The 56,892-nt window shown below is 65.3% G+C and carries 50 protein-coding genes, 2 tRNA genes and 1 riboswitch (1 of these 53 only partly in view); of the genes, 20 read left to right on the top strand and 32 right to left on the bottom strand.

Annotated elements, in window-relative coordinates; all coding sequences use genetic code 11:
* The 5 genes from U5805_RS26800 to U5805_RS26780 form a co-directional block, all read left to right on the top strand.
* Window positions 1-508 carry the 3' portion of an ABC transporter permease gene (locus tag U5805_RS26800; RefSeq protein ID WP_322106530.1) on the top strand. 317 nt of this gene lie to the left of the window's left edge, so only the last 508 of its 825 coding nucleotides appear in the window; the start codon falls outside the window, past its left edge; the stop codon is at window positions 506-508.
* A gap of 11 nt (window positions 509-519) precedes the next feature.
* Window positions 520-1,446 (top strand): ABC transporter permease, encoded by a 927-nt coding sequence (locus tag U5805_RS26795; protein WP_322106529.1) that lies wholly within the window; start codon window positions 520-522, stop codon window positions 1,444-1,446.
* Window positions 1,443-2,486 (top strand): ABC transporter ATP-binding protein, encoded by a 1,044-nt coding sequence (locus U5805_RS26790; RefSeq protein ID WP_322106528.1) that lies wholly within the window; start codon window positions 1,443-1,445, stop codon window positions 2,484-2,486. The genes U5805_RS26795 and U5805_RS26790 overlap by 4 nt, the downstream gene beginning before the upstream one ends.
* A 22-nt stretch (window positions 2,487-2,508) precedes the next feature.
* The gene (locus tag U5805_RS26785; protein ID WP_322106527.1) at window positions 2,509-3,336 is read left to right on the top strand and encodes a phosphodiesterase; all 828 of its coding nucleotides are present in this window, start codon (window positions 2,509-2,511) and stop codon (window positions 3,334-3,336) included.
* 131 nt (window positions 3,337-3,467) lie between these two features.
* Window positions 3,468-4,688, top strand: coding sequence for an MFS transporter (locus U5805_RS26780; RefSeq protein ID WP_322106526.1), 1,221 nt, complete (start codon window positions 3,468-3,470; stop codon window positions 4,686-4,688).
* 34 nt (window positions 4,689-4,722) lie between these two features.
* On the opposite strand, the gene U5805_RS26775 is transcribed toward U5805_RS26780, so the two are convergent.
* Entirely contained in the window at window positions 4,723-5,259 is a 537-nt protein-coding gene (locus U5805_RS26775) for a ferritin-like domain-containing protein (protein ID WP_322106525.1), read from the bottom strand.
* Between the two features lie 371 nt (window positions 5,260-5,630).
* On the opposite strand from U5805_RS26775, the gene U5805_RS26770 reads away from it, so the two are divergent.
* A complete protein-coding gene (locus U5805_RS26770) occupies window positions 5,631-5,768 on the top strand; it encodes an entericidin A/B family lipoprotein (protein ID WP_322106538.1) in 138 nt (45 codons plus the stop codon).
* Between the two features lie 242 nt (window positions 5,769-6,010).
* Here U5805_RS26770 and U5805_RS26765 read toward each other — a convergent pair whose 3' ends face one another.
* Window positions 6,011-6,925 (bottom strand): EamA family transporter, encoded by a 915-nt coding sequence (locus U5805_RS26765; protein ID WP_322106537.1) that lies wholly within the window; start codon window positions 6,923-6,925, stop codon window positions 6,011-6,013.
* 907 nt (window positions 6,926-7,832) lie between these two features.
* Between U5805_RS26765 and U5805_RS26760 the strand changes: the two genes are divergently transcribed.
* The 5 genes from U5805_RS26760 (at window position 7,833) to U5805_RS26740 (ending at window position 13,466) form a co-directional block, all read left to right on the top strand.
* Window positions 7,833-8,240 carry a GreA/GreB family elongation factor gene (locus tag U5805_RS26760; protein WP_322106524.1) on the top strand — a complete coding sequence of 136 codons (408 nt, stop codon included), beginning with the start codon at window positions 7,833-7,835 and terminating at the stop codon, window positions 8,238-8,240.
* A gap of 81 nt (window positions 8,241-8,321) precedes the next feature.
* Window positions 8,322-8,451: riboswitch (TPP riboswitch) on the top strand.
* Between the two features lie 98 nt (window positions 8,452-8,549).
* Window positions 8,550-10,481, top strand: coding sequence for a phosphomethylpyrimidine synthase ThiC (gene thiC / locus U5805_RS26755; protein WP_322106523.1), 1,932 nt, complete (start codon window positions 8,550-8,552; stop codon window positions 10,479-10,481).
* 181 nt (window positions 10,482-10,662) lie between these two features.
* A complete protein-coding gene (locus U5805_RS26750; protein ID WP_322106522.1) occupies window positions 10,663-10,893 on the top strand; it encodes a glycine zipper 2TM domain-containing protein in 231 nt (76 codons plus the stop codon).
* A gap of 226 nt (window positions 10,894-11,119) precedes the next feature.
* Window positions 11,120-11,596, top strand: coding sequence for a hypothetical protein (locus U5805_RS26745; protein WP_322106521.1), 477 nt, complete (start codon window positions 11,120-11,122; stop codon window positions 11,594-11,596).
* 271 nt (window positions 11,597-11,867) lie between these two features.
* Window positions 11,868-13,466: an L-lactate permease gene (locus U5805_RS26740; RefSeq protein WP_322106520.1), complete on the top strand. Its 1,599-nt coding sequence runs from the start codon at window positions 11,868-11,870 to the stop codon at window positions 13,464-13,466.
* Window positions 13,467-13,598: 132 nt separating this feature from the next.
* On the opposite strand, the gene bamC is transcribed toward U5805_RS26740, so the two are convergent.
* On the bottom strand, window positions 13,599-14,816 hold the full coding sequence (bamC, locus tag U5805_RS26735; protein ID WP_322106519.1) for an outer membrane protein assembly factor BamC: 1,218 nt from the start codon (window positions 14,814-14,816) through the stop codon (window positions 13,599-13,601).
* 386 nt (window positions 14,817-15,202) lie between these two features.
* On the opposite strand from bamC, the gene U5805_RS26730 reads away from it, so the two are divergent.
* Complete coding sequence (locus U5805_RS26730; protein ID WP_322106518.1) at window positions 15,203-15,745, top strand: DUF2844 domain-containing protein; 543 nt, start codon at window positions 15,203-15,205, stop codon at window positions 15,743-15,745.
* Window positions 15,742-17,100: a DUF3443 domain-containing protein gene (locus U5805_RS26725; RefSeq protein WP_322106517.1), complete on the top strand. Its 1,359-nt coding sequence runs from the start codon at window positions 15,742-15,744 to the stop codon at window positions 17,098-17,100. The genes U5805_RS26730 and U5805_RS26725 overlap by 4 nt, the downstream gene beginning before the upstream one ends.
* A gap of 96 nt (window positions 17,101-17,196) precedes the next feature.
* On the opposite strand, the gene U5805_RS26720 is transcribed toward U5805_RS26725, so the two are convergent.
* Entirely contained in the window at window positions 17,197-17,814 is a 618-nt protein-coding gene (locus tag U5805_RS26720; RefSeq protein WP_322106516.1) for a hypothetical protein, read from the bottom strand.
* A 131-nt stretch (window positions 17,815-17,945) separates the two neighbouring features.
* Here U5805_RS26720 and U5805_RS26715 point away from each other — a divergent pair, with 131 nt between their 5' ends.
* Window positions 17,946-19,721, top strand: coding sequence for a VRR-NUC domain-containing protein (locus tag U5805_RS26715; protein WP_322106515.1), 1,776 nt, complete (start codon window positions 17,946-17,948; stop codon window positions 19,719-19,721).
* Window positions 19,718-21,997 carry an ATP-dependent DNA helicase gene (locus U5805_RS26710; RefSeq protein WP_322106514.1) on the top strand — a complete coding sequence of 760 codons (2,280 nt, stop codon included), beginning with the start codon at window positions 19,718-19,720 and terminating at the stop codon, window positions 21,995-21,997. The genes U5805_RS26715 and U5805_RS26710 overlap by 4 nt, the downstream gene beginning before the upstream one ends.
* A gap of 72 nt (window positions 21,998-22,069) precedes the next feature.
* On the opposite strand, the gene U5805_RS26705 is transcribed toward U5805_RS26710, so the two are convergent.
* From U5805_RS26705 to xylA, 6 genes are all read right to left on the bottom strand, one after another.
* On the bottom strand, window positions 22,070-24,949 hold the full coding sequence (locus tag U5805_RS26705; protein WP_322106513.1) for an ATP-dependent Clp protease ATP-binding subunit: 2,880 nt from the start codon (window positions 24,947-24,949) through the stop codon (window positions 22,070-22,072).
* 535 nt (window positions 24,950-25,484) lie between these two features.
* Window positions 25,485-26,678: a sugar ABC transporter permease gene (locus U5805_RS26700; RefSeq protein ID WP_322106512.1), complete on the bottom strand. Its 1,194-nt coding sequence runs from the start codon at window positions 26,676-26,678 to the stop codon at window positions 25,485-25,487.
* Entirely contained in the window at window positions 26,675-28,216 is a 1,542-nt protein-coding gene (gene xylG / locus U5805_RS26695) for a D-xylose ABC transporter ATP-binding protein (RefSeq protein WP_415914673.1), read from the bottom strand. The genes U5805_RS26700 and xylG overlap by 4 nt, the downstream gene beginning before the upstream one ends.
* A gap of 71 nt (window positions 28,217-28,287) precedes the next feature.
* Complete coding sequence (gene xylF / locus U5805_RS26690; RefSeq protein ID WP_322106510.1) at window positions 28,288-29,316, bottom strand: D-xylose ABC transporter substrate-binding protein; 1,029 nt, start codon at window positions 29,314-29,316, stop codon at window positions 28,288-28,290.
* 191 nt (window positions 29,317-29,507) lie between these two features.
* A complete protein-coding gene (gene xylB / locus U5805_RS26685; protein WP_322106509.1) occupies window positions 29,508-30,998 on the bottom strand; it encodes a xylulokinase in 1,491 nt (496 codons plus the stop codon).
* Between the two features lie 37 nt (window positions 30,999-31,035).
* Window positions 31,036-32,364 (bottom strand): xylose isomerase, encoded by a 1,329-nt coding sequence (gene xylA, locus U5805_RS26680; RefSeq protein WP_322106508.1) that lies wholly within the window; start codon window positions 32,362-32,364, stop codon window positions 31,036-31,038.
* A 340-nt stretch (window positions 32,365-32,704) separates the two neighbouring features.
* On the opposite strand from xylA, the gene U5805_RS26675 reads away from it, so the two are divergent.
* On the top strand, window positions 32,705-34,000 hold the full coding sequence (locus U5805_RS26675; protein ID WP_322106507.1) for a DNA-binding transcriptional regulator: 1,296 nt from the start codon (window positions 32,705-32,707) through the stop codon (window positions 33,998-34,000).
* 42 nt (window positions 34,001-34,042) lie between these two features.
* The gene (locus U5805_RS26670; protein WP_322106506.1) at window positions 34,043-35,140 is read left to right on the top strand and encodes an aldose epimerase family protein; all 1,098 of its coding nucleotides are present in this window, start codon (window positions 34,043-34,045) and stop codon (window positions 35,138-35,140) included.
* A 98-nt stretch (window positions 35,141-35,238) separates the two neighbouring features.
* Here the strand turns inward: U5805_RS26670 and U5805_RS26665 are convergent, their stop codons facing one another.
* The 5 genes from U5805_RS26665 to U5805_RS26645 form a co-directional block, all read right to left on the bottom strand.
* The gene (locus tag U5805_RS26665; protein ID WP_322106505.1) at window positions 35,239-36,090 is read right to left on the bottom strand and encodes a 3-hydroxybutyryl-CoA dehydrogenase; all 852 of its coding nucleotides are present in this window, start codon (window positions 36,088-36,090) and stop codon (window positions 35,239-35,241) included.
* 227 nt (window positions 36,091-36,317) lie between these two features.
* Window positions 36,318-36,635: a DUF190 domain-containing protein gene (locus U5805_RS26660; protein ID WP_322106504.1), complete on the bottom strand. Its 318-nt coding sequence runs from the start codon at window positions 36,633-36,635 to the stop codon at window positions 36,318-36,320.
* Window positions 36,636-36,718: 83 nt separating this feature from the next.
* Window positions 36,719-37,285: an acyloxyacyl hydrolase gene (locus U5805_RS26655; RefSeq protein ID WP_322106503.1), complete on the bottom strand. Its 567-nt coding sequence runs from the start codon at window positions 37,283-37,285 to the stop codon at window positions 36,719-36,721.
* Between the two features lie 121 nt (window positions 37,286-37,406).
* Window positions 37,407-37,823, bottom strand: coding sequence for a hypothetical protein (locus U5805_RS26650; protein ID WP_322106502.1), 417 nt, complete (start codon window positions 37,821-37,823; stop codon window positions 37,407-37,409).
* Window positions 37,824-38,165: 342 nt separating this feature from the next.
* Entirely contained in the window at window positions 38,166-39,104 is a 939-nt protein-coding gene (locus U5805_RS26645; protein WP_322106501.1) for a DMT family transporter, read from the bottom strand.
* Window positions 39,105-39,532: 428 nt separating this feature from the next.
* On the opposite strand from U5805_RS26645, the gene U5805_RS26640 reads away from it, so the two are divergent.
* Window positions 39,533-39,874, top strand: coding sequence for an FxLYD domain-containing protein (locus tag U5805_RS26640; protein ID WP_322106500.1), 342 nt, complete (start codon window positions 39,533-39,535; stop codon window positions 39,872-39,874).
* A gap of 130 nt (window positions 39,875-40,004) precedes the next feature.
* Here the strand turns inward: U5805_RS26640 and U5805_RS26635 are convergent.
* The 15 genes from U5805_RS26635 to U5805_RS26565 form a co-directional block, all read right to left on the bottom strand.
* Window positions 40,005-40,081, bottom strand: a tRNA-Pro gene (locus tag U5805_RS26635).
* Window positions 40,082-40,202: 121 nt separating this feature from the next.
* Window positions 40,203-40,601, bottom strand: a complete 399-nt coding sequence (locus U5805_RS26630; RefSeq protein ID WP_322106499.1) for a MerR family transcriptional regulator — start codon at window positions 40,599-40,601, stop codon at window positions 40,203-40,205.
* A 131-nt stretch (window positions 40,602-40,732) separates the two neighbouring features.
* On the bottom strand, window positions 40,733-41,143 hold the full coding sequence (locus U5805_RS26625; protein WP_028204248.1) for an integration host factor subunit alpha: 411 nt from the start codon (window positions 41,141-41,143) through the stop codon (window positions 40,733-40,735).
* A gap of 92 nt (window positions 41,144-41,235) precedes the next feature.
* Entirely contained in the window at window positions 41,236-43,701 is a 2,466-nt protein-coding gene (gene pheT, locus U5805_RS26620) for a phenylalanine--tRNA ligase subunit beta (protein ID WP_322106498.1), read from the bottom strand.
* Between the two features lie 119 nt (window positions 43,702-43,820).
* On the bottom strand, window positions 43,821-44,834 hold the full coding sequence (pheS, locus tag U5805_RS26615; protein ID WP_322106497.1) for a phenylalanine--tRNA ligase subunit alpha: 1,014 nt from the start codon (window positions 44,832-44,834) through the stop codon (window positions 43,821-43,823).
* Window positions 44,835-45,065: 231 nt separating this feature from the next.
* Window positions 45,066-45,425, bottom strand: a complete 360-nt coding sequence (rplT, locus tag U5805_RS26610; protein ID WP_004192938.1) for a 50S ribosomal protein L20 — start codon at window positions 45,423-45,425, stop codon at window positions 45,066-45,068.
* A gap of 29 nt (window positions 45,426-45,454) precedes the next feature.
* A complete protein-coding gene (rpmI, locus tag U5805_RS26605) occupies window positions 45,455-45,652 on the bottom strand; it encodes a 50S ribosomal protein L35 (RefSeq protein ID WP_004191477.1) in 198 nt (65 codons plus the stop codon).
* A 320-nt stretch (window positions 45,653-45,972) separates the two neighbouring features.
* A complete protein-coding gene (gene infC, locus U5805_RS26600; RefSeq protein WP_322106536.1) occupies window positions 45,973-46,494 on the bottom strand; it encodes a translation initiation factor IF-3 in 522 nt (173 codons plus the stop codon).
* A gap of 49 nt (window positions 46,495-46,543) precedes the next feature.
* Window positions 46,544-48,451, bottom strand: a complete 1,908-nt coding sequence (thrS, locus tag U5805_RS26595; RefSeq protein ID WP_322106496.1) for a threonine--tRNA ligase — start codon at window positions 48,449-48,451, stop codon at window positions 46,544-46,546.
* A gap of 272 nt (window positions 48,452-48,723) precedes the next feature.
* Window positions 48,724-48,800: transfer RNA gene (locus U5805_RS26590), tRNA-Val, on the bottom strand.
* 106 nt (window positions 48,801-48,906) lie between these two features.
* Window positions 48,907-51,168 carry a bifunctional (p)ppGpp synthetase/guanosine-3',5'-bis(diphosphate) 3'-pyrophosphohydrolase gene (locus U5805_RS26585; protein WP_322106495.1) on the bottom strand — a complete coding sequence of 754 codons (2,262 nt, stop codon included), beginning with the start codon at window positions 51,166-51,168 and terminating at the stop codon, window positions 48,907-48,909.
* Between the two features lie 111 nt (window positions 51,169-51,279).
* Window positions 51,280-51,633 (bottom strand): RidA family protein, encoded by a 354-nt coding sequence (locus U5805_RS26580; RefSeq protein WP_112176741.1) that lies wholly within the window; start codon window positions 51,631-51,633, stop codon window positions 51,280-51,282.
* Between the two features lie 130 nt (window positions 51,634-51,763).
* Window positions 51,764-52,657 (bottom strand): alpha/beta hydrolase, encoded by an 894-nt coding sequence (locus tag U5805_RS26575; protein ID WP_322106494.1) that lies wholly within the window; start codon window positions 52,655-52,657, stop codon window positions 51,764-51,766.
* A 310-nt stretch (window positions 52,658-52,967) separates the two neighbouring features.
* Entirely contained in the window at window positions 52,968-53,609 is a 642-nt protein-coding gene (locus U5805_RS26570) for a CoA transferase subunit B (protein WP_322106493.1), read from the bottom strand.
* Window positions 53,610-53,624: 15 nt separating this feature from the next.
* A complete protein-coding gene (locus tag U5805_RS26565) occupies window positions 53,625-54,344 on the bottom strand; it encodes a CoA transferase subunit A (protein WP_322106492.1) in 720 nt (239 codons plus the stop codon).
* A gap of 246 nt (window positions 54,345-54,590) precedes the next feature.
* Between U5805_RS26565 and U5805_RS26560 the strand changes: the two genes are divergently transcribed.
* Window positions 54,591-55,163, top strand: coding sequence for a LuxR C-terminal-related transcriptional regulator (locus U5805_RS26560; RefSeq protein WP_322106491.1), 573 nt, complete (start codon window positions 54,591-54,593; stop codon window positions 55,161-55,163).
* A gap of 127 nt (window positions 55,164-55,290) precedes the next feature.
* Here U5805_RS26560 and U5805_RS26555 read toward each other — a convergent pair whose 3' ends face one another.
* Together U5805_RS26555 and U5805_RS26550 are read right to left on the bottom strand one after the other, a co-directional pair.
* On the bottom strand, window positions 55,291-55,740 hold the full coding sequence (locus U5805_RS26555; RefSeq protein ID WP_322106490.1) for a thioesterase family protein: 450 nt from the start codon (window positions 55,738-55,740) through the stop codon (window positions 55,291-55,293).
* A gap of 81 nt (window positions 55,741-55,821) precedes the next feature.
* Window positions 55,822-56,598 (bottom strand): SDR family oxidoreductase, encoded by a 777-nt coding sequence (locus U5805_RS26550; protein WP_322106489.1) that lies wholly within the window; start codon window positions 56,596-56,598, stop codon window positions 55,822-55,824.
* 183 nt (window positions 56,599-56,781) lie between these two features.
* Between U5805_RS26550 and U5805_RS26545 the strand changes: the two genes are divergently transcribed.
* A partial coding sequence (locus tag U5805_RS26545; RefSeq protein WP_322106535.1) for an FAD-binding protein occupies window positions 56,782-56,892 on the top strand: 111 nt, incomplete at its 3' end.

Here is a 56,892-nt window from a genome sequence, read left to right as displayed (position 1 = left end):
GGGCGTCGTGGTCGGCTTCATGGTGATCATGCTCGCGGGACGCCAGGGGCTGATCGGCGCGCTCGCGCTGCGCTTGACGGGCGAGCGCTGGGTGTTCGCGTATTCGATGGCGGGCCTCTTCGTCGGCTATCTGTACTTTTCGATTCCGCGCGTGATCGTCACGGTGATTGCCGTGGCGGCCCAGCTCGACGCTTCGCTCGAAGAAGCCGCGCGCTCGCTTGGCGCTTCTCCATGGCGCGTCTTTCGCGACGTGATCCTGCCCGCGCTCGCGCCGGGGCTCGTCGCCGCGGGCGCGATCTGCTTCGCGACGGCAATGGGCGCCTTCGGCACGGCGTTCACGCTCGCCACCGACATCGACGTTCTGCCGATGACGATCTACACCGAGTTCACGCTCAACGCGAACATGGCGACGGCGGCGGGTCTGTCCATCGTGCTCGGGTTCGTGACGTGGGCCGTGCTCACGCTCGCGCGCAGCGTGACGGGCTCGGCCGTCGCGGCCACGGCGTGAGGAGCGCGCGCATGAATTCGCTGCCCTCGTCCACGGCCTCGCCCAAACCGCGAAACGAACGCGCGCCCGACGCACGACGCACGCCGCGCCGCTTCGCCAGGCTCTCGACACGCGGCGGGATCGCGTGCGCGCAATGGCTCGTCACGCTCGCAACCTGCGCGTTTCTCATCGTGCCGGTCGTGATGTCGATCGTCGCGGGCCTCACCGTCAACTATTTTCGCGGCGTGACGAGCGGCCTCACACTGCGCTGGCTCGACGAAGTCTGGACGCAATATCACGCGAGCGTGTCCCTCTCGCTCGAAGTCGCGGCGGCCACGCTCGTTCTCGCGCTGCTCACCGGCGTGCCCGCGGGCTATGCGCTCGCGCGCAGCAAGACGCGCCTTTCGCGCGCGATCGAGGAACTGCTCGTGCTGCCCGTCGCGTTGCCGGGGCTCGCCTCGGCGCTCGCGCTGCTCGTGGTCTACGGCGGCTTCACGGCATTTCGCATGAGCGCCGCGTTCATCGTGGTGGGCCACGTGGTGTTCACGCTGCCGTTCATGGTGCGGCCCGTCGCGGCCGTCTGCTCGCAAGCCGATCTGCGCACGCTCGAAGAAGGCGCGGCCAGTCTCGGCGCGAACTTCTTTCAGCGCTTCGTGACCATCGTGCTGCCTAACGCACGGCCCGGCATCGTCGCGGGCGCGCTCGCGGTGCTCACGCTCTCCATCGGCGAATTCAATCTCACCTGGATGCTGCACACGCCCGACACCAAGACGCTGCCCGTCGGTCTCGCCGATACCTATGCGTCGTTGCGCATCGAAGTCGGCAGCGCGTACACGATCCTGTTCTTCCTGATGACGATGCCGCTGCTCGTGGCGATGCAGTGGTTCGGCGTGGACGTGCCGGGCATGCCTGCAAGAACCGGCAGACAAGGCCGGCAAAAACAGAAGGACTCCGAATGAAACTCGAATCCGTTCCGGTCGCGCTCGCGCATTGCGCAAAAACGTATCGCGGCACGCGCGTGCTGGAGCCGCTCGATCTCGCGATCGGCGCGGGCGAAACGCTCGTGCTGCTCGGGCCGTCGGGCTGCGGCAAAACCACCACCCTGCGCATGATCGCGGGGCTCGAAGCGCCCGACGCGGGCGGCCGCGTCCGGTTCGGCGACGAAGACGTGACGGCGCTGCCCATCGAGCGGCGCAAGGTCGGCATGGTGTTCCAGAACTACGCGTTGTTTCCGAATCTCGACGTGCGCGGCAACATCGGTTACGGCCTGAAAATCCAGCGCATGCCGCAGGCTCAGGCGCGCGCCCGCGTCGACGAACTGCTCGCGATGATGCGCCTCGAAGCGCACGCCGCGAAGCCTGTCGGCCAGCTTTCGGGCGGCCAGCGCCAACGCGTCGCGCTGGCCCGCGCGCTCGCGCCGCGCCCGCGCGTGCTGCTGCTCGACGAGCCGCTCACGGCGCTCGACGCGCGTCTGCGCGACACCTTGCGCGGCGAGATGAACGTGCTGCTGCGCGAACTCGGCGTCACCACGGTGTACGTCACGCACGATCAAGCCGAGGCGATGGAGCTGGGCGACCGCATCGTCGTCATGAGCGCCGGGCGCATCGAGCAGATCGGCACGCCGCGCGACATTTACTACCGACCGGCGAGCCGCGCGGTCGCGCAGTTCGTCGGCATGCTCAACCGTCTCGCCGGCCAGTGGCAGGACGGCATGCTGCGCACGAGCGGCGGCGCCGTGGCCGTGAGCGGCAAGGCAAGCGCGCACGGCGCGGCGGAGCGCTTTTTCCGCCCCGAGGACGCCACGCTCGCCGAGCCGGCCACGGCGAACCTGCGCGGCGTGATCGAGCAATCGACATTTCTTGGCGAGCGCACGCGCCTGACCATCGGCGGCGCCGCGCCCGACGCCCTTTTCGTCGATGTCGCGGGCCGCATCGAACTCGCGCGCGGCACGCCCGTCGGCATTTCGATCGCGCCGGAAGCGCTCATCGCGCTCGCGTAATTCTTACAAAGCGGAGATTTCCATGCTGCTCGTCCAGCTCAGCGACCTGCACATCAAGCCACCGGGCGCGCTCGCCTATCGCCGCGTCGACACGGCGGCCAGCCTCGCGCGCGCCATCGCCCGCGTGAACGCGCTCGCGCCCCGCCCCGACGCCGTGCTCGTCACCGGCGATCTTGTCGATCGCGGCACGGCCGAGGAATATCGGCATCTGAAAACGTTTCTCGACACGCTGGAAATCCCGTACTGGCTGCTGATCGGCAACCACGACGCGCGCGAGCCGCTGCGCGAGGTGTTCGCGGACCGGCCCGAGCTGCGCGAAGGCGGCGAATTCGTGCAGTACGCCGTCGATCTCGGCGCGCTGCGCGTGATCGCGCTCGACTCGATGCAGCCGGGCCAAAGCGCGGGCACGCTCTGCGAGGCGCGGCTCGCGTGGCTCGCGGACCAACTGGACGCCGCGCGCGGCAAACCCGTGATCGTCGCGCTCCATCATCCGCCGTTCGATTGCGGCATCGCGCACATGGACGCGATTCGCCTCGACCCGCGCGCCGCCGAACGGCTCGAGGCGCTGATCGCTCGCCATCCGAACGTGGAGCGCGTGCTGTGCGGCCACGTTCACCGGCCGATGTTCGTGCGCTTCGGCGGCACGATCGCTTCGGCCGCGCCCGCGCCCGCGCATCAGGTCACGCTCGATCTCGCGCCCGGCGCGCCTTCGACGTTCACGCTCGAACCGCCCGCGTACGCGATGCATCGCTACGACGCGCGCGGCGGCCTCGTCACGCACCACGGCTACGTGGACGCGTTCGACGGTCCCTACCCGTTTCACGATCCTTCGGGCGAATTGATCGCGTGAAGCGAGCGTCCGAAGCGCCGTGGGACGCCCGCGGCGCCGTCAGCGCGATTGCGCGCGCTCCGGTATGATCGGCACGCTCCAAGCCAGCCGACGCACCGTCGACGTATTTCGGGCTCCGCCCGCCTCGAACCATGTCCCACACCGATTCCGCAACCGCCGGCGAAAGCCGGTCGCTGCGCGGCCTGCTGCTCCTGCTCGCGACCATCGCGGGCGTGACGGTCGCGAACATCTATTTCAACCAGCCGCTGCTCGACGACTTTCGTCAGAGCTTTCCGTCCGGCGCCGCGTGGATCGGCGCCGTCCCGGCCGCCACGCAGCTCGGCTACGCGCTCGGCATGCTACTGCTCGCACCGCTCGGCGACCGCTACGACCGCCGCCGCATCATCCTGTTGCAGATCGCGCTCGTGTGCGTCGCGCTGCTCGTCGCGGCCACGGCGCCCACGCTCGTCGTGCTGATCGCCGCCAGCCTCGCCATCGGCGTGCTCGCCACCATCGCGCAGCAAGCCGTGCCGTTCGCCGCCGAACTCGCGCCGCCCGAAGGGCGCGGCCACGCGGTCGGCACGGTAATGAGCGGCCTGCTGCTCGGCATTCTGCTCGCGCGCACGGCGGCCGGTTTCATCGGCCAATACTTCGGCTGGCGCTCGGTGTTCGGCGCGTCGATCGTCGCGCTGCTCGTGCTCGCCGTGGTCATCGTCAAGAAACTGCCGAAAAGCCAGCCCACTTCGACGCTCGGCTACGGCAAGCTGATCGGCTCGATGTGGCATCTCGCGGTGGAATTGAAAGGCTTGCGCGAGGCGTCGGCCACGGGCGCGTGCCTCTTCGCGGCGTTCAGCCTGTTCTGGCCCGTGCTCACCTTTCTGCTCGCGGGCGAACCGTTTCATCTCGGGCCGCAGGCGGCGGGGCTGTTCGGCATCGTCGGCGCGGCGGGCGCATTGGCCGCGCCGTGGGCGGGACGTTCCGCCGACAAGCGCGGGCCGCGCGCCGTCATCACGCTTTCGCTCGCGCTGCTCGCGCTCGCGTTCGTGATCTTCGCCTTTTCGGGCAGGAGCATCGTGGGTCTGGTGATCGGCGTGATCGTGCTGGACGTGGGCGTGCAGGCCGCGCAGATTTCCAACCAGTCGCGCATTTACGCGTTGCGGCCCGAGGCGCGCAGCCGCGTGAATACCGTGTACATGGTCTGCTATTTCATCGGCGGCGCGACGGGCTCGGCCGTGGGCGCCGTGACGTGGCACGCGTTCGGCTGGGTGGGCGCGTGTCTCGCCGGGCTCGCGTTCACCGCGCTCGCGGGCTGGATTCACTATGCGACGCGCCCGCGCGAAGGCGCGGGCGCTCGGGCTTCGTCGGCGCAATAACGCGGCGCCGCAAGCGTGCCGGTTTTTACGCGAATTACTTGTCGAGCAGGTCGCTCATGTCGTCGGCGTGCTCCTCTTCCACCGCGAGAATTTCCTCGAAGATGCGGCGCGTGGTCGTGTCGCCGTCGCCGAGATACTGAATGATCGAGCGATAGCTCTCGATCGCGATGCGTTCGGCGATCAGATTCTCGCGGATCATGTCCTCGAGATTCTTGCCTTCCTTATACTCGGAATGCGAACGCTCGCTCAGGTTCGCGGGCGAGAAGTCGGGCTCGCCGCCAAGCTGCACGATGCGCGCGGCGAGCATGTCGGCGTGCTGCTGTTCTTCGTTCGCGTGCTCGAGAAACTCCTGCGCCACGGCTTCGGACTCGATGCCCTTCGCCATGAAATAGTGGCGCTTGTAGCGCAGCACGCACACGAGTTCCGTGGCAAGCGAATCGTTGAGCAACTTGAGCACGGTCTCGCGATCGGCGCCGTAGTTCTCCGTGACGGGACCATCCTCGAGATTGCGGCGAGCTTCCTCGCGTACGCGCTTGAGATCGAATTCATACGAGGCGTGGGTAGTCGACATCTCACTCTCCTTCGAACGTTAGTGCCTGTGTGGGGTGGATAGGCATGCTGGGGAATTCGCACACGCCGTCCGTCGCGAGCCGCTTTGCAGCCGGTTGCAATTCGGTTGCAATTCGGCCGCCGTCGACGGATCGAACGTGTCACGCTTGACGTGCAACGCATATGCAACGCTTGCACGTTTTCGCGTCGATTCCTGGGCAGGCGCGATGCCGCGACGGTGATTCGCCATGAGGCTGCTCCCCGCCACGCCGCGTCGCGCCGACATCCGCCTAGCGCAAACGCCGGACCCGGCCTTGCAGCTATCTGATTCCAACCTTTCAGGCACGCCCCGTGCGCAAGCAAGGGTTCCTAGACACCGTGGAGAACACGCTCATGAAACGCCTGATTGCCCTCTTTCTTGTTACCGCTTCGATCGCCGGCCTCTCGGCCTGCAATACGATTGCGGGCGCCGGCGAGGACGTTTCCGCTGGCGGCCACGCCGTCACGAACTCCGCCGAAAAGGCGAAGTAATCGGGCTCGAGACGGTGTTATCGCCGGCCCCCGAATGCGCGGCGTTGTAATGTGCGCATCGGGGATGAAAGCCGGCCAGATGTGAAAGGCGAAAAGCCACGCAAGCCACGCGAACGGCCGCGCCGCGAAGCAATTCGCGGCGCGGCCGGACGTATTTGCGAAGTGGGACGGATTTGCTGCGGAAGTGCGGCGGATTTGCGAACGCCTGTTACGCGATCGCGTTAAATCGTCACGCGATTCCCTCACGTCCGCCTGGTGCGCCGCCGGTCGTCGAAGGCAAACGACAGTCCGACGCTCCCCAGGATCAGCACGGTCGCGACGATGGTCGCCCGCGTGATCGGCTCGCCGAGAAATAGCGCGCCCAGCGCCACCGCCACGACCGGATTCACGTACATGCAACTGCTCGCCACGAGCGGGCTCGTGTGGCGAATCAGAAAGCCGTACGCGACATACGCGGCCATGGTGCCGATCAACATCAAGTAGAAGAACGCGGCCAGCGGCAGAAAATGCAGCTCGCCCATGCGTTCGCCGCTGATCCACGCGACCGCCGTGGAGATCGCGCCGCCCAGGCCAATCTGCAATGCCGTGGCGATGAAGAGATCCTTCGGCAACGCGAGGCGTCCCGCGAGATGCGCGCCGACAGCCCAGAACAGCGCGCCGCACAGTATGGCGAGACAGCCGCCCGGCGTGCCCGACGCGCCGCCGCCCCGGCTCAGAATTGCAATGCCCACGAGCCCGAGCGCGATCGCGCCCCACTCCGCCTTCGCCACGCGCCGCCCGGAAAGCGCGGCGATCATCGTGGCGAACAGCGGCACGGTGGCCACCATGACAGCGGCCGTGCCGGTGCCGACCGTGCGCATGCCATAGGCGAGCATGCCGCTCGACAGACCCACGAGCATCGTGCCGACCACGCCCGCGTTGCGCACTTCGACGAGCGCGGGCATGACGGGCCGGCGGCGCAGCGCGAACACGAACAGGCCAATGCCCGCGAGCAGATTACGCAAGCCCGAAAGCAGGAGCGGCGGAAACGATTCGAGCGCGACGTGGACGGCAAGGTAGGTCGATCCCCACACGAAATACACCACGCCGAGCGCCAGCGCGACCTGGCCGCCGCGCGATTGCGGCAAACGCGCCGAGCGCGCGAGATGCCAGAGCATCGCCCCGGCTTGCAGCGCGCCGGCGGCGAAACGTGTGGCCAACCGGCGCGACCTGACGCGAAACGACGCCGTCATGACGCGGCACCCAGGGGAATCACGAAGGGAACGGAGCGCGGGCGTCCCGGCGAGAACGCGGCGGGACGAGTAAAGCTCGACGGCATGGTGCGGGAGCGAGAAGTACGCGGAAAACCGGATGAACCGAAGCAAACAAAATAAACGACGCGCACGCCGCACGGTCTAATAACGACATTGCCGCGCGCGAGCGCCACGCATTATGCAGCATCGCCCGGCGTTGCGGACGCTTTCATCCGCCTTTATGCGCGGCGGTTGCCAGCACGTAAAGCGGGACTATTTTTGAGAAATTTGCGCGGCCGTGTCATCGCGCATGCGGGGATCGTCGAAAGAAGCTTGAGGCGAGCGAAAAGCCCTGGTGGGATCAGGCGTCCGTCTTGCGCTGCCTGAGTTGGATCGTGCTAGGATCGTTCGTTCTTTCGCCTGGCTTTCACGCTTGATTTCCCCCTAAAACCCGACTTCAAGACCACGTAACAATCGCTCTCATGCCGCAGTCCGCTTCTTGCCGCTCGCTTGCCACCTCGCCGCGCTTCACGCGCGGCGTGCCGGCGCGCGCGCAAGACCGCGCCAACGGCATGAGGCCCGCGCGGGCGGGCAACGCCGGGCGACACCGCATCGCGCCGCCGGCGCCGCTCGCCCTGGCGGACCTCATGGCCTTCGCGACCCAGACGTCGCCGCACGTTCCTCACGCACCGCTTCACGCCGCCCGGCGTCCGCGCTGAACCGCCTCCCTCGCCGCACCGGAGCCGTTCGGTCGGGCGCCGGGCCGATCCCACACGTCCGCTGTTTCATCGCCTCTGCTTACGCCTTATCCGTCGCCGGAAGGAGAATCGTCATGTCATCCCGAAAAATGCGCTACCTCACCGAACTCGATCTTGCACGCCTCGAAAAGAGCGCGGCCGAACCCGGCGCCGCCGCCGCGCGCCAGGCGATGCTCGACGAGTTTCTCGAACGCGCCGAGATCGTCGAGCCGCGCAACGTGGCCGCGAACATCGTCACGATGAATTCGCAAGTCACGCTCGCGAACGACCGCGGCGAAGCGCTCACCTACACCGTCGTCTATCCGCAGGGCGCGAACGTCGAAGAAGGACGCCTCAACGTGTTTTCGCCGGCGGGCCTCGCCCTGCTCGGCGCGAAGCGCGGCGACACGGTGCGCTTCACGACGCCGGGCGGCGCCGTGGAAACGCTCAAGATCGAGCGCATTCTGTTCCAGCCCGAAGCCGCCGACGACTTCTCGCTGTAAGACGGCGCCCGCGAGGCGCCTGGCACATTTCGCGCGCGCCGGCACTTGCCAGATCGTCGCAGCGCGGTGTATCGTTTGGCCTTGCTTACGCGGGGGTCCTGCGTCATGCGCCGCATCGAACGAAAGTCGTGCAGCGTATCGCGCGGGTGAGAAATACCCTTTGAACCTGATCTGGATAATGCCAGCGCAGGGAAGCGTCCGGACTTCGCACCTCATTCGCGCCTCATCCTTCAAAGCGAAGTCCGTCCACGTTCCGTCTCGTCTCCTGCTAAGCGTCGTTCCCACAATGCTTTGCATGGAGAGACCGGCATGAACGCCAATCCCAAATTCATTTCCGCCACCGCGCACGTCGACGAAGCCGCCATCGCGCCGCTGCCCAATTCGCGCAAGGTCTACGTGACGGGCTCGCGGCCCGACATCCGCGTGCCGATGCGCGAAATCACCCAGGCGGACACGCCCACGGCGTTCGGCGGCGAGAGGAATCCGCCGATCTACGTCTACGACACCTCCGGCCCGTACACCGCCCCCGAAGCGAAGATCGACATTCGCGCGGGTCTGCCCGCGCTGCGTCAGGCGTGGATCGAGCAGCGCGGCGACACCGAAGCGCTGCCGGGCCTCTCCTCCGATTACGGCCGCGAGCGCGCCGCCGATCCGGCCACCGCCGAGCTGCGCTTTCCGGGCCTGCATCGCACGCCGCGCCGCGCGAAAGGCGGCAAGAACGTCACGCAGATGCACTACGCGCGCCAGGGCATCGTCACGCCCGAGATGGAATACATTGCGATTCGCGAGAACCAGCGCCGCGCGGAATACCTCGAAAGCCTCAAGTCGAGCGGCCCCAACGGCGAAAAGCTCGCCAAGATGATGGGCCGCCAGCACGCCGGTCAGGCGTTCGGCGCGGCGGCGTTCGGCAAGGACGCGCTCAAGGAAATCACGCCCGAGTTCGTGCGCGAGGAAGTCGCGCGCGGCCGCGCGATCATTCCCGCGAACATCAATCACCCGGAGAGCGAGCCGATGATCATCGGTCGCAACTTCCTCGTGAAGATCAACGCGAACATCGGCAATTCGGCGGTGACGTCCTCCATCGGCGAGGAAGTCGACAAGATGACGTGGGCGATCCGCTGGGGCGGCGACACGGTGATGGATCTGTCGACCGGCAAGCACATTCACGAAACGCGCGAGTGGATCGTCCGCAACTCGCCGGTGCCGATCGGCACGGTGCCCATTTATCAGGCGCTCGAAAAGGTCAACGGCAAGGCCGAGGACCTCACGTGGGAAATCTTCCGCGACACGCTCATCGAGCAGGCCGAGCAAGGCGTCGATTACTTCACGATCCACGCGGGCGTGCGGCTGCAATACGTGCCGCTCACGGCCAACCGCATGACGGGCATCGTCTCGCGCGGCGGGTCGATCATGGCGAAGTGGTGCCTCGCCCATCACAAGGAATCCTTCATTTACGAGCATTTCGAAGACATCTGCGAAATCATGAAGGAATACGACGTGAGCTTCTCGCTGGGCGACGGCCTGCGTCCCGGCTCGATCTACGACGCCAACGACGAAGCGCAACTGGGCGAACTCAAGACGCTCGGCGAACTCACGCAGATCGCGTGGAAGCACGACGTGCAGGTGATGATCGAGGGCCCCGGACACGTGCCGATGCAGCTCATCAAGGAAAACATGGACCTGCAACTGGAATGGTGCGACGAAGCGCCCTTCTACACGCTCGGGCCGCTCACGACCGACATCGCGCCGGGCTACGACCACATCACGTCGGGCATTGGCGCCGCGATGATCGGCTGGTTCGGCACCGCCATGCTCTGCTACGTGACGCCGAAGGAACACCTGGGCTTGCCGAACAAGGACGACGTGAAGGAAGGCATCATCACGTACAAGCTCGCGGCGCACGCGGCCGACCTCGCCAAGGGGCATCCGGGCGCGCAGGTGCGCGACAACGCGCTCTCGAAGGCGCGCTTCGAATTCCGCTGGGAAGATCAGTTCAACATCGGCCTCGACCCGGACAAGGCGCGCGAATTCCACGACGAAACGCTGCCGAAGGATTCCGCCAAGGTCGCGCACTTCTGCTCGATGTGCGGCCCGCATTTCTGCTCGATGAAGATCACCCAGGACGTGCGCGACTTCGCCGCCAAACAAGGCATGAGCGACGACGAAGCGTTGAAAAAGGGCATGGAAGTCAAGGCCGTCGAGTTCGTCAAGCAAGGCGCCGAGATTTACCACCGCCAATGAACCCGCTGCGGCGCGGGCGCGCGTGAAACATTTTTTAACGACTCCGACAACTCGTTGACAAGCGCATACACCCGGAAACGGATCGCTTGCCTAGCATGGGTGTACTGGAGGTGCGAAGTGCGCGCGAGCGCATGACGCGCCGCACGGCGCACTGCCCATCTGTCAATCAAGGAGTCCAATAATGAAAACGCTCGCTCGCACGCGCACCTGGCGCACTTTGGTCACGGCGGCTTCGCTCGTCGCCGTGCTCGGCAGTCTTTCCGCCTGCGACAACATGTCGAGACGCGACCGCGATACGGCGATCGGCGCGGGTGTCGGCGGCGTCGCGGGCGCGGCGCTGGGCGGCAGCGCGCTTTCGACAGTCGGCGGCGCGGCCGTGGGCGGCATCATCGGCAATCAGGTCGGCAAGTAATTTCTGCCGCCATGCCGCGAACGGGCGGCGCAGCGCCCTGCAACGCCGCGCCGCCCGTTCGCACCTAGGCGCTTTCGAATCCCGACGATCCGTGTTGCAACGAGCGGCGTCGAACACGCCGCTTTGAAACAATCCGTTATTCAGTGCGTTGCCCGGCGTTAACGCGCGGCAACACAAAGCGCGTGCTTCGGGCGTAAGCTCATCCGGTTATGTCGGAGAGTTCGCCATGAAGCACTCGAAACTGCCGTTGATCGCCGCCGCAGGCGCCTTGCTTGCGCTTTCCGGCTGCTATTACTACACGCCGTACGGCTATTCGCCCTACCCGTACTACTATGGCGCGACGGTGCCGGCCGCAGGCACGCAGCAGGAAACCGCGGCCTCGCGCACCGCCAGCCCGAATCCCGCGCCCGCCGCCGTTCCGGACGCCCAGTATCCGGGGCCACTGTATCCGAATCCGCCCGTCGCGCTCGCCGTACCCGCCTGGTCGGCGTGGCCGGGCTATTACCCCGGTTATTACCCGGCTTATCCGGCCTACCCGTATGCTGCCGCGTATCCGGCCACCTACCCGGCTTACGGCTACGGCTATGGCTGGGGCGCGCCCGCCATCTCGTTCGGCTTCGGCTACTGGAGCGGCGGCGGGCACTGGGGCGGTGGCCATTGGGGTGGCGGCCACGGGGGCGGCGGCTGGCACGGCCATCGTTGAGCCTTTGCTTTTGCGGCTTCCCACGCCGCTTCACGCGCACGAGCTACGCACAAGCCACGCGCAAACCACGCGCAAACCACGCACAAGCAGCCGTCGGGCACGCCGCGAAACAGTGCCCGACCGTAGTTTCCCTCTCTTGACGCCTCGCCCACGTTTTCTATCCTCGAAAAGCGCTTCGGGGATTGAAGTACGGCCTTAATAAGCTGACGACGCGCCCCCGGCGCACGCGCTGCACCGCTGCGCCGATTCGAACCAGCACAAAGGAGACGTCATGTTCCACCAGTTGTTGACTCCCATCGGCAATTCGCTGCTGTTTTCCTTCCTCGTGGCCGTGCTACCCATCGTGACAGTGCTCGCCATGCTTGGCTGGGCGCGCCGCCCGGCGTGGCAGGCGTCGCTCGCGGGCCTCGTGGTCGGCCTGCTCGTCGCGGTGCTCGGCTGGCAGTTTCCCGTCGGCCTCGCCGTCGATTCGGTGCTCGCGGGCGCGGTGTTCGCGCTGTGGCCGGTCATGTGGATCGTCGTCACGGCCATCCTGCTCTACAACATCGCGCTGCGCTCGGGCCGCTTCGCCGCGTTTCGCATGTGGCTGCTCGACAACCTGCCGAACGACCGGCGCATTGTGCTCGTCGTGATCGGCTTTTCGTTCGGCGCGCTGTTCGAAGGCATTTCGGGCTTCGGCACGCCGATCGCCATCACCAGTTCGCTGCTCATCATGCTCGGCTTTCCCACGCTCGAGGCGCTCACCTTCACGCTGATCTTCAACACGGCGCCGGTCGCATTCGGCGCGCTGGGCGTGCCGATCACGGTGCTGGGCGCGGTCACGCACCTCCCCGCCGACCTGCTGGGCCGGATGGTCGGCCGCCAGTTGCCGTTCTTCGCGCTGCTGCTGCCGTTCTACGTGATCGCCATTTACGCGGGCGTGCGCGGCATGCTGCGTATCTGGCCGGTGCTACTGGTTTCGGGCGGCAGCTTCGCCATCACCCAGTTCGTCACGGCGAACTACATCAACTACAGCCTCACCGACGTGCTCTCGTCGCTCGTCTCGCTGATCCTCACGATCCTGTTCCTGCGTGTCTGGAAACCCGCGCCCGACACGCGCTTCGCGATCAAGGTGGACCGCGCGAGCGAGGTGCGCGGCAGCGTCTCGGGCGCGCAAGGGTGGTATCCGTGGATCATCGTCGCGGCCGTCGTCATCATCTGGACCGTGGCCAAGGTGTTCGCGATCGGCGACGTAAAAGTGCCGTGGCCCGGCCTCGACAAAGCCGTCTACATCACGCTCTACAAAACGCCCTACGGCGCGATCTGGGACTTCCAGCCGCTCGCGACCGGCACCGCGATTCTGGTGGCGGCAATCATCACCGCGTTCGTCGTGCGCCTGAAACCGGCCGACTTCGTCGCGGCCATCGGCGACACCTGGGTCCAGACGCGCATCGCCATTCTCACGGTCGCGACCATCGTCGGACTCGCGTTTCTCATGAACTACTCGGGACTCACGTACACGCTCGGGCTCGGCGTGGCCTCGGTGGGCGCGTTCTTTCCGCTGGTTTCGGCGTTCCTCGGCTGGGTCGCGGTGTTCCTCTCGGGCAGCGACACATCGGGCAACGCGCTGTTCGGCAATCTTCAGGTCGTGGCCGCGCAGCAGCTCAATCTGAACCCCGTGCTGATGGCGGCGACGAACTCGTCCGGCGGCGTGATGGGCAAGATGATCTCGCCGCAAAATATCGCGACGGGCGTTGCGACCACCGAACTCAAGGGCCAGGAAGGTCACGTGTTCGCCAAGACTTTCAAGCACTCGATCCTGATGACGGTGCTCCTCGGCATACTCGTGTGGCTACAGCAAAATGTGCTGACGTGGATGATTCCGCATTGAATTTACGCGGATGCCGCGCGCCGCGCGGACCGTACACGCAGAAAAAAGCCCGCTTGGAGCGGGCTTTTTTTGTCGATCGAGAGACCGGGACGGCGCTTACTGCACGCCTAAATGCACGCCTTAATGCACGTGTTAATGCAGTTCGTCCACCACGAGGCTCATGATCTCGCGCGCGGGACGCGACGAGTCGACCTGACCGTTGTCGTCGACGATCGCGATGCGCGTCTGGTTCTCGGTCACGGCGCGCACGTTGAGCTTGTACAGCTTCGCGACCTTTTCCTTGCGGCCGTGGAAGATCTGGTTCCAGAAGCCTTGTTCCGCCGAGGTCATGTCCTTCGGATCGACGTAACGCACGTAGTAAATGCCCTTCGAGCGATCGCGGTCGTCCACCGTGAAGTTGCCGCGGTCGAGCGCGATGCCCACCCGCACCCATGCGCGGTCGTAGGACTCGCCGAGCGTGAGTTCGGTCGACGAATACTGGCCCGAGGCGGCGTCCGTGCCCGAGCCGGAGCCGGTTTGCTGGCCCGCCGCCACGACGTTTTGCGCGGCGATGGAAGCGGCCGCGACGTCCGGGGCCTTTTTGGGATTGCCCTTCGCGTCGGCTTCCGCCGCGATCTGCGCGTCGGGCACGCCCGGCTTCGCGCGCGCGAGCGTGACCATGAGGCGCTTGAGATATTCGGCTTCGAGCGCAGGGTCGTTGGGCTTCGGCACCCACTTGCTCGAGTCGTTGTTGGTGCCCGAAAGCTGCTCGCTCAGGCCCTTCTGGCTGATGAACACGTAGGTGCCGCCCGAGGGCGACGTTTCGAGGCGCGTGCGGTACTTGTTACGCTCGGCGGTCACGTACGAATTGCCCGTGGCCCACGACAGCGTGTTGCGGATAATGCCGTCGCTGATCTTCGGATGGGTTTCGTTCCAGTCCGTTTCCATCACGCCCTTGTCGCGCTGGTCGACCACGAGCAGAAAGCCCTGTTCCTGCCAGAAGCGGCGCACCTGCGCCCACACCTGGTCGGGCGTGCGGTTGTCGACGACAAGCCAGCTTTCCGTGCCGTCGCGCTGGATGTGCATGCCCGGAAGCTGCGGCAGCACCTGGGTCTGGTCGGACGGCGGCGCGTCGGCCTGGGTCTGCTTGAGCGACGACAGCGAGGTTTCTCCGCCCTGCGGCGCGAGCGTGCGCTGGTCCGACGTTTCGTCGAGCATGTTGGGCGGCACGGCCAGCGAGGCCTGTTTCGCCTTGGCGTCACTACGGTAATCAATCTTGCCCGGCGTCGGCGAGCTGCAGCCGGCGACCAGCCCGCCCGCCATCAGGAGCGCAGCAGCGCGCGTGGCAAGACGTTGATGAAAATCACTCATGTTTCGGGTAATCCCTCGGCTACGCCACGGCCACCTTCCGTGGATCAATCAGCCATTTTACCGGGCCAGGCGCCCGCTGTGCAAAATCCGCAACAGATGAACGTTTCGCGTCATGACAGGCGGCGCCGTGCGGCCGTCCTGCCGCCATCCCGCAAGGCGCTCGTGACGCCGATGTAACGTTCGTCAACAATTAACCTGCTTTCCCGCGCTCGCTTCGCGCCATTATTTTCCCTTTTCAATCAAAACGATAGAAGGCCGGCGCGCCAAAACTCCGCTTCGCGCGGTGCCGCCATGACGGCATAGGTGGCTTGCGCCGCAGGGCCGGTGCTAATTTTTTCCGCGAAATCTCAAAAAAGCAGTTCACAACAGCAGCACCGGAGAGCGTCATGAACACTTACAGCCTCGCCAAGGCGGGCCGGGCCGTGGCTCGCGCCTGCGCGTCTTGCGGCCGCATTCACGACCAGACTCACGGCCGCGCTCGCGGCCAGGTCTGCCGCCTGGCCTGCGGCATCGCCTGCCTGAGCCTTGCCGCCGCCCCTGCCTGCGCCGCCCTCGGCGGCGCGCCCATGCTGCCCGCCGGCGCCGCCTCGCGCACGCTCGCGAACGGCGCGGCCCGCGTCGTCAGTTATGTCGACGAGGCGGGCACGAGCATCAACGAATACGTCGCGAGCGCGAACGGCACCGTCTTCGCCTACACGTGGCAAGGCCCGGCGCGGCCCAATCTGGACACGCTGCTCGGCCCCTCGGCGGCCGACTGGCGCAACGCGGCCGCCGCCCTGCGCGCCGCCGACCGCGACGACCTGCACGCCGCGCGCGTGGTGGGCGCGAGCGTAATCGTGGAAACGGGCGGCCACATGCGCGCCTACATCGGGCGCGCATGGCTGCCGCAAGCGCTGCCGGCGGGAATCGGCGAAGGGGATTTGCAATGAGCGCGCGCTTTCCGGCGATCCGGTCATTGCCCGCCGTGCTCGCGCTCTGCGCCGTGGTCGCCGCGTGCGGCGGCGGCTCGAACGCGAGCAGCGCCGGCGCGGCGACCAGCGCGGGCGGCAGCGCCGCGCCCGCGAGCGCCGCCAGTGCCGCCGGCGCAAGCGCACCCGGCGCCCCCAGCGCACCCAGCGCGGCGAGCACGGCGAGCGCGGCTTCCGCGCCGAGCGCGGCTTCGGCGCCATCCGCCGGCACGAGCGGCACGGTCACGCCGTCGACCACACCCAACGTGATGCCCGTCACCGTCGCCGCGACCCCGACCTCCACGCGCAACATGCTGATGGCGAGCGTGACCGTCTGCGTGCCGGGCACCGCGACCTGCGCAACCGTCGACAACGTGCAGGTCGACACCGGCTCGCAAGGTCTGCGTCTGTTGGCGTCCGCGCTGCCCGCCGGCTTCGCGCTGCCCGCCGTGCCGGCCGGCGCGGGCACCGATCCCGCGGGCGCGTGCGCGGCATTCGGCACCGGCTACACCTGGGGCGCCGTGCGCAGCGCCGACGTCAAGCTCGCGGGCGAGAACGCCGCCGCGCTGCCGATCCAGTTGATCGCCGATCCGGCCGTGGGCGGCGCACCCTCGGGCTGCGCGGGTCTCGGCCTCGCGATGACGAACGCGACGGCGCTGCGCTCGAACGGCATTCTCGGCGTCGGCCCATTCAGCGCCGATTGCGGCGCGGCCTGCGTCAACGCCCCGCTGCCGTCGTGGTACTACGCCTGCGGGTCGGGCGGCTGCACGCCCAGCGCGCAACCGCTCGCGCAGCAGATCAGCAATCCCGTCGCGGCGTTCGCCACCGACAACAACGGCGTGCTGATCGACCTGCCTGACGTTCCCGACGGCGGCGCCTCGGCGGTGACGGGGCAGCTCGTGTTCGGCATCGGCTCGCAGGCGAACAACGCGCTCGGCAGCGCGACCGTGCTGCGCGCCAACAGCGTGACCGGCTACGTGCGCACGATCACGTCGGACGGCGCCGTCTATTCGCGCAGCTATCTCGACAGCGGCTCGAACGCGTTCTACTTCAACAACGCGGCGCTCACGCGCTGCGGCTTCTGGTATTGCCCGAGTTCGCCGACGAACCTCGGCGCGACGATTCTCGGCATCGACAACGCGAGCGCCGCCGTGAGCTTCGCCGTCACCAGCTCGTCGACGCTGTTCGCCACCGGCAACTGGGCCTTCGACAATCTCGCGGGCTACAACGGGAGCGCGTTCGGCTGGGGGCTGCCCTTCTTCTTCGGGCGGCGCGTGTTCACGGCGATCGAGGCACAGGCCACGCCCGCCGGCAACGGGCCGTATTTCGCGTTCTGAGTTTTCGCGCCGGAAAGCCGGAAGCGCCGAAGGCCCCTTGCGGGGCCTTCGTGAGCGATGCGGCGAGCGTTCGGCAAACTGCCGGCGCGCGCGGGCTTACTCGTCGGCGTCGGGATCGGGCGTGGTGCGCGCGAGCTTGGCCGGCGTGAGCCAACGGAACGAGGCAATGCCGCCCGATTCGTCGAACGTGCATTCGGCCGCCGCCAGCGTGCGCGGCGGCTTCTTGAGGCCGAGCTTCTGGGCGAGCACGGCCACGGGCGTGGTGGGCTTCGCCTCCGGCGTCGAGCCGTTGGCCTCCGGCGCCGTGGGCACCGCCATCACGCCGGGCAGCGCCGCCGCCGCGGGCGTGGACGTGGACGTGTAGGTCGAAACATCACGACGCGCCGGCGTGCCGTAAGCGGCATCCGACGCCGGCACCGCCGCTACGGACGACGCCGCCACAACATCCGAAGCGCCCGAGGCACCCGATGCCGCCGCTGCGCCCGACGCCGCATAGGCGGCGGCCGGGTTGTCGAGGCTGCCTTCGACCACGACGCGCGCGCCGCGCCAGTTCGTAGCGCTATGCGAAACGGCGAGGTCGCCCATCGACAGATCGGCGAGCCGGTTGCGCATTTCCTCTTCGCACGCGTTGGGGTTGCGGTACTGGGCCGCGCAGCCCGCGAACAGGGTCGTGGCGGCCACGAGGGCGGCGAGGCAGGCGTTGCGTGGGTTCATCGCGGTTCCGGTTTTCAGGCTGCGGCAATTGTAGCGTAAGGGCCGGGCAATCCCTGAGCCGGCCGCAGGCGCGCGCGAATGGCCGCGCCGGCCTGCTATCATCGCCGCTGTATATCCGTACAGTGCCGCGCGTGCTTTCCGACTCTCCCGATCCGTTCTATTACCTCGCGAACTTCGAGCGCGCGCTCGCGTGGCTCGGCGCGCGCTGCGCCGATCTGTTCGACGACGCCGAGCGCCGTTTCGCCGCGACCTTCCCGTTGCTGCCGCGTTCGGCGCGCGCGCTGTTCGTGCGCATGCTGATGCGCAAAGGCCCGCATTTTCGCGCGAGCCGGCTCGATTACGCCGAGATCGGCTGCCCGCGCGCGGCGGCGGCGGCGCTCGTCGCGGCGGGCTGGCTCGACGGCGCGCCCGCGCTCGACTTCGAAACGCTCGCCGCGCTCGTGACGAAAGCGGAATTGCAGGCGCTGGCAGCGCGACTCGAACTCGCGCCCGAGGCGCACGCCGCGCGTGCCACGCGGGCCGCCACGCTCGGCGCGCTCACGGCGCACCTTTGCGGCAGCACTGCCGCGACCGGGGTGCGCGACTGGCACGCCTGGTTCCCCGCTTCGGCGGACACCGTTTGGCATTTCAAGGCGGCGCCGCTGTGCGAACGCCTGCGCCTGATGTTCTTCGGCAATCTGCGCCAGGACTGGCGCGAATTCGTGCTCGCCGATCTTGGCGTGTTCCGCTACGAAACCGTCGCTTTCGACGCCGCGTCGCGCGCGTTCCAGCATCGCGGCGACATCGACACCTGGCTCGCGTTGCGCGACTGCCGCGAGACGCTCGAAGCCGCCATCGCCGACGAAGCGCCCATCGTCCCGCCGATCGAAACCGCGCTCGCCACGCTCGACGCCCTCGCCGCGCGCACGCATGCGAATCCGTGGCTGCGCGAGCGTCATGACAAGCTGCGTCACGCCGCCGGACTCGCCGCCGAGCGCGCGCGCGAGCCCGAACTCGCGTGGCGCGCTTACGCCGGCAGCGCTCACGCCGAATCGCGCTACCGGCGCGTGCGCGTGCTCGAACAACTCGATCGGCGTGAAGAAGCCGTGGCGCTCGCGCGCGCGATTGCCGCCGCGCCCGCGAACGAGGAGGAAGCGCAGCGCGCGGCGCGCACGCTCGGGCGTCTCACGCGCGCGCGCCGCGCGGCTTCGCCCGTCGCGCCCGGCTTCGCGAACCTCGAACTCGTGCTGCCGGCCGCGCCGCACGGCGTGCGCGTGGAGGAAGCCGCGCGGCGCGCGCTCGCCACGCCCGACGCGCCCGTGTTCTATGTGGAAAACACGCTCATCAACGCTCTGTTCGGCTTGCTGTGCTGGCCCGCGCTGTTCGCGCCGCTGCCCGGCGCGTTCTTTCATCCGTTTCAGCGCGGTCCCGCCGATCTGCATGCCGCCGATTTCGCCGCGCGCCGTGCCGCGCATTTCGACGCTTGTCTCGCGGAACTCGAAAGCGGCGCGTATCGCGATTCGATCTTGCGGCGCTACGCCGAGAAAAACGGCGTTCAGGCGCCGTTCGTCGCGTGGGGCGCCTTGAACGACACGCTGCTCGCGCTGGCGCTCGATTGTTTTCCGGCCGCGCACCTGCGCCTGTGGTTCGAGCGGCTGTTGCGCGAACCGGTGGCGAACCGCAGCGGCTTGCCCGACCTCGTGCGTTTCCGGCCGATGAACCCAAGCGACGGGCAAACCGGCGAGCGGCGCTACGAACTGATCGAGGTGAAAGGCCCCGGCGACCGCTTGCAGGACAACCAGCGCCGCTGGCTGGCGTATTGCGCGGCGCACGGCATGGCCGTGACGGTGCTGCACGTGCGCTGGCCGGAGAGCGTCGAACCGCCGTCCGGTGCGGCCCTCGAAACCGGTCACGCCGGCGCGCCATGAGCTACACCGTTGCCGTGCGCACGCTTTGCGAATTCACCGCCAAACGCGGCGATCTCGACCTGCGCTTCACGCCCTCGCCCGACGCAAGCGAGGGCCGCGCGGGTCACGCCGCGATCGCCGCGCGCCGTCCGGCGGGGTACGAAACGGAAATCGCGCTGAGCGGCACCTACGGCACGCTCACGGTGCGCGGCCGCGCCGACGGCTACGATCCGGCGCGGCGGCGGCTCGAAGAGTTCAAGACCTATCGCGGCGACCTCGACGCCATGCGCGAAAACCAGCGCGCGCTGCACTGGGCGCAACTGCGCGTGTACGGCGCGCTGCTTTGCGAGAAGCTCGAACTCGATGCGCTCGAACTCGCGCTCGTGTACTACGAAATCGGCTCCGGACGCGAGACCGCCCTCGTCGAGCACGCGAGCGCCGCCGGGTTGCGCGCGAGCTTCGAGGCGCAGTGCCGCCGCTTTGTCGCGTGGGCCGCGCAGGAAAGCGCGCATCGTACCGCGCGCGATGCGGCGCTCCAGGCGTTGAGCCTGCCGCATCCCGCTTTTCGCCAGGGCCAGCGCGATCTCGCCGAAGCCGTGTGGCGCGCGGCCACGCAAGCGCGCTGCCTGCTCGCGCAAGCGCCCACGGGCATCGGCAAGACCATCGGCACGTTGTTCCCGCAACTGAAGGCGTGCCCGCGCGCCGGCATCGACAAGGTGCTGTTCCTCAGCGCGAAAAGCTCGGGACGGCAACTCGCGCTCGACGCGCTAAACACGCTCACGCGCGCGAACGCCGCGCCGGATGCGCCGCCGCTGCCGCTGCGCGTGCTCGAACTCGTCGCGCGCGACAAGGCGTGCGAGCATCCGGAAGCCGCGTGCCACGGCGAATCGTGCCCGCTCGCGCGCGGCTTTTACGACCGGCTTCCCGCCGCGCGCGAGCGCGCGCTCGAACGCGTCTGGCTCGACCGCGCGGCGCTGCGCGACGTGGCTCAAGAACATCGCGTGTGCCCGTACTATCTGGGCCAGGAACTCGCGCGCTGGAGCGACGTGATCGTCGGCGACTACAACTATTACTTCGACGTAAGCGCGATGCTGTTCATGCTGGGCGCGCACAACGCGTGGCGCGCGAGCGTGCTGGTGGACGAAGCGCACAACCTGCCCGAACGCGCGCGGGCGATGTACTCGGCCGAACTCGTGCAAACGCGCATCGACGCCATTCGCGCCAGCGCGAGCACGCCCGTCAAGCGCGCGCTCGCGCGCCTGCAAAAGCGCTGGAACGCGCAAAACGCCGTGCTGCCCGGCGCATGGCGCGCGAGCGAAACGCTGCCGGAAGGATTCGTGAACGCGCTCGGCGACGTGATCGGCACGATCGGCGATCAACTCGCGCAAGCCACGCTGGCGCGCGACGCGGAACTCGAACGCTTCTATTTCGACGCGCTGCATTTCACGCGCATCGCCGAACGCTTCGGCCCGCATTCGCTGTTCGACATCACGCCGCTGCCCGCGCAGGCGCACAAGCGCGCGCGCACGACGCTCGCGATTCGCAACATCGTTCCCGCCGAGGCGCTGCGCGCGCGCATCGCGGCCGCGCACGGCATCACGTTTTTCTCGGCGACGCTTTCGCCCACGCACTATTACGCCGATATGCTGGGGCTGCCGGCCAACACCGTGAGCGTCGACATCGGCACGCCGTTTCGCGCCGAACAACTCGAGGTGCGTGTCGCGCGCCACATTTCCACGCGCTACAAGGACCGCGAGCGCTCGCTCGATGCATTGGTCGCGCGCGTGGCGGCGCAGTATGCCGCGCGCCCCGGCAATTATCTGTGCTTCTTCAGCAGCTACGATTACTTGCAGCGAGCCGCCGGCGCGTTCGTGGCGCGGCATCCTCATGTCGACGTCTGGATGCAGTCGCGCACGATGGACGAAGCGGGCCAGCAGGCGTTCGTGGCGCGCTTCGCCGAAGACGGTTGCGGCATCGGCTTCGCGGTGCTGGGCGGCGCGTTCGGCGAGGGCATCGACTTGCCGGGCACGCGGCTCATCGGCACGTTTATCGCCACGCTCGGCATGCCGCAGGTGAACGCCGTGAACGAAGCGATGCGCGCGCGCATGGACGCGCTCTACGGTTCGGGCTTCGACTACACGTACCTGATTCCGGGGCTGCGCAAGGTCGTGCAGGCCGCGGGCCGCGTGATTCGCAGCGAGCACGACAGCGGCGTGGTGCATCTGCTCGACGACCGTTTCGGGCAGCCCGAAGTGCGCGCGCTGCTGCCTTCGTGGTGGCACATCGCCGCGGGTTGATTCCGCATCCTGATTATTTTTCGCAACGATAAAGCGGCCAGCGTACCGGCCGCTTTTCGACCGCAGAAAAAATCACGCCGGTTTCGACTTGCCCGCGCCCTTGCCGTTCTTCTTCGAAGGCGGCGGTGGCGGCGGATCGCTTTCGGCATCGTCGGCGGCAAGCTCGGGCGCGACTTCGTTCACGTCGGGCTCGTCCGCACTTCCGGCCTTGCCCGCTTTCTTCGCTTTTTTCGCGGGTTTGGCTTCCTTCACGTCGGGCGGCACGGCGATCTTGCTGATCGTCGCTTCGCCGCTCGACTTGTCATAGCCGATCTCGACCGTATCGCCCGTTTGCAGCGCGTCGCCCAGGATGGCTTTCGCGAGCCGCGTTTCCACTTCCTGACGCACCTGACGCTTGAGTTCGCGCGCGCCGAACTCGGGCTGATACCCCGATTCGACGAGATGCTCCACCAGCGCATCGCTCATCTTGAGCGTGATGCCTTGCGCGGCCGCGGTGCGCGTCACGCGTTCGAGCTGAATTCCCACGATCGAGCGGATGTTCTCGCGCGAGAGCGCATGAAACACGATGATTTCGTCGATACGATTGAGAAACTCGGGCCGGAAATGCCCCTTGAGCACCTTCATCAATTCGCCGCGCAGCGCCTTCTCGTCGAGCCGCGATTGCTCGGGCTGTTCGAGATTGTTCATGATGATCGACGCGCCCAGGTTGCTCGTGGCGATCAGTATGGTGTTGCTGAAGTCGACCACGCGGCCCTTGCCGTCGGTGAGCCGTCCATCGTCGAACACTTGCAGCAGCACGTTATAGACGTCGGCGTGCGCCTTTTCGATCTCGTCGAGCAGAATCACGCTATACGGGCGGCGCCGCACGCGCTCGGTAAGTTGGCCGCCTTCGTCGTAACCCACGTATCCCGGCGGCGCGCCGATCAGGCGCGCCACCGTGTGACGCTCCATGTACTCGCTCATGTCGATGCGAATGATCGCCTGCTCGTCGCCGAACACGGTCTCCGCCAGCGCCTTCGCGAGTTCCGTTTTGCCCACGCCCGTGGGGCCGAGAAAAAGAAACGTCGCGATAGGCCGGTTCGCCTGCCCGAGTCCCGCGCGCGAAAGCCGCACGGCGTCGCTCACGGCCGTGACCGCGTCGTCCTGGCCTACCACGCGCTCGCGCAGCGTTTGCTCCATCTTCAGCAGCTTCTGGCGCTCCTCCTGGGTGAGATCGGCCACGGGAATGCCGGTGAGCCGCGAGACCACTTCGGCTATCGAAGCGACCGTAACTTCGAGCGTTTCCGATCCGGTCTTGCGCTGCCACGCCTCGGTGAGTTCGTCGAGCTTCGCCTGCTTCTCGTTGATGCGCGCCTCGAAACCCTTCGCTTCGTCGAAGCGCTTGCGCGAGGACGCATAGTCCTGCTCGCGCTTGAGCTGCGCCATCTCCGCTTCGAGTTCCTGAATCTCGGCGGGCCGCGACGTGGCGCCGATCCGCACGCGCGCCGCCGCCTGGTCGATGAGGTCGATCGCCTTGTCGGGCAAGAAGCGCGACGTGATGTAGCGATCCGACAATTCGGCGGCGGCCACGAACGCGTCGTCGGCGAACGTCACCTGATGATGCGCTTCCAGTTTGTCGCGCAGGCCGCGCAGGATCACGATGGTCTGCTCGACCGTCGGCTCGGGCACGAGCACGGGCTGAAAGCGCCGCTCCAGCGCCGCGTCTTTCTCGATGTACTTCTGGTATTCGTTGAGCGTGGTCGCGCCGATCAGGCTCAGCTCGCCGCGCGCGAGCGCGGGCTTGAGCACGTTCGCGATGTCGAGGCCGCCTTCGCCGCCGCCCTGCCCCGCGCCCACGATCGTGTGCAACTCGTCGATGAAGAGAATCAGCTCGTCGTGCCGCGCGGTCACTTCGTCGATCAACTGCTTCGCGCGCTCCTCGAATTCGCCGCGATACTTCGCGCCCGCGACCATCGAGTTGATGTTGACTTCGACGAGTCGCTTGCCGCGCAGCACCTCGGGCACGTCGCCGTTGACGATGCGCTGCGCGAGCCCTTCGACGATAGCCGTCTTGCCCACGCCCGGCTCGCCGATCAGCACGGGATTATTTTTCTTGCGGCGCGCGAGCACTTCGATCGTGCTTTCGATTTCCTGCGCCCGGCCGAGCACCGGATCGAGCTTGCCCTGGCGCGCCATGGCCGTGAGATCGCGCCCGAACTTGTCGAGCGTGGGCGTGCCCGTGGGCGCGTCCACGCGGCCGTCCTCCGCCCCCTTGCCCACCACTTTCACGACTTTCTGGCGCAGCGCCTCGGGCGTTACGCCGTACTTCTTGAGCAGGCCGCCCGCGATGCTGTCCGGCACGGAAGCAAGGCCGATCAGCAAATGCTCGGGCCCGACATAGGAATGGCCAAGATCGCGCGAGGCCTGAAACGCGAACTGAAACGCTTTCTTCAGACGCGGCGAAATCGTCATCCTGTCGATGGGCGCGTCCGGCGAAGCGCTGCCTTTGCCGGCGTGCTGGTCGATATAGCCGCGAATGTCCTGCGGCGAAAGTTTCAATTCTTTCAGGAGTGCTGCGCAAACGTCGGTGTCGGCGAGCACATACAGCAGATGTTCGGTGTCGAGTTCGGTGCGCTGCAATTCATGGGCTTTTTCGGCGGCGCGCTGCAAAATTTCCAGTGTTTGCTCGCTGAAAGCATCGGTGGCGTCGACCGATTCGCGCGGCACTTCGGCGGCGAGGCCGGCGGTGTCGTCGCCTTCGCCGGCGCCGTTGCCGCCCGAGCCATTGCCGAAGAAGCGCGACAACCCGCCGCCGCCGAGCAGCGAGTCGAACGGGTTGAGCATGCTTTGGTGACGCATCAACTGGCGGTAGTCGTAGTCGCAGATCGACATCGACCTGCGCTGGCCGTTTTGCACGACAGTCACGCGTGCGACTGCGGGACGGGCGTTACAGATTTCGCAGAGGGTGGGCATGATCGGCTCATCTCCGAAACGGGAGCGCGCGCGGAACCGGCACGGCGATGCGTCATGGGCTGCATGCTTGCCGGTGGCGCGCGCTCGGCGCAACGCTGCGGTTGCGCGGCTACGCAACATGAAACGAAAAGCGGCGGCGCGTGCGGGTTCGACGCACGGCGATGCATTGCTGCGAGAGGCTGTGAGCACACGCGGGGCCGCGGCGATATGACGAAAGCCCGCACGGGCGGCACGTGTTTCGCGTCGTTCGCGAACGACTTGCCCTGCACGGGTGAAACGATTGTGGCAGGAATCGTTCGCGAACGCATCATGCGTGCGCGGCTTTCCTGTTTGGCGCGCGAGCGCAATCGTCCGAAGAAAAAGGGCGGGACGCGCCTTGCGTCCCGCCCTCGAAGTGCGCGAATCACGCGCGAGGAGACCACTCTGAAGGTGACGTTGCGCGACTCGCACCATGAAACACGATGCGATTTGAGCGCGCTCGTTTGCCGCTCGTTTGCCGCTCGTTTGCCGCTCGTTTGCCGCTCGTTTGCAATCCTCAGCGTCGGTTCGAACCCGATACCACGTCGATCCAGACGGCCAGCACGAGAATCCCGCCCTTCACGATCATTTGCCAGTAGGCGTCGACGTCGAGCATCGACATGCCGTTGTCGAGACTCGCCATCACGAGCGCGCCGATCAATGCGCCATACACCGTGCCCGAACCGCCGCGCATGGAGGTGCCGCCGATAAAGCATGCGGCAATTGCGTCGAGTTCGCCCATCGTGCCCGCCGAAGGGGAGCCCGCCGCCAGACGCGCCGTGTTGACGATGCCGGCGAACGCGCACATCAGTCCCATCAGCGCGAAGATCGCGAGCTTCACGCGATTCGTGTTGACGCCCGAAAGACGCGTGGCTTCCAGATTCGAACCCACCGCATAAATGCGCCGCCCGAATACCGTTTGCGTGGCAATCCACGTAAACATGCCAAGCAGGGCAAGCAGCAGGAGTACGGGCACGGGAATGCCGCCGTAACTGTCGAGCGTCAACACGAATGCGAGCAGGATCGCGCCCGCGCCGACGATCTTCGCGCCGTCCTGCCACAGCGGCACGACGCTCAGTTGATAGCGCCGCCGGCTCGCGCGTTGGCGCACCGTCAATATCGTCAGGATAACGAACAGAACGAGCGCGAGTATGTCGCCCGCGACGCGCGGCAAATAACCCTGGCCGAGGAATACGAAACGGTCGGAAACCGGCGCAATGGTCGAGCCGCCCGTGATGCCGAGCAGCACGCCGCGAAACGCGAGCATGCCGCCCAGTCCGACGATGAACGACGGCACGCGCCGGTAAGTGGACCACCAGCCGTTGAACAGGCCCACCAGCACGCCCAGCACGAGCACGGCCGGCACCGTCACGCCGATGGGCCAGCCGCGATTGACGTCGAGTATCGCGGCCACGCCGCCGAGCAGGCCGAGCAGCGAGCCGACGGAAAGGTCGATTTCGCCCGCGATAATGACGAACACCATGCCGCACGCGAGCATGCCCGTGATCGACATCTGCCGCAACAGGTTCGACACGTTGCGCGGCGTCACGAACGCGCCATGCGTGAGCGCCGAAAAGAACACCCAGATTGCCGCCACCGCGAGCAGCAGGGCGAGAATCTTGTAGCGCGCGAACAATTGCTGGAAACGCAGCGCGTTGCCGCTGCCCGGCTGCGCCAGTTCGGCGCGTTGAGTCGAGACATCAGGGGTCATGCTGCACTCGCTGGTTCGGGTTGAACGTGCGCACGCTGGATGGCTGCGCCGAGAATATGTTCCTGCGTGAGACCGTCGTTGACGAAGTCGCCGCGCAATTCGCCCTCGCCGATCACGAGCACGCGGTCGCTGACGCCCAGCACTTCGGGCAACTCCGACGACACCATGACGATCGCCACGCCGCGCTTCGCGAGTTCGAACATGAGCTTGTAGATTTCGTATTTGGCGCCCACGTCCACGCCGCGCGTCGGCTCGTCGAGAATCAGCACCTTCGGGTTCGTGAGCAGCATCTTCGTGAGTACGGCCTTCTGCTGGTTGCCGCCCGACAGGCTCGCGATCGACAGCATGGGATTTGCCGCGCGCACGGAAAGGCGCTGCATTTCGGTGCGAATGGTGTCGAGTTCCGCGGCGGTGTCGATACGCCCATGCTTCGCGAAACGGCCGAGCACGGAAAGCGTGATGTTATGACCCACGCCCAGTTGCGGCACGATGCCGTGACGCTTGCGGTCCTCGGGCACCATGGCGATGCCGGCCGCGATCGCGTCGAGCGGCGAGCGAATCCTGAGTTGCCTGCCCTCCAGCAGCACGGTGGCCGAACATGCGCCCGCGTAGGCGCCGAAGATGGCCTGCATCGTCTCCGTGCGGCCCGCGCCCACGAGTCCCGCCACGCCCACGATCTCGCCGCGCCGCACCGCGAACGACACGTCGCTCACGCGCTTGCGCCGCGGATTCGCGACGTCGTAGCACGTCACGTTGCGGGCTTCGAACACCACTTCGCCGATCTCATGCGGCTCGCGCGGAAAGAGATTCTTGATCTCGCGCCCGACCATCATGGCGATGATGCGATCCGTGTCGAGCGCCGATCGCGGCTGCGTGGCGACGTGCCGGCCGTCGCGTATCACGGTGACCGTATCGCACACCGCTTCCACCTCGTCGAGCTTGTGCGAGATGTAGACGCAGGCCACGCCGCGCCGCTTCAGATCGCGCACGATGTCGAGCAGGATCTTCGTTTCGGCGGCCGTAAGCGACGACGACGGTTCGTCGAGAATCAGCAGCTTCGCGCGCTTGTTGAGCGCCTTCGCGATCTCGATCAGTTGTTGATGACCGCCGCCGTAGTTCATGACCGGCTGCGCCACGTTGATCGCATGGATGTTCAGCTCGCGCAGCAGTTCGTCGGCGCGCCGATACATCGCCGCGTAGTTCATGCGGCCGCCGGGTAACGTGATTTCGTTGCCGAGAAAGATGTTTTCGGCAACGGAAAGCTCGGGCACCAGCATCAATTCCTGGTGGATGATGACGATGCCCGCGCGCTCCGTGTCGCGCACGCTCTGCGCTTCGAGCGGCGCGCCTTCCCAGCGGATTTCGCCACTCCACGTGCCATGGGGATACACGCCGGAAAGCACCTTCATGAGCGTCGATTTCCCGGCGCCGTTCTCGCCGCACAGGCCCACGCATTCGCCGGGCCGCACCGAAAGGTCGATACCGTCGAGCGCTTTCACGCCCGCAAAGGATTTGACGATGCCGTGCATCGTCAGCAAGGGTTCGGTCATACGCTGTCGACTCGCCAAAGGTCCGCGCGCGCTCGCGCACGGACTGGTTCACGATGACGTCACTGGCTCGCCAGTTGCGCCTGCGTATAGAAGCCGTCCTTCACGACGACATCCACATTGCTCTTGGTGAGCAGCGTAGGCTGGAGCAGCACGGTGTCGACCTTCTTCTTGCCGTTGTCGTACTGCGCGTTGTACGCGGGCTTCTGGCCTTTCGCGAGATCGACGGCAAGCTTCGCGGCCGAACTCGCGATGAGCTTGAGCGGCTTGTAGACCGTCATGGTCTGCGTGCCCGCCACCACGCGCTTGACCGCCGCGAGATCGGCGTCCTGCCCCGACACCGGCACCTTGCCCGCAAGATGCTGCGCGGCAAGCGCCTGAATGGCGCCGCCTGCCGTGCCGTCGTTGGAAGCGACAATCGCGTCGATCTTGTTGTTGTTCGCGGTCAGTGCGTCCTCCGTGATGCGCAACGCCGTCGACGCGCTCCATTCCGGCACCCATTGCTGGCCGACCACCTTGATATCGCCTCGGTCGATGGCGGGCTTCAGCACCTTCAGTTGTCCTGCGCGAAGCATCTTGGCGTTGTTGTCGGTCGGCGCGCCGCCCAACAGAAAATAATTGCCCTTGGGCTGAACGTTGAATACGCCTTGCGCCTGCAATTCGCCGACCTTCTCGTTGTCGAACGAAACATAGGCGTCCACATCGGCGTCGAGAATCAGGCGGTCGTAGGACACCACCTTGATGCCCGCCTTTTTCGCTTCCGCCACCACGTTGCCGAGCGTTTTCGAGTTGAACGGCACGATCACGATCACATCCACGCCGCGCGAGATGAGATTCTCGATCTGCGAAATCTGGCGTTCCTCGCTCGCGTCCGCCGACTGCACCGAAACCTTGGCGCCCATTTTTTCGGCGGCGGCGACGAAATAATCGCGGTCGCGCGACCAGCGCTCCACGCGCAGATCGTCGATGCAAAAACCGATCTCGGGATGGTCCTTGCTCGCGTGCGCGAGCGGCGCGGCCAGCGTCAAGCTCGCGAGCACGGCGCTGCATACGAGCGAACCCAGAATCGAACGTCGTTTGGCGAATTGCATGTCTCCACTCCTCTTGTGGCCGGCAACCGGACACGCGCGAGTGCGTGTCGGTCGCGGACTATGGTTGCGTGATGATACGAAGTCGTTTTGCCACGCTTCGGTGTTCCGTCTTTGCGCGGATAAACGGTAGGACTGCCAACCAACTGCGCTGCGGCATCGGCAGCGCCGTTTTCTTGACCCGCGCCTGTCGATCAGGCGCCGGTTGCAAAAACCGGTTCGAGCGCGCGATACAGCGCGCGGAAAGTCGGGCGCCGCGCGTCGCGATACCAGGCATGGCGCGTTGCGTCGGGTTCGCGAATCGCCAGCACGGGCGGTTGCGGACACACGTCGTCGAGCGCCGCGCCGGGCTCGACGGCCAGATGCGCGAGCCGGGCCGCGCCGAGCGCCGGCCCCACTTCGCCGCCCGCGCGCAAGGTAAGCGCGCGGCCGCTGATATCGGCCAGCATCTGCGTCCACCAGGCGCTGCGCGAGCCGCCGCCGATCACGGTGATGGTGTTGGGCACGAGGCCCGCCGCGTGCAGGGCGTCGATGCCGTCGAGCAGCGCGAAGCCCACGCCTTCGAGCGTCGCGTTGGCCAGATCCGCGCGCGAGGTTTGCGGCGTCATGCCGTAGAACACGCCCTTCGCGTTCACGTTGTTGTGCGGCGTGCGCTCGCCCGAGAGATACGGCAGGAACCACGGGCGCCGCGAGTCGAGGTCGGCGCTGGACTGCGCTTCGGCGTCGGCGAGCATGGCGGCGACGCTTTCGTAGTGCGTGAGCCGCGCGGTGAAGTCGAGGCAACTCGCCGCGTTGAGCATCACCGACATCAAATGCCACGTGTTCGGCAACGCATGGCAAAAGCTGTGTACGGCCGAATCGGGGTTCGCGAGAAAGCCGTCGGACACCGCGAAATACACGCCGGAAGTGCCGAGCGAAAGCATTGCATCGCCGGGGCGCACGATGCCCACGCCTACCGCGCCCGCCGCGTTGTCGCCGCCGCCTGCCACCACCGGAATCTCGCGCAGGCCGAATTGCCGCGCCACTTCGGGCCGCAACGTACCCGTGACCTGATTGCCTTCGAACACGTCGGACATTTGCGCGCGCGACAGTCCGCACGCGGCCAGCAGCGTGTCGCCATAGTCGCGCTTCGCGATGTCGAGCCACAACGTGCCGGCGGCGTCCGAAGGGTCGGTGGCGAACACGCCCGTGAGCAACCAGCGCACATAGTCTTTCGGCAACAACACGTGGGCAATGCGAGCGAAGATTTCCGGCTCGTGCTTGCGCACCCACAACAGCTTGGGCGCGGTGAAGCCCGGCATCGCCAGATTGCCCGCTATGGCATGCAACTCCGGAACGTCGCGCTCCAGCTCGATACATTCGGAGTCCGAACGACCGTCGTTCCAGAGAATCGCGGGACGCAGCGCTTCGCCTTGCGCGTCGAGCAAGGTCGCGCCGTGCATCTGGCCCGAGAGACCGATCGCTTCGATGCGCGCGCTGTCGATGCCGCGCGAGCGCGCCTCGTCGATCAGCGCGCGCAGGGCCGTTTGTGTCGCGAGCCACCAGTCTTGCGGGGCCTGCTCGGACCAGCGCGGCTGCGGACGGCTCACGCTGAGCGGCGCGCTCGCGCTGCCGAGCACGTCGCCCGCGCGGTCGAGCAGCACCGCCTTCACGCCCGAGGTGCCGAGGTCGATACCGATGAACATGTTTGCGCCCTTCTTCTTCGCTCGCCGCGTGACCGCGTTACGCCGGCCGTTGACCGAAAATCGCCTGATTCACGACGTTTTCGAGCCGCTCCTGCTGGCCGCTCACGTGCTGCGGATTCACGCCGTGCGCCACCGCGTCGACGGCGAGCGACGAAAGCGAGTAGCCGCCCGCGAGAATCTTGCGGCCGAACTCGGTGTCCCAGCCCGCGTAACGCTGTTGGCGGAATTGCTCGAGCCGGTCGTTTTCGACCAGCACGGCCGCGCGTTCGAGCGCGAGCGCCAGCACGTCGATGGCCCCCACGTGGCCGTAGAACAGATCTTCCGGGTCGATGCTTTGCCGGCGCACCTTGGCGTCGAAGTTCATGCCGCCCGTCGTGAAGCCGCCGTGGCGCAGGATTTCGTAGAAAGCGAGCGTGAGTTCTTCGACGCTGTTCGGAAACTGGTCGGTGTCCCAGCCGTTCTGCGGGTCGCCGCGATTGGCATCGACGCTGCCGAACACGCCCAGCGCGAATGCCGTGGCGATCTCGTGATGGAACGAGTGCCCCGCGAGCGTTGCGTGATTCGCCTCGATATTCACGCGAATTTCGTTCTCGAGTCCGTACTGTGTGAGAAAGCCATGCACGGTGGCCACATCGTAGTCGTATTGATGCTTGGTCGGCTCCTGCGGTTTCGGCTCGATCAGCAATGCGCCCTTGAAACCGCTGCGATGCTTGTGCTCGACCACCATCGTCAGAAAGCGTGCGAATTGATCGCGTTCCCGCTTGAGGTCGGTATTGAGCAGCGTGTCGTAGCCTTCGCGCCCGCCCCATAGCACGTAATTGTCGCCGCCGAGCTTGTGCGTGGCGTCGAGCGCGTGACACACCTGAGTGGCCGCATAGGCGAATATCTCGGGATTCGGGCTCGTTGCCGCGCCGCCCGCATAGCGCGGATGCGAGAACAGATTCGCCGTGCCCCAAAGCAGCTTCACGCCGCTGGCCTGCTGGCGCTCGCCGAGATAATCGACCATGCGCGCGAAGTTTTCCGTGTAGTCCTTGAGGTCCTTGCCTTCGGGCGCGACGTCGGTGTCGTGGAACGTATAGTAAGGTGTCCCGAGTTTCGTGAAGAACTCGAACGCGGCATCGGCCTTCTGGCGTGCGCGTTCCATCGCGTCGCCCGGCTGCTGCCACGGCCGGTGGAACGTGCCCTGCCCGAAGATGTCGACGCCGGGCCACACGAACGAATGCCAATAGCAAACGGCAATGCGCAGATGCTCCTCGAGCGTCTTGCCGAGCACTTTTTTCGTGCGGTCATAGTGATGGTACGCAAGCGGGTTATCCGACTGCGGGCCTTCATAGCGAATAGCGGGAATCTGGTCGAAATACGACATGGCGTCTCCTGTGTCGGCTCGCGTTGGCGCGGCGACGGTTAGGCTCATGCAACGCGGCTTGCGATCGGACGCGACGGGTGCGGTCGATTGCAATCGTGTTGCGGCGCAGCGGGATGCGCCCGGCCTGGTGACGCCATACTGCCCGCGAGCCGCGCAGCCCGGCAATTGCGAAATTGCGCGACGGCTTTAATGTTTCCTGCCGAGCGCGAGCGAGGCGCGCGCGCAAGGCCGCCCGTCGGCCTAAAATAGCCGGACGGCTAAAACAATGCGCCACGGCGCGCACGAACCGCAGAGGAGACAGCGAGCGCGTCCGCATGGACGCCGCCGCCCGACCAACGACATGCCCAGCGTCCTCGCTTCCCCCGCTTCATCCGCTCTCCCCGCTTCGGCCACGCCGGCGGCGCCGCAGCGCGCGCATCGCATCGCGCTCCTCTTCAACGCGAACAAGGTGTACGACCGCGAGATCATCGCGGGCATCGGTCACTATCTGCGCTCGACGCGCGTGGCGTGGGATCTGTTTCTCGAGGAGGATTTCCGCTGCCGGCTCGCGGGTATCGAGCGCTTCGAAGGCGACGGCATCATCGCCGATTTCGACGATCCCTCGGTAGCCGAAGCGCTGCGCGATTGCCCGCTGCCCGTGGTGGCCGTGGGGTCGTCGTTCGGCGATGCCGCGCACTATCCGCCCGATCTGCCCTATATCGCCACCGACAACCGCAAGCTGGTCTCGCTCGCGTGGACGCACCTGATCGGTGCGGGCCTGCCCCATCTTGCGATGTACAGCCTGCCCGTCGCACAGGAAAACCGCTGGGCGCAGGAGCGCGAACTCGCCTTCGAGGCGATCGGGCGCGAGGAAGGCGTGGCCGCGCCCATCTATCGCGGTCTCGCGACGAGCGCTTCCGCGTGGAATCAGGCCATCGAGCAGTTAAGCGAATGGCTGCACGCGCTGCCGAAACCCGTGGGCGTGATCGCCGTGACCGACGCGCGGGCGCGACATCTGCTACAGGCGTGTCTGATCCACGGCATCGCGGTGCCGGAGCAGGTCGCCATCATCGGCATCGACAACGATCCGCTCACGCGCACGCTCACCCGCATCCCGCTTTCTTCGGTGATCCAGGGAACGGAGGAAATGGGCAAGACGGCCGCGCACTTGCTGCACCAGATGCTGCGCGGTGCACGTTTTCCGGGACAACGCATTCTGGTTCCACCGGTCGGCATCAATGTGCTTGAATCGACGAAACATGAACCGCTCTCGAGCCCGCACGTCATGCGTGCGCGTCACTTCATCCGTCAATACGCATGCCAGGGCATCAAGACCGAGCAGGTGGCCGATTACGTCGGCGTGTCGCGTTCCTCGCTGGAAGAATATTTCCGGCGCGAACTCCGCTGCACGGTCCATCAGGAAATTCTGCGCCACAAGCTCGATGCCGCCCGGGCGATGCTCGCGAGCCGCGACGCGTCCAGCGCCGAAGTGGCAATCCGCTGCGGATTCACGTCGCTTCAGTACATGTATGCGGTGTTTCGGCGTGAACTCGATTGCACGCCGCGCGAGTATCAGGACAGCGTCGCCGGTGCGCCCGCTGCCGGGACGCCCGCTGCCGGGACGCCCGCCGCCGACGCGCGCGCCGATGCACCATAATGCCGGCTTCGACCGCCCAGCCATTCACGCACTCATCGCCTCATGAACAGTCTTGCTCATCTGTCTTCCGAACCGTGGGGCGCGCTGCCCGGCGGCGATCCCGTGCGCCTCCACACGCTGCGCAACGCGCAAGGCATGAAGGTCGGGATCAGCGATCTCGGCGCAACGCTGGTCTCGTGGCTCGCGCCCGACCGCGCGGGCCGGCTCGCCGAAATCCTGCTCGGTCACGACACGCCCGCCGGCTATCTCGCGGCCACGACCTACATGGGCGGCCTCATCGGGCGCTGGGCGAACCGCATCGCGCACGCGCGCTTCACGCTCGACGGCATCGACTATGCACTCGACCGCAATGAAAACGGCAATTTGCTGCATGGTGGTGCAAACGGGTTCCACCGCCAGCTCTGGCAGGTGGAAGAAGATCGCGGCTCGCTGTTGTTTCGGCTCGATTCGCCCGAAGGCGACGGCGGCTTTCCCGGCAACGTGAGCGTCCAGGTGCGCTACACGCTCGACGACGACGGCACGCTGACCATCGACTACGAAGGCGTGACCGACGCCCACACGGTGCTCAATCTCACGAGCCACGGCTACTTCAATCTCTCCGGCGAGCCCGACGCCGACATTCGCGGCCACGTGCTGACGATCGACGCGGACGCCTTCCTCGAAGTCGATCCTCAGATGATTCCCGTGCGCATCGCCGACGTTTCGGGCAGTGCATTCGATTTCCGTCACGGCGCCCCGCTCGGCGCGCGGCTCGACTGGCCCAACGCGCAACTCGAACGCGCGCGCGGCTTCGATCATTGCTACGTGCTGCGCGCGCCGGAAACAACGCCGGGCACGCTGCTGGCCACGGCGGGACGTTGGCCCGTGCGCACGGTCGCGCGCGTCTACGAGCCCGCCAGCGGGCGCGAACTCGCGGTCTCCACCGACCAGCGCGGCTTGCAGCTTTACACGGGGAATTATCTGGAGGGCCAGCCGGCGCGGCGCGGCGCGCCGTGCGTGCGTCACGCGGGGCTGTGCCTCGAAGCGGGCGGCTTTCCGAACCAGATCAACATGGAAGCGCCCGCGTGTGAAGAAGTGGTGCTGCGGCCCGGCAAGACGTATTGCCAGACCACGCAATATCGCCTGAGCGTGCTCGCCTGACACGCGACACCGGAAATCGAATGCATGCATGACGCGGGCGAAGCGCGGTCAGCACCGCCCGCATGCACTTTTCAGCCGCTTAACCCGAACTCGTGCGCTCAGGCGTACTGATACACGCCACGGCCGGTCTTGCGGCCGAGCTGACCGGCAGCGACCATTTCGCGCAGCAGCGGACATGCACGATATTTCGAGTCGCCGAAGTCCTTGAGAAACACGTCCATCACGGACAGGCAAACGTCGAGGCCGATCAGGTCGGCCAGCGCGAGCGGCCCGATCGGATGATTCGCGCCCAGTTTCATGCCCGCGTCGATTTCCTCGGCGCTCGCGACCCCTTCGGCCAGCACGAAGAACGCTTCGTTGATCATCGGCACGAGAATGCGGTTCACGACGAAGCCCGGCGCGTTTTTCACCGCGATCGGCGTCTTGTCGAGCCGTTGCGCGAGGTCGCGCACCGCCTGCGACACCTCGGCGCGCGTTTGCAGTCCGCTGATCACTTCGACGAGCGGCATCATCGGCACAGGATTGAAGAAGTGCATGCCGATGAAGCGCGACGGATCGGCAAGCGTGGTGGCGAGCGCGGTGATCGAGATCGACGACGTATTCGAGGCGATGATGGCGTCGGGGCGCGCGGCGGCTTCGATCTGCTTGAGGATGCGCGTTTTCAGCTCGACGTTTTCCGTGGCGGCTTCGATCACGAGGTCCGCGCCCGAAAGGCGCTGGTAATCGGTCGTGGTTGCGATGCGGCCGAGCGCGGCGTCGCGCGCGCCGGCTTCCAGCTTGCCTTTCGAGACGAGCCGCTCGAGGCTGTGCGTCAGCGTGGCGACGCCTTTTTGCAGCGCCGCGTCGGTCACGTCGATCATCACCGCCTTAAGTCCCGCCACGGCCACGGCTTGTGCAATGCCGTTGCCCATGGTGCCCGCGCCCACGATCCCCACTGTTTCGATTGCCATGCCTGCTCCTCGCTCCTTGTCCGCGACGCCGGCGTGCCGCCTATGAAAAGAAATGCCGGTCATGCAGCGCCATGCGTGGTGCGCTGCATCAAGCGCTGTAGTGTAGCGGTTGCACAGCAGGAAGCCCAAGCCGTGCGACGGGGGGTAGCAGCATGATAGTGCCGGTGCATGCGGACGGTGCGGGATGCAGCAAAGTGCCTGCAAAGTGCCTGAACGGCACCCGGCGTTCAGCCGCCGATCCGGCCGAATTCGATCGCGGTGCGCGTGTAGAAAAGTTCGATGCCGCTCGTGCCGAGCGTGACGAGCAGCGCGTCGATGGTGGGCGCGTCGGCGACGATCAGCACCACGGCGGGCTCGTCGGCGAGATCGAAAAAGTGGGCGGCGTGCAGCTTGCCGTGCGTATCGAGACCTTCATAGCCTTCGAGTACCGTGACGCCGGGCGCGCCTTGCGCCTGGGCGGCTTCCAGAATCCACGCAACCGCCGATTGATGTCCTTTCTTTTGCTTGCGGCTCGTGTAGACGGTGAGTTGACTGCCTGCGGCCATATGAACTCCCATGCAGTTCCGCATGCCGCACGACGGGCGGCATGCAAAAAAATACTAGCATGCGGCCCGTCTGCACCCGCGTCCTAGAAGTTGTATTGCAGATAGATTTCGCTGAAATTCAGGCCCGGATTCGGCCGCTTGATGTCCGCGTTCGAAATATGCTGGAAGCGAAAGCCCGCCTGATAGTTCGCATGCTCGCCGAACTGTGCGCCCACGCCAACCATGTCGGCAAACTGGAACGACGAAGACATGGTGCGGAACGGCGTCTGCCGTACGTGCGAGAGCAGGCGCACGCCAACGCCGGCTTCGAAGAACGGACGGAACCAGCCGGCGTCCTTGACGATGCGGAACACCGGCGTCGCGCCGAACTCCCAGGTGTTCGCGTAGATCGCGTTCGGATCGTCGAGCTTCCAGTACGCGACGTGGGCTTCGCCGACCACGGTGAAGTGATAGCCGGCGAAGTGCCACCACTGAAGGCCCGGGTCCCAGACAAGCCCGAAGTCGAGCTTCTTGACGTCGTTGTCCGCCACGCCCGGCGCGATTTGAACGCCCCATGTGTCCGCGTGCGCGCTCGCCGCTCCGAACGCGCTTAGCGCGACGAGCGCCCCCCGCACGAGATGAGCCCGCCAGACCGACTTTCCTTGTGTCATGTAAATCCCCGATACGGATGATCCGGCATGAAACGGCAAAAGCGACGGCGCCGTGCGCGTGGACGACCGTTGCCAGGGCATGCCGTCGCGCGGCCCGCGCAACGTTCGCGGCCGCCATGCCTCACATCGATTTGCTGATTCGAATCGCGCCGTGCGGCCGGCCCCCATTTGCCGGACTCACTGCGCGGGGCTCAAAACTACCGCTCAAAACCATCGGTTCCCACGGCGAATAAACCGCCGCAGATGCAATGGATCGCCGACTTGATTGCATCGGTTCGCCAACAGCAATTTTCGTGCGCCGCTTTTTAATCGCTGCCACGCTCGCCCGGAAACGAACCGATAAGCCGCGACTCATTACGCGTGTTACGTCATTGCGCCATTGCATAAAAGAAAAACCGAAACGCACGGCAACGCCGCTGCAATTCCGCACTGCAACGTTCACAAATATTTCGTGCGCGTTTGAAACCGGAGTGTAGCCGCGAACTCGTGAGCCTGCTCGCGAGCCGGCAAGACCGCATCGGCTGGAAACGCCCGTCATATGGACTTCCTGACTGATGGCTTTCAATCCGGCGGGCGTGATGCGCGGCCTCGCGTAAGCGAAATAGCCAAATCGCTTTTAAAAACGGAATAACCGCGGGGATTCGCTTTGCCGCTTATTCTTTTGGCGTGAATTACCGGCGGCCATTCAACCGGCATTAGCGCGAATCGAATGAACAATGCACGCGTACCGGCGAAGAACGGCTACACGCGGACCGCGTGTTACGTGACATGCGGGCGGTGAAAATCAAGCGCGAAAAAACAAAAGCCGCAACCTGCGTTGCGGCCTCAAGAAAAGCGTGACGTTGGCAGCGCGCGGCTGCCGCGTTGCAAACGAAGCCGGTCAGCGCTCCGCGCGCGCGCCGCTCTGGCGCGCGGGCAACCCGGGCAAACGCTTGACGAAGCCCGTTGCGAGCGCGGTGCCGATGAGAATCGCCACGCACGCCTCGGCCATGCCGACCGAAACGCGCTCGCCCAGAAAGAGCGCGCCCCACAGAATGCCGAAGATGGGAATCACGAACGTAACCGTGATCGCGCGTGCCGGGCCGATCGACGCGATCAAGCGGAAGAACAGCAGGTACGCGACGCCCGTGCATGCCACGCCGAGCGCGAGCACCGCGCCCCACGCGTGAACCGAAATGGCGGTGGCAGGCCAAGCGGCAACCGCGAACGGCGCAAGCACGAGCGTTGCGGCGCTCATGGTGCCGGCGGCCACCATGAGCGGATCGACGCCCGTGAGGTGACGCTTGGTGTAGCTCGCCGCCACGCCGTAGAGCGCCGAGGCGAGAAGTGCAGCCAATGCGGCGAGCGCGGCCGAAGCGGTGGACGCGCCGTCGCCCGCATGCGTTGCGACCTGATCCCAGACGAGCGCGACGACGCCCGCGAAACCGATCACCAGTCCCGCCACGCGCAAGCCACTCAAGCGGTCCTTGAGCCATACGTAAGCGACCACGGCGCCCCAGAGCGGCGTCGTGGCGTTGATGACGGACGTCACGCCCGCGGAAAGCGTCAGCTCGGCCCACGCGAACAGGCAGAACGGCGCCGCGGAATTGAGAATGCCGACGACGAGCAGCGGCCACGCGCGCGCACGCAACGCGCCGAATGCTTCGCGCGGGGGACGCCGCGAAAACAGCACGATCAAGAGAAACGTCGCGCCGATCCCCACGCGCAACGCCATCAACGGCGCCACGCCGAAGTCGGTCACGCCGACGCGGATGAAGAGAAATGACCCGCCCCAGAGGGCGGCCAGAAAGACGAGTTGCGCGAGTTCGATCGGATTCATGGGGATGGCGCTTTGAAGCGCTCGCAGGACGAAGGCGGCCGGGCTCGGACGCGTGAACGTCATTCGTGCTGCGAACGCGGTGGTACGGATATCGTAAGGCGTGCAACGCTTGCCGTATAACGAAGGATTCTCACCGATATGTGAGAAAAATTAACAGCCGGATCTTGCGGTCCGGTTCGACGGTCGGTGACGGCGAGCGCGGCGCCTTGCTGCCGCCTGCAAAACAACGGCCTCCGCCCTTCTCTCGCCGCCCCTTAAATTGCGCGAATTCTTCCCGACGTATTTAGGACAATTGCAGAATGCGTCTGCGTATATCAGAACCTCGGCCTTAACGAACGTCATAGGCGCACCGTCTTTTGATGCCGCTCAGAGGCTTGTCTCGACTTACGCGTTTCAATAGCGAGTCCTACCTCACGAAAGGCCTCACCATGAAGAAGAGACTTGCATTCGCGGCTTCGCTCATTGCCTTTGCGGCCGCTTCCGTGCATGCGGAAGACGCATTGAAGATCGACGATCTGAGCGCAACGGTTTATACGGGCGAAGCGTCGGAATCGGCTTCCGGCTATATCAGCGGCACGGCAACGAACACGACCAACGACACGATTCGAAGCGCGACCATCGCAATCAATCTGCTCGACGCGAACGGCACGATCGTGGGTACGACGTCGGCAACGGCAAACGGTATCGGTCCGATGCAGCAATGGAAGTTTCGCGCAGTGACTTCGCGGCCGTATCAGCGCGCCGTGGTAGCTTCGGTCAGCACGTCGTAGGTGGCTTTTCGGCCGGGTTCGTCGTCCCGCGTGCAGTCGAGTTCCCGCTCAACGAGCCACGGGAAACATTCAAAACCGGAGCACGCAAAGAAAAAACCCGCGTAATCTTTCGATTACGCGGGTTTTAATCTGGTCGGGGCGAGAGGATTTGAACCTCCGACCACCTGCACCCCATGCAGGTACGCTACCAGGCTGCGCTACGCCCCGAGAGCTAGAGAGTATAACAGACAGTTTCTCTAATTAGAACCGCTTCGAACGGAATTCCTCAACAAGCGCGTCGTGACCCGTTCAAGTCACTCAACTCATCGCGAACGATTCGATGCCGCGCTCAACGGCCAAGCAGATCGATCACATGCAGCAGTTCCTTGCGCAGTTGATCGACATTCACTAGCGCCGTCGTGCTTTCCACACCCGCTGCCGCGGCCGCCTCCGTTTGCGCGGCCTCTTCCACCATCGCGCCATGCGAGTCCAAACGATTGCGCGCGCCGTTGATCGTGAAGCCCTGTTCGTAGAGCAACTCGCGAATACGGCGAATCAGCAGAACCTCGTGATGCTGGTAATAGCGACGATTGCCGCGCCGCTTCACCGGCTTCAACTGCGTGAACTCCTGCTCCCAATAACGCAGCACATGGGGCTTCACGCCGCACAGTTCGCTCACTTCGCCAATGGTGAAGTAGCGCTTGGCGGGAATCGGAGGCAAGACGACCTTTTCGATTGTCGATGTCATCGCCGGGTTGCCGTCGTGGTGGTTGCGCAATGAGGCGTCGCCGCCTGGGTCCAAGAAGTTCGCTCGTTCAGCTCATACGATGCACGCTCGCCATCATCCTGCCACCGGCGCGAGCGCGCACGCACGGAACGTCAGCGCGGAAAGCTTGCTTCGGCGCCGCTTTCCACCAGCGCCTTCAATTTCTGGCTTGCATGGAACGTGACGACGCGGCGCGCGGCGATGGGAATCGCCTCGCCCGTTTTCGGATTGCGGCCGGGGCGCTGCGGCTTGTCGCGCAACTGAAAATTGCCGAAGCCGGAGAGCTTCACGCTGTCGCCGCTTTCGAGTGCGTCGCGAATCACTTCGAAGAAGGCTTCGACCATATCCTTCGCCTCGCGCTTGTTCAAGCCGACGTTGTCGAACAGCAGCTCGGCGAGTTCGGCTTTGGTCAGCGTGGGCGTGTCGTTCGTGGCGCTTGCCGACGAGGCAGGAATGTCGCGAATCATGGCGCTACGCTGTGCCGCAAGAAGGGCTTCGAAATCACTCGAGTTCATTTCGTTCATCTATCTATGAAATGGCGCGCTTCCGGTTGCTTGCAGTGGCATGCACGCTCGCAAACCGGAAGCCGATGTCGGTACGTGATGAGCCGGGGAGCTTATCCGCGCAGCCGGGCGCCAAATACTCGAGCCAGGCGATCCACCAGGGACTTGATGGCCGCATCGACCGTCTCGTCCTGAAGCGTTCCGCCAGTATCTTGCAGGGTCACCCGGAAGGCAAGGCTTTTCTCGTCCGCGCCAAGTCCGGAAGTATTTGATTTTGCACGAAATTCATCGAAAAGCGCAACCCTCTGCACAATCCGTGCAGGCTCGTCCTGCATCCCCTTGCGGAACTCGTCGAGCAGTGCTTGCACTTCGATCTTTTGATCGACGACAAGCGCGATGTCGCGGCGCACCGGCGGAAATTTCGAGACTTCGGCCGGCATGGGCAGATCGCGCGCCATCAACGCGTCGGCATCGACTTCGAAAAGAATCGGCGCATGCGGCAGATCATATTTCTGCATCCAGCGCGGATGCAGTTCGCCGATCCAGCCCACGGCGCGGCCTTCGACTTCCACGCGCGCGCTGCGTCCCGGATGCAGCGCCGGATGTTCGGCCTTCACGAAACGCGGAGTTTTCGCAACGCCGAGACCCGCGAACATCGCTTCGAGGTCGCCCTTGACGTCGAAGAAGTCCACGCCGCGTGCGGGCGCGCCCCACTGCTCCTCGAGCGCGGGACCGTAGGCAAGCGCGCCGATCATCTTCGGCTGCGCGAAGCCTTCCACGGCCATCTCACCCGCCTTGATCGCGGGATCGTGCAGGAACACGCGGCCCGCCTCGAATACGCGCACGCGGTCGGCGCGACGGTTGAGGTTGTGGCGCAGCACGTTGATGAGGCTGCCGAACAGCGTCGTGCGCATGACCGAAAGCTGGCTCGCGATCGGGTTCAACAGCTTCACCGGATTCGCATTGCCCGCGAGGTCCTGCTCCCATTCGGCATCGACGAAGCTGAAGTTGATCGTCTCCGCATAGTCGCGCGCGGCGAGCGCATGACGAATCGCGTGGATCGAACGGCGCGTTTCGTGGGTCGCGCGCATTTCGCTGCGCGCGACCGGCGGCAGCGCGGGAATCTTTTCGAAGCCGTAAATACGCGCGACTTCCTCGATCAGGTCTTCCTCGATCTCGATGTCGAAGCGATACGGCGGCGGCGTCACGCTGAACGATTCCTCGCCCGCCTCGTTCACGCCACGCTCGAACGTCAAACCCAGACGCGTGAAAATCTGCGCGATCTCGTCGCCGCCAATCGTCACGCCGATGATGCGGTTCGCGCGCGCGACGCGCATCGTCACCGGCTCGCGCTCGGGCACGTTCACCGTTTGATCGTCGATCGGGCCGGCCGCGCCGCCGCAAATATCGAGAATCAGTTGCGTGATGCGCTCGATATGCTCGACGGTCGTCGACCAATCCACGCCGCGCTCGAAACGATGGCCCGCATCGGTCGAGAAGTTGTAGCGGCGCGAGCGGCCGCGAATCGCGTCCGGCCACCAGAAGGCCGCTTCGAGATAGATGTTGGTGGTGTCGAGCGTGACGGCCGTGCTGTCGCCGCCCATGATGCCCGCGAGGCTTTCGATCTCGCGGTCGTCGGCGATCACGCCCACGGTTTCGTCGACCTCCACCGTGTTGCCGTTGAGCAGCTTGAGCGATTCGCCCTTCTTGCCCCAGCGCACGTCCATCGAACCGTGGATCTTGTCGAGATCGAACACGTGCGACGGGCGGCCCAGCTCGAGCATCACGTAATTCGAGATGTCGACGAGCGCGGAGATGCTGCGCTGGCCCGAACGTTCGAGGCGCTCGACCATCCACGCCGGTGTTTTCGCGCGCGCGTTCACGCCGCGAATCACGCGGCCCGAGAAACGGCCGCACAAATCGGGCGCCGAAATCTTCACGGGCAACCGCGCGCCGGCGCCGTCGAGCTTGACTTCGACCGCGGGATAGACAGGCGCCTGCAACGGCGCGCCCGTGATCGCGGCGGTTTCGCGCGCGACGCCATAGACCGAAAGGCAGTCGGCCTTGTTCGGCGTGAGCTTGATTTCGAAAACGGTGTCGTCGAGGTTGAGCGCCTCGCGAATGTCCTGACCGACGGGCGTGTCTTCCGCGAGAATCATCAGGCCGCTGTGATCTTCGGAAAGCTTGAGTTCGCGCGCCGAGCACAGCATGCCCTGGCTTTCCACGCCGCGCAGCTTCGAGAGCTTGATCGCGTACGGCTTGCCGCCTTCCTCGGGCGGCGGCAGTTCGGCGCCCACGAGCGCCACCGGCACCTTGATGCCGGGCGCGACGTTGGGCGCGCCGCACACGATTTGCAGCGTCGCGCCCGTGCCCGCATCGACCTGACACACGTTGAGCTTGTCCGCGTCCGGGTGCTTGACGACTTCAAGCACGCGGCCAACGACGATCTTCGTGGTAGGCGGCGCGGCCGGGCTCAGGCCTTCGACTTCGAGACCGGCCATCGTGAGCGCATGGGCCAGTTCATCGGTCGTGAGCTTCGGATCGACAAAGCTTCTCAGCCAGGATTCGGGGAATAGCATTTGGTTTTACGTTCCAGACAGATTGTGACCGTCGCGAAGGCGGGTTCTCGCGCACTCGAGGAAGTGCCGCGTCCGCCTCGCGCTCTGCAAGCGACGTTGCCGCTGCGGCGTCGCTTCGATTACGCGAACTGGCGCAAAAAGCGCAGGTCGCCCTCGAAGAACAGACGCAAGTCCTGCACGCCGTAGCGCAGCATCGTGAGGCGCTCGAGGCCGCTGCCGAACGCGAAGCCGATATAGCGCTCCGGGTCGAGGCCCATGTTGCGGATCACGGTCGGATGCACCTGGCCCGAGCCCGAGATTTCGAGCCACTTGCCCGCGTTCTTGCCGTGCTCGAACATCATGTCGATTTCCGCCGACGGCTCCGTGAACGGGAAGTAGGACGGACGGAAGCGCACCTGGATGTCGTCGCGCTCGAAGAACTTCTTGAGAAAGTCGGTGTAGACGCCCTTCAGATCGGCAAAGCTGATGTTCTCTTCGATCCACAGGCCTTCGACCTGGTTGAACATCGGCGAGTGCGTGGCGTCGCTGTCCACGCGATACGTGCGGCCCGGCACGATCACCTTGATCGGCGGCGTGTGCGTGCGCGCGTAGCGCACCTGCATCGGGCTCGTGTGCGTGCGCAGCAGCAGTTGACGGCCGTCGGCGTCCTTGCCGTCCACGTAGAACGTGTCCTGCATAGAGCGCGCCGGATGGTTTTCCGGGCTGTTGAGCGAGGTGAAGTTGTACCAGTCGGTTTCGATCTCGGGACCATCGGCCACGTCGAAGCCGATCGAGCCGAAAATCTGCTCGACGCGTTCCCAGGTTTGCATCACCGGATGCAGGCTGCCCGTGCCGGCGCCGCGGCCCGGCAGCGTGACGTCGATCGCCTCGGCGGCGAGACGCTGGTTCAGCAGCGCGTCGGCCAGCGCCTGGCGGCGCGCGTTAAGCGCGGCTTCGACCTGCTGCTTGGCGGCGTTGATGCGCGCGCCTTCGGTCTTGCGCGTTTCGGGGTCGAGCTTGCCGAGCCCCTTGAGCAGCTCGGTCAGCGCGCCGGACTTGCCGAGAAAGCGCGCTTTTTCGTTTTCAAGCGTGTTGACGTCGGAGGCGGAAGCGAAGGCGCGTTGCGCGTCGGTGACAATCTGGTCCAGATCCATTGATCCCATCTTTTCAGCGTCGGAGTTTGAGACTTGGGGCAGCGCTGCGCGTTACGGTCCGTCATGCTCGAACACGGCGATGACGGCGTGAAGGCAGCGTTGCGAAGCGGCGCAGGAAGCGTCACTACCAACAAAAACGGGGCTCGGTGAGGAGCCCCGTTTTTGTTGCAGCATCACCGAAACGACCGGAATGTCTGCTGCAACGAACCTGCGCAATACCTATGCTGACGCTTAGGCAGCGACGGCGGCCTTCACCTGCTTGACGATCGCAGCAAATGCAGCCTTGTCGAACACAGCCATGTCAGCCAGAACCTTGCGGTCGAGTTCGATCGAAGCCTTCTTCAGGCCGTTGATGAACACGCTGTAGGTCATGTCGTGCTGACGCACCGCCGCGTTGATACGCGTGATCCACAGTGCGCGGAACACACGCTTCTTGTTGCGGCGATCGCGGTAGGCGTACTGGCCCGCGCGCATGACCGCCTGCTTGGCGATGCGATAGACGTTATTGCGACGGCCGCGGTAACCCTTGGCCAGGTTGATGATTTTCTTGTGGCGGGCCCGTGCGGTAACCCCACGTTTGACTCGAGGCATGTTTCGCTCCTATGAGTATCGGTTGAGGGTTACGCGAACGGCAGCATTGCGCGCACGGAGTTCAGATCGGAATCATGAACAGCCGTTGCACCGCGCAGATGGCGCTTGTTCTTGGTGGTCTTCTTGGTCAGGATGTGACGCTTGAAGGCTTGACCGCGCTTGACGGTACCGCCCGGACGAACCACGAAGCGCTTCGCAGCGCTTTTCTTGGTCTTCATCTTCGGCATGACGACAACTCCATTATTTGATGGACATGGGTGTGCGGTTGGCGCGGCGCTTTCACGCGTTGCCCGAACTCCGCCCTTCGAAACCCACTCCACTTGTTTTGGCGACTGGCTGCTCCAAAAAGGCAAGCTCGCCGCCGCTTTCAGGAAAAACGCCCGTTTGCCGCACTGTTCGTGCGACGCGCGGGCGCCGTTCCGGAACCTGCATCCCGCCTTGCCCGCCGCGATAACGGCGCGGCCGGCAAGGCGTATTCATACTGCGATCGGGGTACTACGATCGGGTACTGCCAAGGCGCCGCGCATTTAGGCCACGCGGCATGCCTTTACTTCTTTTTCTTCGGCGAGAGCACCATGATCATCTGGCGCCCTTCCATCTTTGGCATCTGCTCGACCTGACCGACTTCTTCGAGGTCGGTGCGCAGACGCTCGAGCATGCGCATGCCGATTTCCTGGTGAGCCATTTCGCGGCCCCGGAAACGCAACGTGATCTTCGTTTTGTCGCCTTCCTCGAGGAAGCGGACGAGGTTGCGCAGCTTGACGTTGTAATCGCCGTCATCGGTGCCCGGGCGGAATTTGACTTCCTTGACCTGGATGACCTTCTGCTTGAGCTTGGCCTCGTGCTGCTTCTTCGACTCCTGGTACTTGAACTTGCCGTAATCCATCAAGCGGCACACGGGCGGCACGGCTTGCGGAGCAATTTCAACCAGATCGACGTCCTGCTGTTCCGACATGCGGAACGCATCGGCCAGCTTTACGATGCCGAGCGGCTCATTCTCGATTCCGACGAGACGCACCTCGGGTGCAGTGATTTCACCGTTGATGCGATGCGACTTATCCGTAGCGATGTTACGTTTCCTCTAAAAATTAAAAAAACGAGCCGCGCTGCCAGGTGGCTTACTTGAACGTTCTGACGTCCTGCGCCAGACGCTCAGCAAATGCGTCGACGGGCATGACACCCAGATCGACGCCGCCACGGGCACGCACGGCTACCGTTTGTGCTTCACGCTCCTTGTCGCCGACGACAAGCAGGTACGGGACCTTCTCAAGCGTGTGCTCACGTATTTTATAGCTAATTTTCTCATTGCGCAAATCAGCCGACACTCTAACCCCTTGTTTTTGCAACGATTGGACCAGATTTGCCGCGTATTCGGCCTGACTTTCCGCGATATTCATCACAACGACCTGCTCCGGCGCGAGCCAGGAAGGCATCGCGCCCGCATGGTGCTCGATCAGAATACCGAGAAAACGCTCCATCGAGCCGAGAATCGCGCGATGCAGCATGATCGGGCGGCGACGGCTGTTGTCCTCGCTCACATATTCGGCGCCAAGGCGCTCCGGCAGCACCATGTCGAGTTGCAGCGTGCCGCACTGCCACGAGCGGCCCAGCGCGTCCTTGATGTGGTACTCGACCTTCGGCCCGTAGAACGCGCCTTCGCCCGGCAGTTCTTCCCACTGCACGCCGCAGGCCGTCAGCGCGTCGCGCAGACCCTGCTCGGCGCGATCCCACGTTTCATCCGTGCCGGCACGCGAATCGGGGCGCAGCGACAGCTTGATGTCGATGTGATCGAATCCGAAATCCTTGTAGACGCTCATCGCCAGCGTGTTGAAGGCGATCGACTCGCTGATGAACTGGTCTTCGGTACAGAAAATGTGGGCGTCGTCCTGGACGAAGCCGCGCACGCGCATCAAACCGTGCAGCGCGCCCGACGCCTCGTTGCGGTGGCACGAGCCGAATTCCGCGTAACGCAGCGGCAGGTCGCGGTACGAGCGCAGGCCGTGGTTGAACACCTGGACGTGGCCCGGGCAGTTCATCGGCTTGATCGCATAGTCGCGCTTTTCCGACTCCGTCGTGAACATGTTTTCACGATAGTTCTGCCAGTGACCCGACGCTTCCCACAGCGAGCGGTCCATGATCATCGGCGTCTTGATTTCGTCGTAGCCCACTTCGCGCAGGCGACCGCGCATGTACTGCTCGACCTGCTGCCAGAGCGTCCAGCCCTTCGGGTGCCAGAACACCATGCCCGGCGACTCGTCCTGCATGTGGAACAGATCGAGCTGCTTGCCGAGCTTGCGGTGGTCGCGCTTTTCGGCCTCCTCGAGCATGTGGAGGTACTGGTCCTGATCTTCCTTCTTCGTCCAGGCCGTGCCGTAAATGCGCTGCAACTGCTCGTTCTTCGCGTCGCCGCGCCAGTACGCGCCCGCGACCTTCATCAACTTGAAGACCTTGAGCTTGCCCGTGGACGGCACGTGCGGACCGCGGCACAGATCCGTGAAACCGCCGTGCGAGTACAGCTTGATTTCCTCGGCACCCGGAATCGACTCGATGATCTCGGCCTTGTACTTCTCGCCGATGCTCTTGAAATAGTCGACCGCCTCGCCGCGCGAAACCACCCGTCGCGTCACCGGTTCGTCCTTCTTCGAGAGCTCCTGCATGCGCTTTTCGATCTTTTCGAGATCTTCCGGCGTGAAAGGACGGCTGTAGGCGAAGTCGTAGTAGAAACCGTTGTCGATAACCGGTCCGATCGTGACCTGCGCTTCGGGGTAAAGCTCTTTCACCGCGTACGCGAGCAAGTGCGCCGTGGAGTGACGGATGATGTCGAGACCGTCGGCGTCCTTGTCCGTGACGATGGCGAGCGATGCGTCGCGGTCGATCAGCGTCGACGTATCGACCAGTTCGCCGTCGAGCTTGCCGCCCAACGCCGCCTTGGCGAGGCCGGGGCCGATCGAGGCCGCCACCTCGGCAACCGTGACGGGATGATCGTACTGTCGAACCGAACCGTCGGGCAGACGTATCGCAACCATGTTTTTCTCCAAAGGTGCCTTGCGGGCACATCCAATGTTCTGTGAGGACAGACCCGCGCCGAAAGCTCGCGGCGAAAAAAAATGCGGCCCCGCTTTCGAGGGGCCGCATTCACTTTTCAAACCAGACTGCAGGGGCGAAAGAGGTCCTCGACTAGCGTCGCTCCGAAGTGATTTCGGTCAACGTTCGCGGTGCCATAACCGTATCGCCGTAAATTCGCCTTGCGGCGTTTCCTGCATTTGAAGCCCCGGCAACGCCCGGACCTCGATTTCGTTGGTAGGCTCGATTGGACTCGAACCAACGACCCCCACCATGTCAAGGTGGTGCTCTAACCAGCTGAGCTACGAGCCTAGAGAAAGAAGATTATGACCGATGCCACGGCGCTTGGCAAGCATTTTTTGCGCTGCGGCATAAAGCGATGCAAACGAAGCCATGCGGAAGGCAACACGGCATACGCTCAGCCCCGGCGCGACGCCCGCACCACGCCCGCCACTTCGCCCAGCAGCACGCACGCGCGCTGGATTTGCGCCGAATTCGACACTTCCACGGTGAACTGCATGAACGCCGTGTTGCGCCGCGACTGCGACTTCACGCCGATCACGTTCATTTTTTCGCGCGCAAACACTTCGGAGATGTCGCGCAGCAAGCCCTGACGGTCGGCGGCCTCGATCGCGATATCGACTGGATACACCGATTGCCCGCGCCCGCCCATCACGTCGGCGGACCAGGTCGTGTGCAGCACGCGCTCGGGCGAACGACGCGCCATGCGCATGAACGTCGGGCAGTCGCTGCGGTGAATCGACATGCCCTTGCCGCGCGTGATGAAACCGCTGATGTCGTCGGGCGGCGCCGGGCGGCAGCAGCGCGCGAGTTGCGTGAGCAGCGCGTCCACGCCCACGACCAGCACGCCCGACGAACCGCCGTGCGCGACGTTCGCGCCGCTCGCCCGCTTCGTGATCTGCTCGGGCGTCTCCTCTTCGGGTTCGGCGGCGCTCGCGTCGTGCAGCGCGTGCTCCACGTTGCGCAGGCTGAACTCTTCCTTGCCGACCACGCTGAAGAGATCGTCGGGCGTCTTGAAACCGAGCTTTGCCGCGAGCTGGTCGAGATTGACCGACGTGCGCCCTTCGCGCTGGAGCGTTTTTTCGACCATCGCGCGGCCGTTCGCGATATTTTCCTGCGCGTCGATCGCGTTGAACCACGCGCGCACTTTCTGCCGCGCGCGCGGGCTATGAAGATAACCGAGCTGCGGATTGAGCCAGTCGCGCGACGGACCGCCCTCCTTCACCGAGACGATCTCCACCGTCTGGCCGTTGCGCAACTGCGTGTTGAGCGGCACCATCGCGCCGTCCACGCGCGCGCCGCGGCAACGATGGCCGAGTTCGCTGTGCAGGTGATACGCGAAGTCGAGCGGCGTCGCGCCTTGCGGCAGCGCGATCACGCGCGCCTGCGGCGTGAGCACGTAGATGTGGTCGTCGTCGAGCGTGGTCTGACGCAGTTGCTCCCACGGCTGCGGGCCGTCCGCCACGTCGTCTTTCCACGCAAGCAACTGGCGCAGCCATGCGATCTTCTCGTCATAGGTGCTGCTCGCGCTGAACTGCCCGCCATAGCCCTTCGCGCCCGCTTCCTTGTAGCGCCAGTGCGCCGCCACGCCGTATTCCGCGAACTGATGCATTTCCTGCGTGCGAATCTGCACTTCGAACGCGCGGCCGTCGTCGCCGACCACGACCGTGTGGAGCGAACGATAGCCGTTGGGCTTCGGGCGCGAAATATAGTCGTCGAACTCGCGCGGCACCGGCTGCCAGAGGTTATGCACGATGCCGAGCACCGTGTAGCAGTCCTTGATGTCGGGCACGATTACGCGAAACGCGCGCACGTCGTACAGTTCGGAAAAGTCGATATCCTTGCCGCGCATCTTTTTCCAGATGCTGTAGATATGCTTGGGCCGACCGCTCACCTCGGCGTCGATATGCGCCGCCGCCAGTTCGCTCTGCAAGCGCGCGATGGCCTCGGCCACGTAGGTTTCGCGCTCCGCGCGCTTCTCGTCGAGCAGCTTCGCGATGCGCTTGTAAGTAACCGGCTCCTCGAAGCGGAACGCCAGATCCTCCAGCTCCCACTTCAACTGCCAGATGCCGAGCCGGTTCGCGAGCGGCGCGTAAATTTCGAGCGATTCGCGCGCGATCTCGGGCGCGGGCGTCACCTTCGCGGCCGCGTAATAGCGCAGCGACTGCAAGCGCGACGCGAGCCGGATCAACACCACTCGAATGTCCTGCGCAAACGCAAGCAGCATCTTGCGCAGCGCTTCGACCTGGGCGCGCCGGGCGGCCTGCGCGTCGCGGCTTTCGCGACCGGTTTCCGCCGTGGACTGCTGCGCCGCGCGCAGGCTCACGGTGCCGAGGCGCAGCAGCTTGCGCACATCGAGCACGAGCCGCGCGACTTCCGCGCCGAAGCGCGCTTCGATCGTCGCCTCGGGATTGTCGAGATGCGGCACAAGATTGAAAAGCGCCGCCGCCAGCACCGCGGGCGGATCGACATTGAGCCGGCTCACAAGCGCCGCCGTGCCCTGCGCGTGCTCGACCAGCGGCTCGCCCGTGGACAGGCGCGCGTCGCCCGCGTGCTCGCGCACGAACGCCAACGCGTCGTCGAGCGACGGCAACGCGGCAAGGCCGGCGGGGGCCTCGGCCGGTAAAGGCGAAGCGGAAGGTACGGTGTCGCTACTCATGAGACCATGCCCGCCGGCGCACCGGACAGGCGACAACAAACCAGACAGGACGGCCAACCGGAACGGTTGCGCCGCATGCGCGAATCGCGCGCCCGACTACGCTCAATGCGCTTAATCGCGCTGCGCGGCTACCACGACGATCTCGACGAGACATTCCGGATTGGCGAGCTTCGCTTCGACGGTTGCGCGCGGCGGCGTCGCGCCTTGCGCCACCCACTTGTCCCATTCGGCGTTCATGCCGGGGAAATCCTTCATCTCGGCGATGTAGATCTGCACCGAAAGCAGCAGCGATTTGTCGCTGTTCGCTTCGCCGAGCAGGCGGTCGATATGGCCGAGCACTTCGCGCGTCTGACCGGCGATGTCCTGCTTCGTGTCCTCGGCGATCTGGCCCGCCAGATAGACGGTGCCGTTGTGGATCGCGGTTTCCGAAAGACGCGGACCGACGTGGTGACGGATGACTGCCATGAGCATTCCTGTTCAGAAATTTGACGATACGGGCCGTTTCCCGAGCCGGCGTCGATCCGCGCAACTGGCGCCAACCTCCCACGCCACCTGTCACGCATCAACGCCACGGAATATGCCGCCCAATCTCATATTATGACCCGCGAGAGGGCATCCCGTCGAAGAAACGGCGTGCGATCGCAATCTGGTCGGCGGCAAGAAAGGCCGGCGCGTGCCCGACGCCTTCGATTTCCACGCTCGATACGTCGCGCCCGGTCTCGACCATCTTGGCGACCGTTTCCCGGGAAAGCAGATCGGAAAGCGCGCCGCGCACGACGAGCAGCGGCCCCGGAAATGCCGCGAACGAGCGCCACAGGAATTTTTCGCCCTCTTCGTTCTGCTCGGGCGTAACGGCCCTGAACGGCTCCGCGATGCGCGGATCATAGCGATAGCGCCATTGCCCGTCGACTTCATGGAGCAGCGGCGTGTTGATTTCGCGCCAATCGCCCGCGCTGAGCGGCCCGAACGACGCGGCAAGTTGCGCCGCGTTGTCGATGCCGTCCTGAAGCGTGGCGAACCGCTCGTCGCGCCCGACGTATTGGCCGATGCGCGCGAGCGACGCCGGCTCGATATGCGGCCCGATGTCGTTGAGCAGCATGCGGCGGACCGGCGTGCCCGGCAAGCCGCCGAGCGCCATGCCGATCAAGCCGCCCATCGACGTGCCGAACCAGTCCACCTGCTCGACGTTCAGACGCGCGATCAGCGTCACCATGTCGGCGACGTATTGCGCGACGCCATAGCCGCGCGGATCGGCAAGCCACGCCGAGAGGCCGCGCCCCGCCACGTCCGGGCACACCACGCGGTAATCGCCCGCCATTTCCGCGGCAAAACGATCGAAGTCGCGCCCCGAGCGCGTGAGCCCATGCACGCAGACGAGCACGCGCGGATTGGCCGGATCGCCCCACTCGGTGTAGGCGATGCGATGCAATCCCGAAGGACTCAGGCACTGCACATGGTGTTGGCGCGGCGTGGCAGTCGTGTCGGTCATCGCTGGGTCCTCGCTGAAAAGACGCGTTGCTTCAAGACATTCCGTTCGACCGATTGTAAACGGCTTTATCGCGCCGCATCGGCCGTAACGCCCTCGGCAACCGGCCGGCGAAACCGCCTCAAACGGCGCTTCGGCATACGGCGGCGGCCTCGCCGCGCCCCTGTGCCTGGCCGACCGGCATAGACCGTTCTGCCGAGGTTTCAAGCGCCCGCCAACGCGCAACAATGCGACATCCCCGACTCAACCCAAAAACGAAACGGGCGAGACCGAAGTCCCGCCCGCCTGGATCATGCCGATACTGCTACGACGCTCAGCTCACCGTGCTCACATCGAGCGGCGCGCCGGTCTTCGTCTTGATTTCGTCCACCGTCACGCCAGGTGCGAGTTCGGTCACTTTCAGACCCGCGTCGCTCACTTCGATCACGCCGAGGTCGGTGATGATCAGATCGACCACGCCCACGCCCGTGAGCGGCAGCGTGCATGCTTCGAGAATCTTGTGCTGGTCGCCCTTCGCCACGTGCTCCATGAGCACGACCACGCGCTTGACGCCCGCAACGAGATCCATCGCGCCGCCCATGCCCTTGATCATCTTGCCCGGAATCATCCAGTTGGCGAGATCGCCCTTCTCGCTCACCTGCATCGCACCGAGGATGGCGAGATTGATGTGGCCGCCGCGAATCATCGCGAACGAATCCGCCGAGGAAAAGATCGACGAACCCGGCAGCGTGGTCACGGTCTGCTTGCCGGCGTTGATCATGTCGGCGTCCACCTGATCCTCGGTCGGGAACGGGCCGATGCCGAGCAGGCCGTTTTCCGATTGCAGCCATACTTCCACGCCTTCGGGCACATGGTTCGCCACGAGCGTGGGCAGACCGATGCCGAGGTTCACGTAGAAGCCGTCCTGGAGTTCCTTCGCCGCGCGCGCGGCCATTTCGTCACGATTCCATGCCATGGTCGGTCTCCCTGTTCAGTTGGCCGCTGCGTTGCCCGACCCAGCGCGCACGGTGCGTTGTTCGATGCGTTTTTCCGGCTGCGCGTTGAGCACGATGCGCTGCACGAAGATGCCCGGCGTATGCACCGAATCCGGGTCGAGTTCGCCGTTCTCGACGATCTCCTCGACCTCGACCACCGTGATCTTGCCGGCCATCGCGCACATCGGATTGAAGTTGCGCGCCGTGCGGCGATAGACCAGGTTGCCCGATTTATCGGCTTTCCACGCCTTCACGAGCGCCACGTCGGCCGTGAGCGAGTGCTCCAGCACGTAGTGGTTCTCGCCGAACTGGCGCGTTTCCTTGCCCTCGGCGATCAGCGTGCCGAAACCGGTGTTCGTGAAGAACGCCGGAATGCCCGAGCCGCCCGCGCGCAGCTTTTCGGCGAGCGTGCCTTGCGGCGTGAATTCAAGTTCGAGTTCGCCCGAAAGATACTGGCGCTCGAACTCCTTGTTCTCGCCCACGTACGACGAAATCATTTTCTTGATCTGGCGCGTTTCCAGCAGCAGGCCGAGCCCGAAGCCATCCACGCCCGCGTTGTTGCTGATGCAGGTGATGCCCTTCACGCCCGAATCGCGCAGCGCGCCGATCAGCGCCTCCGGAATGCCGCACAGCCCGAAGCCGCCGACCGCGAAAGTCTGTCCGTCCTTGACGATGCCTTCGAGCGCGGCCGCGGCGCTTTTGTAGACCTTGTTCATCAGTGTGTCCCTTCCTCGAATGGAAATCCGCCGATCCGGTGTGGCACGCGGACGTCGAGCGCGCCCGGAAGCCTCATTCTAGTCATGCGCCGGAGGCGTTGCCGTGAAGCCGGCAGCCCGGCCGGGCCACGCGCGCAAAGCCAGAACTCCCCGCGCGCGCGACCCTCCGATGGGTGCAAAGCGTACGCTGGCCGCCTGTTGCGGCACAATACGCAAAACTACATAAAGCAATACCCGCACAGCCCCATGGCCGCTCCAACTCAACCCCGCGCACGCTCCGCCCTCGACTACCAGACCGCGTTCCATCTCGCGCCCATCGGGCTCGTGCTCGCGCGCGAGCGCATCATCGAAGACTGCAACGAGCAGGTCGCCGCCATTTTCCGCTGCGCGCGCGAATCGTTGATCGGCCGGTCGTTCCAGGTGCTGTATCCGTCGGCGGACGAATTCGAGCGCATCGGCACGCGCATTCCGCCCATCATGACCGCGCAAGGCAGTTACGCCGACGACCGCATCATGAAGCGCGCCGACGGCGACCTGTTCTGGTGCCACGTAACCGGCCGCTCGCTCGACCGCACCGCGCCGCACGCGGCCGGCGTCTGGACCTTCGAGGACCTGAGCGCGACGCGCCGCGTAGCCGTGGAACTCACGCCGCGCGAACGCGAGATCGCCGCGCAGCTCGTCACTGGCAAGACCAGCAAGCAGATCGGACGCATTCTCGACATCAGCTCGCGCACGGTAGACGTTTACCGCGCGCGCCTCATGCGCAAGTACGACACGGGCAACGCAACCGAATTGCTGCAACGGCTGCTCGGGCAGTAAAGCGCGGCGGCATCGCCCGCTTCGCGCCACGCCATGCCGCACGTCAGCCGATGAACCGGCCGATCGGCCGCCTGGTCGATCGGCTGCTCAGTCGTTTAGTCGCTCGGTCGCTCGGTCGCTCAGTCGCTCAGCCAATGCGATCGGCCTTCACGAGACCGGCGTGTTCGAGCGTCTCGCGCAGCGTGCCGGGAATCGGCACCGACTTGCCGGCCGCGTAATCGATCCACACGCAGCGCGCGTTGCCGCGCGCATAGAGCGTGTCGGGTTCGTCGGCGCGGCGCAGCTCGAAACCGGTGTCGAAACTGCTGCGGCCCGGCTGACCCACCGTCATCGTGCACACAATGTCGCCCGGATAATGCAACTGCTTGAGGAATTCCATCGAAGCGTTGACGATCACCGGCCCCTGCCCGCCGCCGCTTTCGGAGGCCACGCCAAGGTGCTCGAACCAGGAAATGCGCACCTGCTCCATGTAGCGAAAGTACACGGTGTTGTTGACGTGGCCGAACGCGTCCATGTCGCCCCAGCGGATCGGCATGGTCATTTCGAATACGGGATGGTAATCACTCGTTGCATTCATTGCACTGCGACTTCTTCGTTGATGCGGTTGAACAGAATGCCGGTGCCGGCACGAACCCTCGCAAGCGCCGAACCGGCGCAATCACGCGAGCCCGAAACCGTCGTCGGCGGTGATGATCGAGCCGTTCATGAACGCCGACTCGTCGGCCGCGAGCAATAGCAGCAGGCCGTCGAGGTCGGCGGGCGTGCCCACGCGATGGCGCGGCAGCATCGAAACGAGCTTTTGCCCCTGGTCGGTCGACCAGTGGTGATGGTTGATCTCGGTGTCGATATAGCCGGGGCAGATGGCGTTCACATTGATGCCGTGCCGGCCCCATTCGAGCGCCATCGCCTTCGTCATGTGTACGACGGCAGCCTTGCTGATGGCGTATAGCCCAATTTGCGGCAGCACGCGCAGGCCCGCGACCGAAGCGATGTTGATGATGCGGTACGCGGGATTGGCGCCGCCGTTGCCGCGCATGATCATGCGTTTGGCCACTTCCTGCGCCACGAAAAATGCGCCGCGCGTGTTGGTGTCGAATACGTATTCGTAGTCGGCGGGCGTGACGTCGGCGAGCTTTTGCGTGGTCGAAACCCCCGAGTTATTGACGAGAATGTCGATCGTGCCCGCCTCGGTCTCCGCGTGCGCGACCGCCGAGCGAATGCTCTGATAGTCGGTCACGTCGAGCGAAACCACATGCGCCGCGCCGCCGTCGGCCTCGATTTCGGCGCGTAATTCCTTGAGCCGCTCCACGCGGCGGCTGGCCAGCACGACCTTCGCGCCGGCTTGCGAGAGCACCTGGGCGAAGCGCTTGCCAAGCCCGCTCGAGGCGCCCGTGATCATCGCGACCTTGCCTTCCAGATTAATCGAACGGCCCATTTCCGGTTCCTGTTGAATAGTCAAAAAGCGCCAGAACGCGGCGTGACAGCCAAGCCAAGCGGGGCGCGTAGAATAGCACGATCGTGCGATATACGCCCGCTGAGCCCGTTGGGTTGCGGCACGAGGAACGTTCCCCGACAATACGAACCCGAAAAAAGCATTCTAATGGCAAGAGGAGCTTTGATGACCCCCGCAAGTCTCTTGGAGCAATACGGTCCCCGCGAGTCGATGGAATACGACGTGGTGATCGTCGGCGGCGGCCCCGCCGGGCTGTCTGCGGCGATACGCCTGAAA

Origin of the sequence: Paraburkholderia sp. J41 (assembly GCF_905220235.1) — a bacterium.
GTDB lineage: Bacteria > Pseudomonadota > Gammaproteobacteria > Burkholderiales > Burkholderiaceae > Paraburkholderia.
The sequence above is the reverse complement of the archived record's forward strand: the minus strand, read 5'-3'. Positions and strand labels throughout refer to the sequence as shown.

What these genes read in the sequence shown, in the direction of transcription:
- U5805_RS26630 (WP_322106499.1), bottom strand. Translation starts at nt 40,601, where the DNA reads ATGACATCGACAATCGAAAAGGTCGTCTTGCCTCCGATTCCCGCCAAG.
- rpmI (WP_004191477.1), bottom strand. Translation starts at nt 45,652, where the DNA reads ATGCCGAAGATGAAGACCAAGAAAAGCGCTGCGAAGCGCTTCGTGGTT.
- U5805_RS26795 (WP_322106529.1), top strand. Translation starts at nt 520, where the DNA reads ATGAATTCGCTGCCCTCGTCCACGGCCTCGCCCAAACCGCGAAACGAA.
- U5805_RS26640 (WP_322106500.1), top strand. Translation starts at nt 39,533, where the DNA reads ATGAAGAAGAGACTTGCATTCGCGGCTTCGCTCATTGCCTTTGCGGCC.
- U5805_RS26585 (WP_322106495.1), bottom strand. Translation starts at nt 51,168, where the DNA reads ATGAGTAGCGACACCGTACCTTCCGCTTCGCCTTTACCGGCCGAGGCC.
- thrS (WP_322106496.1), bottom strand. Translation starts at nt 48,451, where the DNA reads ATGGTTGCGATACGTCTGCCCGACGGTTCGGTTCGACAGTACGATCAT.
- bamC (WP_322106519.1), bottom strand. Translation starts at nt 14,816, where the DNA reads ATGAGTGATTTTCATCAACGTCTTGCCACGCGCGCTGCTGCGCTCCTG.
- pheT (WP_322106498.1), bottom strand. Translation starts at nt 43,701, where the DNA reads ATGCTATTCCCCGAATCCTGGCTGAGAAGCTTTGTCGATCCGAAGCTC.
- U5805_RS26555 (WP_322106490.1), bottom strand. Translation starts at nt 55,740, where the DNA reads ATGAATGCAACGAGTGATTACCATCCCGTATTCGAAATGACCATGCCG.
- U5805_RS26670 (WP_322106506.1), top strand. Translation starts at nt 34,043, where the DNA reads ATGAACAGTCTTGCTCATCTGTCTTCCGAACCGTGGGGCGCGCTGCCC.
- U5805_RS26560 (WP_322106491.1), top strand. Translation starts at nt 54,591, where the DNA reads ATGGCCGCTCCAACTCAACCCCGCGCACGCTCCGCCCTCGACTACCAG.
- pheS (WP_322106497.1), bottom strand. Translation starts at nt 44,834, where the DNA reads ATGGATCTGGACCAGATTGTCACCGACGCGCAACGCGCCTTCGCTTCC.
- U5805_RS26550 (WP_322106489.1), bottom strand. Translation starts at nt 56,598, where the DNA reads ATGGGCCGTTCGATTAATCTGGAAGGCAAGGTCGCGATGATCACGGGC.
- U5805_RS26770 (WP_322106538.1), top strand. Translation starts at nt 5,631, where the DNA reads ATGAAACGCCTGATTGCCCTCTTTCTTGTTACCGCTTCGATCGCCGGC.
- U5805_RS26780 (WP_322106526.1), top strand. Translation starts at nt 3,468, where the DNA reads ATGTCCCACACCGATTCCGCAACCGCCGGCGAAAGCCGGTCGCTGCGC.
- U5805_RS26700 (WP_322106512.1), bottom strand. Translation starts at nt 26,678, where the DNA reads ATGACCCCTGATGTCTCGACTCAACGCGCCGAACTGGCGCAGCCGGGC.
- U5805_RS26725 (WP_322106517.1), top strand. Translation starts at nt 15,742, where the DNA reads ATGAGCGCGCGCTTTCCGGCGATCCGGTCATTGCCCGCCGTGCTCGCG.
- U5805_RS26675 (WP_322106507.1), top strand. Translation starts at nt 32,705, where the DNA reads ATGCCCAGCGTCCTCGCTTCCCCCGCTTCATCCGCTCTCCCCGCTTCG.
- U5805_RS26570 (WP_322106493.1), bottom strand. Translation starts at nt 53,609, where the DNA reads ATGGCATGGAATCGTGACGAAATGGCCGCGCGCGCGGCGAAGGAACTC.
- U5805_RS26580 (WP_112176741.1), bottom strand. Translation starts at nt 51,633, where the DNA reads ATGGCAGTCATCCGTCACCACGTCGGTCCGCGTCTTTCGGAAACCGCG.
- U5805_RS26565 (WP_322106492.1), bottom strand. Translation starts at nt 54,344, where the DNA reads ATGAACAAGGTCTACAAAAGCGCCGCGGCCGCGCTCGAAGGCATCGTC.
- U5805_RS26745 (WP_322106521.1), top strand. Translation starts at nt 11,120, where the DNA reads ATGAAGCACTCGAAACTGCCGTTGATCGCCGCCGCAGGCGCCTTGCTT.
- U5805_RS26705 (WP_322106513.1), bottom strand. Translation starts at nt 24,949, where the DNA reads ATGCCCACCCTCTGCGAAATCTGTAACGCCCGTCCCGCAGTCGCACGC.
- U5805_RS26650 (WP_322106502.1), bottom strand. Translation starts at nt 37,823, where the DNA reads ATGACGGGCGTTTCCAGCCGATGCGGTCTTGCCGGCTCGCGAGCAGGC.
- U5805_RS26575 (WP_322106494.1), bottom strand. Translation starts at nt 52,657, where the DNA reads ATGACCGACACGACTGCCACGCCGCGCCAACACCATGTGCAGTGCCTG.
- U5805_RS26775 (WP_322106525.1), bottom strand. Translation starts at nt 5,259, where the DNA reads ATGTCGACTACCCACGCCTCGTATGAATTCGATCTCAAGCGCGTACGC.
- U5805_RS26665 (WP_322106505.1), bottom strand. Translation starts at nt 36,090, where the DNA reads ATGGCAATCGAAACAGTGGGGATCGTGGGCGCGGGCACCATGGGCAAC.
- U5805_RS26760 (WP_322106524.1), top strand. Translation starts at nt 7,833, where the DNA reads ATGTCATCCCGAAAAATGCGCTACCTCACCGAACTCGATCTTGCACGC.
- U5805_RS26655 (WP_322106503.1), bottom strand. Translation starts at nt 37,285, where the DNA reads ATGACACAAGGAAAGTCGGTCTGGCGGGCTCATCTCGTGCGGGGGGCG.
- U5805_RS26750 (WP_322106522.1), top strand. Translation starts at nt 10,663, where the DNA reads ATGAAAACGCTCGCTCGCACGCGCACCTGGCGCACTTTGGTCACGGCG.
- U5805_RS26785 (WP_322106527.1), top strand. Translation starts at nt 2,509, where the DNA reads ATGCTGCTCGTCCAGCTCAGCGACCTGCACATCAAGCCACCGGGCGCG.
- rplT (WP_004192938.1), bottom strand. Translation starts at nt 45,425, where the DNA reads ATGCCTCGAGTCAAACGTGGGGTTACCGCACGGGCCCGCCACAAGAAA.
- U5805_RS26740 (WP_322106520.1), top strand. Translation starts at nt 11,868, where the DNA reads ATGTTCCACCAGTTGTTGACTCCCATCGGCAATTCGCTGCTGTTTTCC.
- U5805_RS26765 (WP_322106537.1), bottom strand. Translation starts at nt 6,925, where the DNA reads ATGCTCTGGCATCTCGCGCGCTCGGCGCGTTTGCCGCAATCGCGCGGC.
- thiC (WP_322106523.1), top strand. Translation starts at nt 8,550, where the DNA reads ATGAACGCCAATCCCAAATTCATTTCCGCCACCGCGCACGTCGACGAA.
- xylF (WP_322106510.1), bottom strand. Translation starts at nt 29,316, where the DNA reads ATGCAATTCGCCAAACGACGTTCGATTCTGGGTTCGCTCGTATGCAGC.
- xylB (WP_322106509.1), bottom strand. Translation starts at nt 30,998, where the DNA reads ATGTTCATCGGTATCGACCTCGGCACCTCGGGCGTGAAGGCGGTGCTG.
- U5805_RS26790 (WP_322106528.1), top strand. Translation starts at nt 1,443, where the DNA reads ATGAAACTCGAATCCGTTCCGGTCGCGCTCGCGCATTGCGCAAAAACG.
- xylA (WP_322106508.1), bottom strand. Translation starts at nt 32,364, where the DNA reads ATGTCGTATTTCGACCAGATTCCCGCTATTCGCTATGAAGGCCCGCAG.
- U5805_RS26720 (WP_322106516.1), bottom strand. Translation starts at nt 17,814, where the DNA reads ATGAACCCACGCAACGCCTGCCTCGCCGCCCTCGTGGCCGCCACGACC.
- U5805_RS26625 (WP_028204248.1), bottom strand. Translation starts at nt 41,143, where the DNA reads ATGAACGAAATGAACTCGAGTGATTTCGAAGCCCTTCTTGCGGCACAG.
- U5805_RS26660 (WP_322106504.1), bottom strand. Translation starts at nt 36,635, where the DNA reads ATGGCCGCAGGCAGTCAACTCACCGTCTACACGAGCCGCAAGCAAAAG.
- U5805_RS26645 (WP_322106501.1), bottom strand. Translation starts at nt 39,104, where the DNA reads ATGAATCCGATCGAACTCGCGCAACTCGTCTTTCTGGCCGCCCTCTGG.
- U5805_RS26730 (WP_322106518.1), top strand. Translation starts at nt 15,203, where the DNA reads ATGAACACTTACAGCCTCGCCAAGGCGGGCCGGGCCGTGGCTCGCGCC.
- U5805_RS26710 (WP_322106514.1), top strand. Translation starts at nt 19,718, where the DNA reads ATGAGCTACACCGTTGCCGTGCGCACGCTTTGCGAATTCACCGCCAAA.